Origin of the sequence: Streptomyces fulvoviolaceus, from assembly GCF_000718165.1 — a bacterium.
In the GTDB taxonomy this organism is placed as follows: Bacteria; Actinomycetota; Actinomycetes; order Streptomycetales; family Streptomycetaceae; genus Streptomyces; species Streptomyces fulvoviolaceus.
This window is the reverse complement of sequence record NZ_JOEY01000009.1, coordinates 56,430-113,090: the sequence shown is the minus strand read 5'-3', so window position 1 is coordinate 113,090 and position 56,661 is coordinate 56,430. Positions and strand designations below refer to the sequence as shown.

Sequence of the window (56,661 nt, the reverse complement as noted above, 5' to 3'; positions counted from 1 at the left end):
CGGCGACGGGGACCACCTCGGTGGCCTCAAGGAGCTGGTGACCGACCTGGGCGCGATCGACGCGCGCGAGGTGTCGTCGTTCCCGGTGGGTAACGACATCGTGCTGCGGGTCGGGCGCTACGGCCCGTACGTCGAGCGCGGTGAGAAGGACTCCGAGAACCACCAGCGGGCCGACGTACCCGAGGACCTGCCCCCTGACGAGCTGTCCGTCGAGCTCGCGGAGGAGCTGCTCGCCAAGCCGAGCGGTGACTTCGAGCTCGGCGCCGACCCGGAGTCGGGCCACCAGATCATCGCGAGGGACGGCCGCTACGGCCCGTACGTCACCGAGGTGCTTCCCGAGGGCACCCCGAAGACCGGCAAGAACGCCGTGAAGCCGCGTACGGCCTCGCTGTTCAAGTCGATGACGCTGGACACGGTGACCCTCGCGGACGCGCTCAAGCTGATGTCGCTGCCGCGTGTCGTCGGCAAGGACGTCGAGGGCGTGGAGATCACCGCGCAGAACGGCCGCTACGGCCCGTACCTGAAGAAGGGCACGGACTCGCGCTCGCTGCAGACCGAGGACCAGCTCTTCACGATCACCCTCGAAGAGGCGCTGGAGATCTACTCCCAGCCCAAGCAGCGTGGCCGGGCCGCCGCCAAGCCGCCGCTGAAGGAGCTGGGCGCGGACCCGGTCAGCGGGCAGCCGGTCGTCGTCAAGGACGGTCGCTTCGGGCCGTACGTCACCGACGGGGAGACCAACGCGACCCTGCGCTCCGGCGACAGCGTCGAGGAGATCACCCCGGGGCGCGGCTTCGAGCTGCTCGCCGAGAAGCGGGCGAAGGGGCCTGCCAAGAAGACGGCGAAGAAGGCTCCCGCGAAGAAGGCCCCGGCCAAGAAGGCGACGGCCGCCAAGAAGACCGCCGCGAAGAAGACCACGACGGCTGCCAAGAAGACGACGACGGCGAAGAAGACGACCGCCAAGAAGGCGACGGCTTCGAAGACGGCGTCCGACGACTGAGCCGAGCCGTCGTCCTCCACAGAAGGCCACGGAGGCTTCGCAAAAAGAACGCCCCGGCATCACTTTGGTGTCGGGGCGTGCGCACGTTCGGACGGGCGCCCCGGGCTGTCGGTGGCTGCCGATAGGCTGAAAGCATGACCAGTGCCGACCAGCCAACGGCCCTTCACCCGGCCCCCGACGACGCGCTAGTCGCGGACTCCCGCGAGCGCGCCGTCCGTGCCCTGCTGCGCCAACCGCAGCTGAAACGGCTGTGGAGCGCACAGCTGGTGGGCGGAGTCGGCGACATCCTCGCGCTCCTGGTGCTGGTCGTGCTCGCCCTCCAGGCGGCGATCGCCGAGGGCTCGTTCGGCGGTGGCTACCGGGGCGTGGCGTTCGCAGTGGCGACCGTCTTCGGGGTGCGCATCCTGGCGACGCTGCTCTTCGGGGCCGTACTCCTGGGACCGCTGACCTCGCTCACCTCCCAGGAGGGCCCGCTCGACCGCCGCTGGACCATGGTCGGCGCGGACGGGTTGCGGGCCGTGGCGCTCATCGTGGCGCCCCTGTGGATCGACTGGATGCCGGACGACGCTTCGGCCGCGCTCCTGGTGACCGTCTTCGTGACCGGTGTCGCCGAGCGCTTCTGGACCGTGTGCCGCGAGAGCGCGGCGCCCAGCCTGCTGCCCGCGCCTCCCCCCGAGGGGGCGACCGTACGACCGCTGCCGGACCACCTGGACGCGCTGCGCCGCCTGTCGCTGCGGACGGGCTTCGTGGCGATCCCGCTGGCCGCCGCCGCGCTCGTCGTGGCCGGTCTGCTCAACAACCTGCTGGGCTCCGGCATCGACTGGTTCGGGCAGCACCAGGCGGCCCTCGCGTCGTATGTCGCGGCCGGTCTGTTCGCCGCGTCCCTGTCCGTGCTGACCTTCCTGGAGCTGCCCGACGCACGCACGCCACGCGCGCGTTCGCCGCTCGAGGGACTGCGCCGCCCCAAGACGGGCACGGGCATCGACAAGGGCCGTACCGGTGCGATCCCGCTGCTGGTGCTCGCCTGCGCGGCCGTCGCCGGGGCGGTCGCGGCCGCCGTGGCCGTCGCCGTGCTGCACGCCAAGGACCTGGGCGGCGGGCCGGTGACGTACGGCCTGCTGGTGCTCGGGCTGACCGGCGGGGTCGTCATCGGCATCCGTACGGCACCTGCCGTGCTGCCGACGCTGTCGCGGCGCCGGCTGCTCGCGCTGGCGATCGCCTTCACCGGCGTCGCCCTGCTGGCGGCCGGGCTCGTCCCGGACGTCACCACCGTGTTGCTGATCGTCGCGCTGGCCGGTATCGGCGCGGGCGTGGCCGCCAACACCGGGCACACGCTGCTCGACCAGGAGGCCGAGGACTACCGGCGGGCGCGGACCACCGAGCACCTGCACGCGGTCGTACGCGTGTGTGTGGCGCTCGGTGCCGTCGTCGCGCCCCTGGTGGCGGCGGCGATCGGGCCGCACCGCCTGGAGAACGGCAAGTTCGTGTTCGCGCACGGCGGCGCCGCGTTCACGCTGATGCTGGTCGGCGCGCTGCTGCTGCCGGTGGCCGCGCTGGTGCTGGCCAAGGTCGACGACCGTTCCGGTGTACCGCTGCGGCACGATCTGCGGGACGCGCTGCTGGGCGGCGACGACCCGGTGACGGTGCCCGCCGCTTCTGGATTCTTCATCGCGCTGGAGGGCGGCGACGGGGCCGGGAAGTCCACCCAGGCCGAGGCGCTCGCCGAGTGGATAAGGGCCAAGGGCCACGAGGTCGTGGTGACGCGCGAGCCGGGGGCGACCCCGGTCGGCAAGCGGCTGCGGTCGATCCTGCTCGACGTGTCCAGCGCCGGACTCTCGCACCGCGCGGAGGCGCTGCTGTACGCGGCGGACCGCGCGGAGCACGTCGACACGGTGGTGCGGCCCGCGCTGGAGCGCGGTGCGGTCGTGATCTCCGATCGGTACGTCGACTCCTCGGTGGCCTACCAGGGGGCGGGCCGTGACCTGTCCCCGACCGAGATCGCCCGGATCAACCGGTGGGCGACGGACGGACTGGTGCCTCATCTGACGGTGCTGCTGGACGTCTCGCCGGAGATCGCCCGCGAGCGGTTCACCGAGGCGCCCGACCGGCTGGAGTCGGAGCCCGCCGAGTTCCACGCGCGCGTGCGGTCCGGTTTCCTCACGCTGGCCGCGGCCGACCCGGGGCGCTACCTCGTCGTGGACGCGGGCCAGGAGCCCGAGGCCGTCACGACCGTCGTACGGCACCGGCTCGACCAGATGCTGCCGCTGTCCGAGGCCGAGATCCAGGCTCAGGAGGAGGCCCGGCGGAAGGCCGAGGAGGAAGCGCGCCGGAAGGCCGAGGAAGAGGCTGCGCGCAAGGCCGAGGAGGAGCGCCTGGAGCGCGAGCGCCAGGAGCAGCTCGCGCGGCTGCAGGCCGAGGAGGAGGAGCGCAAGCGGCGCGAGCTGGAGGAAGCCCAGCGCCGCGAGGCCGAACGGCAGGCGGAGGAGGCCCGGCTGCGGGCCGAGGAAGCGCGTCGGCGTGCCGAGGAGGAGCGGGCGCGGCTCCTCGCCGAGGAGAAGGTCCGGGCCGAGGAAGAGGCCCGGCGCAAGGCCGAGGAGGACCGGCGCCGCAAGCAGGCCGAGGAGGAGGCCCGGCTGCGCGCCGAGGCCGAGGCGCGGCGCCTGGAGAAGCAGCGCAAGGCCGAGGAGGCGCTGCTGCGGGCCGAGGAGGCACGGCGGCTCGCCGAGCAGGCCACGGCAGCGGCGGAGGCGGGGCCGAAGAAGCCGCCGGCTCCTGCCGCCGGGCAGGACGCGGCGACCGTGCCCACGCCGGTCGTGACGCCGACGCACACGTCGAGTGGGCCGGCGGACGAGACGGCGGTGCTGCCGCGGGTGCCGGAGGAGCGGGGCGACGACGGGGCTTCCGACCGTGGGGCTTCCGGTGCGTCCGACTCCGACGTGACCGCCGAGCTGCCCCAGCCGCCCGCCCCTCAGGGTGCGGCGGACGAGACGGCTGTGCTGCCTCGGGTTCCTCCGGGGGCCGCGGACGAGACGGCCGTGCTGCCTCCCGTGGTGCCTGGTGCGGCGGACGAGACCGCGGTGCTGCCTCCCGTACGGGACAAGGGGCCCGAGGACCGGGTTCCGCCGGGGTTCTTCCGGGACGAGCAGGCCGGGGCGCGCCCGGACGGGACCGAGGACCGGACGCGTGAGTTGCCTCAGGTGGACGCCGAGGGTGCGCCCAAGCGCCGGGCCCGGTCCGACTGGGCCGAGGAGACACCGCTGGACGATCTGCCCTCGTTGGCGGACGAGTTGCTCGGTCCGCGCGACGGTGAGTACGGCGAATACGGCGACGACGGGGGCCGGGGCCGCCGTCGGGGCCGGGGGCGCTGAGCCCGGCCGCCGGGTCGGCCCGGTTGTCAGTGCCACCCCGCACAATGGATCCCGCACCGCGAAACATGACGAAAGGGCGGGGTGAGGCATGACCGTCTGGGACGACCTGGTGGGCCAGGAGAAGGTGAGCGAGCAGCTCGCTGCCGCTGCTCGGGACGCCGACGCCCTGGTCACCGCGGCCGCCACGGACACGCCGCCGCCCGAGGCGTCGAAGATGACGCACGCCTGGCTGTTCACGGGACCGCCCGGTGCCGGGCGCAACCAGGCGGCGCGGGCCTTCGCCGCCGCACTGCAGTGCGTCAGCCCGGACCGTGCCCTGGGCGGATCCCCTGGCTGCGGCTTCTGCGACGGCTGTCATACGGCGCTGATCGGCACCCACGCCGACGTCAGCACGGTCGCCGCGGTCGGCTCGCAGATCCTCGCCGACGACATGCGTGACACCGTCCGCAAGTCGTTCACCTCGCCGGCCACCGGCCGCTGGCAGATCATCCTCGTCGAGGACGCCGAGCGGCTCAACGAGAAGTCGGCCAACGCCGTCCTCAAAGCGGTGGAGGAGCCCGCTCCCCGCACGGTCTGGCTGCTGTGCGCCCCCTCCATCGAGGACGTCCTGCCGACCATCCGCTCCCGCTGTCGCCACCTGAACCTGAGCACGCCCTCGGTCGACGCCGTCGCCGACATGCTCGTACGCCGTGAGGGCATCGAGCCCGCCGCCGCCATGGCCGCCGCCCGCGCCACCCAGGGCCATGTCGACCGGGCCCGCCGCCTGGCCACCGACCCGGCCGCGCGGGAGCGCCGGGCCGCCGTGCTGAAGCTGCCGCTGCGGGTCGAGGACGTCGGCGGCTGCCTCAGGGCGGCCCAGGAGCTCGTCGACGCGGCGGCGGACGACGCCAAGCAGCTCGCCGAGGAGAGGGACGGCAAGGAGACCGAGGAACTCAAGACGGCGATGGGCGCCTCCCAGGGTGGCCGGATGCCACGCGGCACGGCGGGCGTGATGAAGGACCTGGAGGACAAGCAGAAGCGCCGCAGAACGCGCACGCAGCGCGACAGCCTGGACCTCGCCCTGACCGACCTCACCGCCTTCTACCGCGATGTCCTCGCCCTCCAGCTCGGCTCCCGGGTGGCGATCGCCAACGCGGACGCCGAGGACGCCCTGGAGCGCCTCGCCCGCGCCGGCTCCCCGGAGTCCACCCTCCGCCGTATCGAGGCGATCGCCGCCTGCCGCGAGGCCCTCGACCGCAACGTGGCCCCGCTGCTGGCGGTGGAGGCGATGACGATGGCACTCAGAGCGGGCTGACGGACGAGGCGGGGGACCCAGGTTGACGCCGTCACTCATACGAGCCAGTGAGTCCACGGAGGGTGTTTGATCCAATGCGCATGGTTACGATCACGTGATGCACATCAGGCGAAATCTCCGCCACGCCAGTCTCTTCGCGGCCGCCGCGCTCCTTGTCTCCGCCTGCTCCTCCGGCGCCTCGACGAGTTCCGCGAGCGCGGCGGCGGAGGCGGCGCTGGCCGCACTGCCCCGGGCCACGCCGGCCGCCCTCGCGTCGTACTACGGACAGAAGCCGAACTGGCGCAGCTGCGGTGTCCCCGGGTTCGAGTGCGCCACGCTGAAGGCGCCCCGCGACTACGCGAAGCCGGACGCCGGTGACGTCCGGCTAGCCGTCGCCCGCAAGAAGGCCACGGGCCCGGGCAAGCCGCTGGGCTCGCTGCTGGTGAACCCGGGCGGGCCGGGCGGCTCGGCGATCGGTTACCTGCAGGCGTACGCCGGGATCGGCTACCCGGCCGAGGTCCGCGCCCGCTACGACATGGTCGCGGTCGACCCGCGCGGAGTCGCCCGCAGCGAGCCCGTCGAATGCCTCGGCGGACGGGACATGGACACGTACACACAGACGGACATCACGCCCGACGACGCGGAGGAGAGGACAGACCTGGTCGACTCCTTCAAGAAGTTCGCGGAGGGCTGCGGCGAGGACTCGCCCGACCTGCTGCGTCATGTGTCGACGGTCGAGGCGGCCCGGGACATGGACATCGTGCGGGCGGCGCTGGGCGACGCGAAGCTGAACTACGTGGGGGCGTCGTACGGGACGTTCCTCGGGGCGACGTACGCGGGACTCTTCCCGGAGCGGGCCGGCCGTCTCGTCCTGGACGGCGCGATGGACCCCTCGCTGCCCGCCCGCCGGATGAACCTCGACCAGACGGCGGGCTTCGAGACGGCGTTCCAGTCGTTCGCGAAGGACTGTGTGCAGCAGCCGGACTGCCCGCTGGGCACGAAGGCCGCCGAGGTCGGCGACCGCCTCAAGGCCTACTTCGAGAAGCTCGACGCGCACCCCATCCCCACCGGCGACGCGGACGGCCGCAAGCTCGGCGAGGCCCTCGCCACCACCGGCGTGATCGCGGCGATGTACGACGAGGGCGCGTGGGCGCAGCTGCGGGAGGCGCTGAACTCGGCGATGAAGGAGAACGACGGCGCCGGCCTGCTCGTCCTCGCCGACAGCTACTACGAGCGGGACGCCGACGGCCGCTACAGCAACCTGATGTTCGCCAACACCGCCGTCAACTGCCTCGACCTCCCGGCCGCCTTCGACACCCCCGACGAGGTCGAGAAGGCGCTCCCGTCCTTCGAGAAGGCGTCCCCCGTCTTCGGCAAGGGCCTCGCCTGGCTCTCGCTCAACTGCGCGTACTGGCCGGTGAAGGCCACGGGCGAACCGCACCGCATCGTGGCCGAGGGCGCCGCCCCGATCGTGGTGGTCGGCACCACCCGTGACCCGGCGACCCCCTACCGCTGGGCCCGCGCCCTCGCCTCCCAGCTCTCCTCGGCCCGCCTCCTCACCTACGAGGGTGACGGCCACACCGCGTACGGCCGCGGCAGCACCTGCATCGACTCCACGATCAACGCGTATCTGCTCCGCGGGACCCCGCCAGTGCAGCGAAAGCGCTGCTCATAGCCCTGCAACCAGCCCCGGAGGCACCGGCTCCGCCCGGCCCTCCGGGCTGGTTCGGAGCACCCTCGGAAACTGTGTAGACTTACCGGCGTTGCTGATCGCACCATAGTGCGGACGGCGCGCCGCCTTAGCTCAGATGGCCAGAGCAACGCACTCGTAATGCGTAGGTCTCGGGTTCGAATCCCGAAGGCGGCTCTGTGGAAGCCTCAGGACTCACTCGCCGTGACCTGGGGCTTTTGCTTTTTACCGGACGCGGCGACGGCGGCGGGCACGGGCCGCGCGGCGGTCCTCGGTCTCAGTTTTGGTCTCAGTGGTGGGTTCCGGGCCAGGCATGAAGTGGTCTCCCGTGCGACGCGTCGCGTCCTTGGAGAGCCCCGGCTTCTTCGAGCAGTTTCTTGAACTCCTCCCAGTCCTGGCGGGGGTCGAGGGGACGGCCGTCCGGGCGTGTGAAGGCAGCTTGTGTTCCTGCCACCCGTCTCCCGTCGCGACGCGCAATTCCTCCTGCTGCACCTTGTGCTCGCGCTGGTAGGGGATGAACGGCGGCGGAATGGGCACGGCGTTCCTGCTCTTCTCGGGGGTGGAACAGCTCGTTCTCGGACCGTCCCTCGCCGACATCGACTCCGTGGTCGGCAACGAACCCTTGGCCGCGCAAGTTCTCGCATACTGCGCCGAGTTGGGCCTGGACTCCGCGCGCATGAACCCGCACGCCGGCTCTGTCGCCCGGGGCACCGTCGTCGCCGCGGGCGGCCGGCGCATGGCCATGGTTCTGGAGCGCCTGGCGCGGCCGTGCGTCGGTGATCTTCCTGTTCACGGTAGGCGGGAGTCGTAGGATCACCCCGCGTGGATTTCCGGGAGGCGGCCATGGGTGAAGACGTGAGCTTCGCGATTCTGGGGCCGCTGGAGGTCAGGGCCGGGGGGCTGCGGCTGCGGCTGGGCGGGCGCGTTCCGACGCGGGTGCTCACCACGCTGCTGCTCGAACCGTGCCGGATGGTGCCGGTGCCACGGCTGGTGGAGGCGGCCTGGGGCGGCGAACCGCCGGCCACGGCGGCCCACCAGGTGCGCAAGGCGGTCGCCGATCTGCGGCAGCGCATCCCGGACGGGCCTTCGCTCATCGTGACCGACGGGCCCGGGTACCGGGTGGACGTCACCCGGGAACAGTTGGACCTGAGCGTCTTCTCCGACCGGCTGCGGGAGGCGCGGGACCTGCTGGAGGCGGGCCGGTCCGTGGCGGCCGCCGACCGGCTGCGGGCCGCGCTGGGGCTGTGGCGCGGTCCGGTCATGCCGGGGGCCGGCGGATCGGTGATCGCCGCGGCATCCGTCGTACTGGAAGAGCGTCGGCTGGCCGCTGTGGAGCAGCTGATGGAGTTGCGGCTGGCGCTGGGGGAGAGCCGGGAACTCATCGGGGATCTCCGGGAGTTGGTTGCCGAGCATCCCCTAGGAGAATCGTTTCGCGGGCAGTTGATGCTCGCGCTGTACCGCTCGGGGCGGCAGGCCGAGGCGCTCGCCGAGTACGGCAGCGTCCGGGAGCTGCTCGTCGAGGAGCTCGGCGTCGACCCCGGGCCCCAACTCGCCAAGCTGTACGAGGGGATCCTGCGCGACAGCCCCGAACTCGCCGCTCCCGAAACGGCCGTGGCGGAGGCCGGGCTCATACCGGCCGCGCAGGACGGCGCACCGCAACCGGGCCCCGAGACGGCCCAGTTCACGCTGCCGCACGACCTCACCGACTTCGCCGGGCGCGGCCAGGAGCTGACCCGGCTGCTCGAGTACGCGACGCCGTCGCAGGACGGCACCGCCGGCACCGTACGGATCGTGGCCGTCGACGGGATGGGGGGCAGCGGCAAGACCACGCTCGTCGTGCGGGCCGCGCACCGGCTCGCCGAGGCGTATCCGGACGGCCGGCTCTACGTCGACCTGCGCGGTTTCACCCCGGGCGAGCAGCCCCTGCACCCCGCCACCGTGATCGGGGTGCTGCTGCGCACCCTCGGCGTGGCCGGTGAGCGGATCCCGGACGACCTGGACGACCGGGGCGCCCTGTGGCGGGCCACCCTCGCGAACCGGAAAGTGCTGCTGGTGCTGGACAACGCGGCCGACGTCGCCCAGGTACGGCCGCTGCTGCCGGCCTCCCCGGGCTCCCTGTGCCTGGTCACCAGCCGGGTCCGCATGGTCGGTCTGGACGGGGCCGAATGGCTGTCCCTCGGGGTGATGTCCCCCTCGGACAGCCTCGAATTAATCACCGGCGTGCTCGGTGAGGAGCGGGTCGATGCCGAGCCCGAGGCGGCGGCGGAGCTGGCGGCACTGTGCGGGAACCTGCCGCTCGCGCTGCGGATCGCCACCGCCAGGCTGCGCAACCGGCCGCTGTGGACGGTGCGCCATCTCGTCGACCGGCTCGGCGACGAGGCCCGCCGGCTCGACGAACTCAAGGCGGGCGACCGTAGCGTCGAGGCCACGCTCCAGCTGTCGTACCAGGCACTCGACGACGAGCACCGCGGCGCCTTCCGGCTGCTCGGACTGCACCCGGGGGTCGAGATGGACGCCCACTCGGCCGCCGCCCTGCTCGGCAGCGGGCCGTGCGAGGCCGAGGACGTGCTGGAACACCTGCTGGACATGCACCTGGTCGAGCAGCACACGATCGACCGGTACACCTTCCACGATCTGGTGCGCAGCTTCGCGCAGCGGCTGGGCAAGCGGGACGCCGACGAGGGGCGGGCGGCGTTCGGCCGGCTCCTCGACTACTACGTGACCCTGACCGAGGAAGCCTGCCGCCTGCTGTATCCGGGGCGGGTCTCCGTGGGCGAGGGCGGCGCCGACGCGTGCGGTACGGCGGCCGAGCTGCCGCCGGTCGACGACCGGGCGCAGGCGGAGGCGCTCTTCGAACGGGAGCACCGCACGCTGCTCGCCGCCGTCGAGCGCGGCGAACAGCTGGGGTTTCTGCGGCAGACCGTGCTGCTCGCCCGGAACCTGGTCTTCCACCTCAACTCACGCAGCTATCTGGAGGAGTACCGGCGGGCCGCGACGACCGCGGTGACCGCGGCCCGCAGTCTCGGGGACCCCTCGCTGCTCCGAGTGAGCCTGTCGAGTCTGGGATCCGCCTGCTGGCGGCTCGGCCGGTTCCGGGACGCGGTCCCGGTGGCGGAGGAGGCGCTCGCCGTCGCCGAGGGCATGGGCGACCGGGACGGGGAGGCGGTCTGCCTCAGCCTGCTGGGCCTGCTGCACAGCTGCCTGGGACATCTCGCCGAGGCCCAGGGCCATCTGGAGCGGGCGGTCGGCCTTGACATGGCCGACGGCCGGCAGGGGGCGTACGCCTGGTGCAGTCTGAGTACGGTCTACACCTGGCTGGGACGGCACCGGGAGGCGGTGGCGGCGGCCGAGCGCGCGGTGCTGCTCAGCCGCGAACTGGGCGCCCGCGCCGAGGAGATCATGGCGCTGAACGATCTGACGGCGGCCCTGCTCGGCATGGAGACGCAGGAGTCGCACACGGCCGCGCGGACCGCGGTGGAGCGCGCCCTCGGGCTCGGCGACGAGTCGAGGATGGCGGAGGAGTTCGCGCACACGCTGGCCCTCGCGGCGGACGTGAGCCGGCGGAGCGATGCCGACGAGGAGGCCGCGGCGTACGCGGAGCGGGCGCTCGAACTGATCCGGTCCAAGGGGACCGCGACCCGGCAGGCGACCGTGCAGAACATCCTCGGGCGCGTGTACCGGCGGATGGGCGACTGCGAGCGCGCCCTGGAACTGCACCGCAGCGCCCGCTTCCACGCGGGGGCCATCGAGTACCGGGTCGAGGTCGCCCATGCCGTCGAGGGGATGGCCGAGGCCCTCGACGGCATGGGGGAGCTGCGAGAGGCGGCCGTTCACCGGCTGCACGCACGCGAGCTGTTCGCCGGCATGAAGCCGGACGGGGGCTAGGCCGGGCCGGTTCTGGTCCGGATCGGTTCTGGTCCGGGGGGCTGGCCCGGGCGGGTTCTGGTCCGGATCGGTCCCAGTACCCGGAAGGGGTTCTGGCCGAGACGGGCCCTAGCCGAGACCGGCCCTGGTTCGGACGGGTTCTGGCCGGGGCTGGTTCTGGTTCGGGCGGGTTCTGGCCTGGATCGGTCCCAGTAGCCGGAAGGGGTTCCGGCCGAGACGGGCCCTAGCCGAGACCGGCCCTGGTCCGGACGGGTCCTGGCCCCGGCCGGTCCTAGGCCGGACGGGGCCTAGCCCGGATCGGTCCAAGTCCCCGGACGGGCCCTAGCCGAGCCCCCCTGGCCGGTCCGAGTCCCCGGACGGGCCGTGGCCGGGACGGGGCCTGGCCGAGACCGTTCCTGGCCCGGACGGGCCCTGGCCCGAACCGTTCCTAGCCCGGACCGGTCCCGTTGGCCACCACCTGGTGGCTGTGGTCCACCGTGTTCGTGTGGAGGGCGACTGCCCCGATGCCGGTGGCGAGGGCCACGGTGAGAATTCCGGCGACTGCGGCCAGTGTGCTGCTGCGCATTCCGTTCACCTGCGTTTCTCCGAGTTCGGTCTGTGCGGCTGCTTCGGAATGCTGGGTGGGGCCATTCCCGGCCGGTTCCCGACTCGGTACCGCTCGAAGGAACGGCCCGGTAATCCTCCGGGATCAAGGGCGCGTACACCTTTCCGTACCGTCCGCCACCGCGAGGTACCTCCATGAGCCAGGTAGCCGTCATCAACTACGGTCCCCAGCACGACTACGCCGCGTTGCTCCCCGAACTGGCCGACCGGCTCCATGTGTTCAGCCACCACGAGCTGAAGAACACCGAGAAGCTCGCCCACTACGAATACGTGCCGGACTGCGAGTCCGTGCCGTACCCGGAACTGGCCATCCGCCGGCTCGCCACGCGGCACACGTTCAGCCACCTCCTCACCGACAACGAGTACGACCTGGAGCGCGCCGCCCGCATCCGCGAGGACCTCGGCATCCCCGGCCAGTCCGTGGCCGGCGCCCTGTCCTTCCGGGACAAGGCGGTGATGAAGGAGGTCGCGTCCGCCGCCGTGCGCACCGCGCGCTTCGCGCGCCTGGGGACGTTCGGCGACCTCATCGACTTCATCTGGGGCCAGGGCTATCCGGTGGTCGTGAAGCCGGTGAAGCAGGGCGGCTCGCGCGGCGTCGCGGTCCTGCGCGACGAGGACGACCTGACCGGGTTCAGCCGCCGGCACTGGCGGGACGACCTGATCGTCGAGGAGTTCGTCGAGGGCCGGATGTACCACGTGGACGCCGTGCTGGCGCCCGGCTACCGGTTCGTGGCCGCCTCCCGCTATCTGCGCAGCTGCCTCGGGGTCTTCACCGGGCAGAACAACGGCTCGGTGCAGCTGCACCCCGAAGAGCCGTTCGCCGTACGGCTTCGGACCTTCCTCGGCCTGGTGCTGGACGTGTTCGACACCCCGGAGACCGGCGCCTACCACCTGGAGGTGTTCCACACCCCGGACGACGAGCTGGTGCTGTGCGAGATCGCCTCGCGGGTCGGCGGCAACCGCATCCCGGCGCTCACGCGTGCCACGTACGGCGTCGACCTGCACTCCACCTGGCTGCGCCTGTCCCTCGGACTCCCCGTCGACCGGCCGCCCGTCGTCCCGCCCGCCGAGGTGCACGGCTCGGTCTCCGTGCTGCCCCAGGGCCGCCCGGTGCGCGCCCCCGGCCGGCCGCCCTTCGACTGGGTGCGGCACTACGAGGTCAACGAGCGGCTCGCGCCCGGCGCGGTGGCCCAGGACAGCACCTCGTACCTGTGCTCCGTCATCGTCGCCGGCGCGGACTCCGACCAGGTCGAGGAGCGGCTGTACGAGGCCGAGGCCTGGCTGATGGCGCACCTGGAGGGTCCGGACGACGAGGACCACGAGCACCACGAGGACGACGAGCACCACGAGCACCACGAGGCACGCGCCGCATGAACACCCCCTCCTACCGAAAGCGCGGGTCCGGCATGGCTGACGCACCGTACGCATCCACCGGCAGCACCCCCACCGTGGTGCTGCTCAACCCCCGCGACCGGGTCATCGACGCGGCCGTGAAACTGGGCTGCCGCATGGTCGTCGTCGGCGACCCCGTCGCACCGCTGCCGGACGACCTGCCCGTCGAGCCGATCAGGAGCCCGTGGATCGAGGACCTCGGCGAACTCGTCCACACACTGAGGGTGTTGGACCTGCCCGCCCCCGTCAGCTGCTTCGGCTTCGGTGAGCTCGGCTGCGCGGCCGCGGCGGAGGTCAATCGGCGGATGGGCTGGCCGGGCAATCCGCCCGAGGCGCTGGCGGCCTTCAAGGACAAGGCGCGTCTGCGGGCCGCCGTCGGCGACCGGGCCGGCACGCCGGTCGCGCACCTCACCTGCGCCCGCAAGAGCGAGGTCCTGCCCGCGGCCGAGCACATCGGCTTCCCCTGCGTGGTCAAACCGGTGGACGGCACCGGGAGTTCGGGCGTGTGCCACCTGCGGGACCGGGAGGACGCGGAGCAGTTCCTGGCCGCCACCCCGGAGTTCATCACCCCGCACCTCGTCGAGGAGTTCCTGGCCGGTACGGAGTACTCCGTCGAGGCGGCCAGCTCGCCCGCCGGCCACCGCATCCTGGCCGTCACGGAGAAGCGGACCACGGGCGCCCCGCACTTCGTGGAGACCGGGCACACCCTGCCCGTGCCGCTCGACCCGGGCACCGCGGAGGCGGTCGCCGCCCTGGTCACCGCCGTACTGGATGCCGTCGACTACCGTTACGGGCCCTCGCACACCGAGGTCATGCTGACCGCCGACGGACCCCGGCTCATCGAGTCGCACGGCCGCCCGGGCGGGGACCGGATCAGCGACATGCTCGAGCTGGCGCTCGGCGAGGACGTCTTCGCCCAGGCGATCGCCGCCGTCCACGGGCTGGAACTGCCGGTCACCGCACCCCGCAAGCAGCTCGCGGGCATCAGGTTCGTGACCTTCGACCGCATGGTCCCGCTGCACGGCATCAGCACCGAGCTGGTCGCCTCGCTGCCCGGGGTCGCCGAGGTGCACATCAGTGTGCCCGCGGGCGAACGGCCGCCGCAGATCCGCAAGTCGGGGGACCGGCACGCGTTCGTCGTCGCCACCGGAGCGACCCGCGACGTACTGGAGGGCAACCTCGCCCGGGCGGTACGGACCCTCAGCGCGGGATCACGGATCCTCAGGGTGGGGCCACGGACCTTCAGCGCGGGATCACGGACCGCCTGACCGCGCGTGCGGGCCGCCGTCGGCGACCGTAGCCATGAGCGGCAGCGGTTGGATCGCCTGGCCCCGCAGGGCCGCAGGCCACGTCAGCGACACCCTGAAGTTCGAACGGGGCAGCGAGAACCGTTCGCAGGGCGCGGGGCGAACCCGGCGTACTTGAGAAGTCCTTACCGTGAACGGCTAGCATCGCCGCGGTACTTGCCGGCCGGGACGGGGTGAGGGGGTTGAGCGACGTGGACGTGCCGAGGATCGCCGTCGCCGTGGTGACGATGGGGAACCGGCCCGCCGAGGTCGACGCGCTGCTGGAGTCCGTGGCCAAGCAGGACGTCGCCCCCGCACGGATCGTGGTCGTCGGCAACGGCTGCCGGCTGCCCGAGCTCGCCGAACGGCTGTCCCTGCCCGGCGAGTTCACCGCCCTCGACGTCGAGGAGAACCTCGGCTGCCCCGGCGGCCGGAACGTGGCCCTGGCCCGGCTGCGGGAGTTCGGGGACGTGGACGTCGTGGTGGAACTCGACGACGACGGGCTGCTCGTCGACCCCGAGGCGCTGGGCCGCGTACGGGACCTGTTCGCCGCCGACGCCCGGCTCGGGATCGTCGGCTTCCGCATCGCCGACGAGCACGGGGAGACCCAGCAGCGGCATGTGCCGCGGATCGGGTCCGGTGATCCGCTGCGGGGCGGCTACGTCACCGGGTTCCTCGGCGGCGGGCACGCCTTCCGCATGACGATGCTCGAGGAGACCGGGGACTGGCCCGCCGAGTTCTTCTTCGCCCACGAGGAGACCGACCTGGCATGGCGGGCCGCCGACGCCGGGTGGCGCATCCGGTACGCGCCCGAGCTGCTGCTCCAGCACCCGAAGACCTCGCCCGCCCGGCACGCCATCTACTACCGCGTGAACGCCCGCAACAGGGTGTGGCTGGTGCGCCGCCGACTGCCGTGGGCGCTCGTCCCCGTCCACCTGGGCGTGTGGACACTGCTCACACTGGTGCGGGTCCGCTCGGCGGCCGGATTGCGCGCGTGGCTCGCCGGGTTCGTGGAGGGCGTACGGGAGTCGGCCGGTGAACGGCGGCCCATGCGCTGGCGGACGGTGTGGCGGCTCACCCGGCTGGGCCGGCCGCCCGTCGTCTGACGGCTGCGGACAGACACACAGGGACGAGGGTCCCGGTCGATCACCTCCGCCGACCGGGCCCCTCGGGCGTCCCCCCGGATCCGGCCTGACGGCGTCACTCCCCCGAGTTTGCGCGTCGTACGCGCGCACCGTCGGCCGGATCCGATGAAGTGATCACATCAGGTCGCGCCAACAGATCGCTAACATAGGTCCAGTGCTCCAACGGTTTGTTGTCCGCCGATTGGCGTGAAATCGGCGGTCGGCAGGTGCGGGCAGCGGCAGAGCGGTGGATTCCGACGGAGCGCGATCGGGCGCGGGGGCAGGCAGTGGGCGGCGTGAAGCGGCAGGGACCGCGGTCCGTGCTGCGGTTCGGACTGCTGGGACCGCCTGTCCTGTACGACGCCGACGCCGACGCCCGGGTCGCCTACGACGCCGCCGGCACCGGCGTCCACGCCGTGAGAAGCCCCAAGGTGCGGATCCTGCTGGCCGCACTGCTGCTGGAGGCAGGCCGCGTCGTCTCCGTCGAGTCGCTCGAGGACGCACTGTGGGGCGCCGCCCCGCCCCCGTCCGCGCGGGCCTCGCTGCACAACCACGTGTCCCGGCTGCGGCGGCTGCTCGACGACCCCGAACGACTGCGGGCGGCCGCCCCCGGCTATCTGCTGCGCGTCGAACCGGGCGAGCTGGACGTCCATGTCTTCGAGGCCCATGTCGCCGCGGCGCGCTCCGCGCACACCGCCGGGAAACCGGCCGGGACCGTCCGCGCCTGCACGGCGGCGCTCGCCCTGTGGCGGGGCACGCCGCTCAGCGGACTGCCCTCCGAACTGGGCGGATACGCCCTGGTGCAGCGCCTGGAGGAGGCGCGGCTGCTCCTTCTGGAGTGGCGCTACGACGCCGAGCTCGCGGTGGGCGGCACCCGACTCGGGGGTCTCGTGCCGGAGTTGGCGGCGCTGGCCGCCGAGCACCCGCTGCGGGAGGCGTACCACCGCCAGCTCATGCTCGCCCTGCACCGCACCGGCCGCCGGGCCGAGGCCCTCGCCGTCCACCGCGACCTGCGCACGCGCCTGATCGAGGAACTCGGCGTGGAACCGGGACCGACGGTGCGGGAGGCGCATGTGGAGGTGTTGCGTGGGGGAGCGGCGGACCCGTCGGGCGCTGTCGCTCCCTCGGACGACGGCGACGCACCGGCCGCCCTCGATGCCGGCCGAGCCGCGCCACCCCGGGCCCTCCATGGCGACGCTACGCGCGAAGACCTCACCTCCTCCGCCGCCGCCCCACAACCACCCCGCCCCGCCCAACTGCCCCCACCACCCGCCCACTTCACCGGCCGCACCACGGCACGCGACGACCTCCGCCGCGCCCTCGTCCCCGGCGACGGCCCCTCCAGCGCCGTCATCAGCGGCATGGCGGGCGTCGGCAAGAGCGCACTCGCGCTGCATGCCGCCCACGGCCTGCGGGACCGTTTCCCCGACGGCCAGCTCTACGTCAACCTGCACGGCGTCACCCCCGGCATGACCCCCCTCACCTCGGGCCAGGCGCTCACCGCGCTCCTTCGCGACCTGGGCGCCGACCCGCGCTCCATCCCCGAACACCCGGACGCGGCGGCCGCGTTGCTGCGCTCGCTGCTCGCGCCGGCCCGCACGCTCCTGGTGCTGGACGATGCCGCGAGCGCCGCGCAGGTACGGCCGCTGCTGCCGGCCGGCGGAGGCTGCGCGGTGATCGTCACCAGCCGTTCGCCGCTGACCGCCCTCGACGGAGCCCACCGCTTCCCGCTCACCCCGCTGTCGGACGAGGAGAGCGCGGCACTCCTGCGAGCGGCGTCCGGGCGCGGTGACGGCAGCGGTGGCGACAGGAGCGACGGGGGCATAGACGCCACCCACCCCCTCGTCGAACTCACCGGCCGCCTCCCGCTCGCCCTGCGTATCGTCGCCGCCCGGCTGGCCGCGCGCCGCGCCCTCACCCCGGACGTGCTCGCCGACCAACTGACCGCCACGGAAGGGAGGTTGCGACACCTGGAGTACGACGACCTGTCCGTACGCCGCTCCCTGGCCGTCGCCCACGACGCCCTCGCCGCCTCGGACCGCCGACCCGACCGCGACGCCGCACGCACGCTGCGCTGTATCGGCGCCCTGGACCTCCCGGCCTACGGAGTCCCCCTCGTAGCTCGCCTCCTCGGCACCGACGAGACCCGCGCCGAGGCCGCGCTCGACCGCCTCGTAGACGTGGCCCTCCTGGAGGAGAAGGCATACGGCCGCTATGCCCCCCACGACCTGGTCCGCGACTACGCCCGAGAACTGACGGACGCACCCGCACTCGCCGACGACGAGGAAGCCCCACAGGGGCCACCCGCACCCGACAACGAAACCCGCACGGGCGGTGCCGGTGGGAACACAGAATCCGAAGGCGAAGCCGAGGACACCGACACCCCCCGGCAGCCGCAGGCAACCCGCACCGCCCTGCGCTGGTACGCGGCCGTCGCCGAACGCACCCTCACCGCGATCGTCGAACCCGGCCTCGACCAGGACGACCGCCGCCACCCGACCGCGGCCCAGCCGCCCGAGCATGCGGCGCACGTCCTGTCCGTGCCGCCCTTCGCCGCCCCCGAAGAGGCCTTCGCCTGGGGCGAGTCGGAGCTGGCGAACATCGTCGCCCTGGTCGAACGGCACGCGGACACGGCCGACCAGCGCACTGCCGCCCTTGTCTCCACCCTCCTGCGCCTCCTCTTCCCCTACCTCCAGCGCAGCGGCCGCGTCGCCGAGATGGAGGTGCTCGGCCGGGCCGCCCTCGGTGTGGCGCGCCGGCTCGGGGACGCGCCGGCCGAGGCGTACGCCCTGGGCGACCTCGCGGGCCTGCACTTCCTGACCGGCCGGCAGAGCGAGGCCCTCGCCCTCAACGACCGGGCCCTGACGATCTGGCGGCGGCTCGGCGCGGTCTCCTGGATGCGCCGCTGCCTCAACAACCGGGGACTGCTGCTCGGCGGCCTCGGCCGGCACGTCGAGTCGGGCCGGGCGCTGCGGCAGAGCCTGGAGTACTCACGGCAGTTGAACGACCCCTACGGCGAGGCCGTGACCCACAGCCACCTCGGCAACCTGTACGAGCACACCGACCCCCGGGCCGCCATCGAGCAGCACCGGCGCTCGCTCGCCATCGGCGACGAGATCGGGAACGTCATCGTGCAGCACTCCGCGCACTGCAACATCGGCTACGCCCACCTCACCCTCGGCGAACCGGCCGCCGCCGCGGCGCACTTCGAGGAGAGCCTGCGCATCCTCGGCAGCCTCGGCGACTGGCACGGCGAGTCCCAGACCCGGCTCGGCCTCGTCCGCGCCCTGCGCCTCCTCGGCCGTACCGAACAGGCCGGCCACGCGTGCACGGAGCTGCTCCGCCGCGCGGACGCCCGCGCCGACCGCTACACCGCCGGTCTCGCCCGCCACCAGCAGGGACTGCTGCTGCGCGGGCAGGGGCGTATGCAGGAGGCGTACGAGGAGTGGCGCTCGGCCCTCGCCGCGCTGGACGGGACGGACGAGAAGGCGGTGCTCCAGGAACTCCGCGAGCTGCTCGCGGAGTTGGATCCACGGTGATCACTTGGCGTCGGCATAACACTCCACCACCGCTGTACTGAACGGAAACCGCACCGGCGTCTCCCCGAACGTCAGCCGTCCCGCCAGCTCCGCCGCCTCCCGGATCGCCGCCACCACGACCTCGGCCTCCTCCTCGGGACAGTGCACGATCACCTCGTCGTGCTGGAAGAAGACCAGCTCGGCCGCCATGCCCGCACAGGCCTGCCGCAGTGCGGCGAGCAGCAGCAGGGTCCAGTCGGCGGCGCTGCCCTGGACGACGAAGTTACGGGCGAAACGGCCGCGGGCACGGGCGTTGGTGGAGGCGTAGCCGGGGACCCACTCGGTGCCGGCGGGAGCCTCGGCCGGTTCGTCCTGCGGGATCCCCGCCTCCTCCGCCGAGTCCTCTCCCGCCCCGGCCGCCGGGGGACAGGTCCGCCCGAGCCAGGTCCGCACGAGCCGCCCCTCCTCACCGGCCCGGGCCGCGTCGTCGACGTACGCCACCGCCCTCGGAAAGCGGCGTCTGAGCGCGGCGAGGTTCTTGAGCCCGTCGCCGGACGTCTGCCCGTACACGGCACCCAGCACGGCGATCTTGGCCTGGTCGCGGTCGCCGGAGAAGGCACGGTCGGACACCGACTGGTACAGGTCGCTCTCCCGCCCCGCGACCTCCATCAGCCCGGGGTCGCGGGAGATCGCCGCCAGCACGCGTGGTTCCATCTGGTCGGCGTCGGCGACGACGAGCCGCCAGCCCGGGTCGGCGACCACGGCACGCCGGATCACCTTGGGGATCTGCAGCGCACCCCCGCCGTTGGTGACCCATCGCCCGGTGACCGTCCCGCCCGCCAGGAACTCGGGCCGGAACCGCCCGTCCCGCACCCAGTCCTGCAGCCAGGACCAGCCGTGGGCGACCCAGATCCGGTACAGCTTCTTGTACTCGACCAGCGGCTTCACGGCCGGATGGTCGAGGGACTCGAGCTCCCAGCGGCGGGTGGACTTCACCTTGATCCCGGCCTGCGCGAAGGCCTTGACGACGTCCGCGGGCAGATCGGGCCGCACCCGGCGCCCGAAGGCGGCGGACACCTCGTCGGCCAGCTCGGCGAGCCGGCGGGGCTCGCCGCCGCCCGCATACCGCTCGCCGAGCAGTTCGTGCAGCACCCGGCGGTGCACGTCGGCGCTCCACGGCAGCCCGGCCCGGTTCATCTCGGCGGCCACCAGCATCCCCGCCGACTCGGCGGCCGTCAGCAGCCGCATGCGGTCGGGGTGCGCGGTGGCGTCGTGCCGCCGCTGCTGGTCGGCGTACACCGCGAGGAGGTCGGTCAGCGGCAGCTGGACGGCCTGCGGTTCGAAGAGGGACGACTGCGAGCCGGGTTCGGCGGCCCGCTGGGGCGGATCGGGCGGTACCGGGCCGCCGCGCAGCCGGGCCAGGGCGGCGGCGGCCGAGCGGGGTTCGCCGTACCGCCCCTCGTGGCCGAGGAGGAGTATCTCGGCGTCCTCGATGTCGTAGCACCGCTCCACTCGCACCCCCGAGGCGAGCAGGCGCGGATAGACCTCGGTGGTGGACCGCCACACCCACCGCGTGACCTCGGGCCGCCCGCGCACGGCCTCGGCCGGGTCCCCCTCCCGCAGCACCGGCCCGCAGGGCAGCCCGTCCGGACCGAGGGGGGCGAGCTCCACGCCACCGTCCTCGGCCGGAGCGAGAGCCCAGCGATCGGTCATGGTTGCGAGTGTCGCAGGAGGGTCTGACAACGGCCCTCGACGCGGCTGACGTGCGATGTCTTCGCCCCCGCCGCCCCTACCCGTCCCGTCGTTCTGGGGCTCCGCCCCAGACCCCGCTCCTCAAACGCCGGAGGGGCTATTTCCAGCCCGTCCGGCGTTTGAGGACGAGGCCGTCCAGGCCGACAGCGGGGGTCTGGGGGCGGCAGCCCCCAGGGACGGGACGGGTAGGGGCGGCGGGGGCGAAAAAGGCCCGGCCCAGCCCCTCGGGCGGCCTCACCCCTGCGCGCCCCCGCCGGGGTTCACTGCGATCTTGGCGAGCACCGCCGTGATGTTCTCCTCCACCGCCGGCTTGGCGATCCCGAGCCCCGACAGCACCCCCTCGCCGTTCTCGAACTCCAGCAGGGCGAGCAGGAGGTGCTCGGTGCCGACGTAGTTGTGGCCCAGGCGCAGGGCCTCGCGGAAGGTGAGCTCCAGGACCTTCTTGGCGTCGGAGCCGTAGGGGACGAGCTCCGGCACCTCCTCCGCGGCGGGCGGCAGCGCGGCGGTGGCGGCCTGCCGCACGGCGTCGAGGAGGACGCCCTGAGCGGTGATCGCCTTGGCGGCCAGGGCCTCCGGTTCGGCGAGCAGGCCGAGGACCAGGTGCTCGGGGCGGCCCTCGGCGTTGCGGGCGGCGATGGCTTCGTTGTGGGCGGCCATCACCACGTTCCGGGCGCGTGGGGTGTAGCGGCCGAAGCCCTGACTGGGGTCCAGGTCCGCCGACTCCTTCGGCACGAACCGCTTCTGCGCGGCCTGCCGGGTGACCCCCATGCTCTTGCCGATGTCCGTCCAGGAGGCGCCCGAGCGCCGGGCCTGGTCCACGAAGTGGCCGATCAGGTGGTCGGCCACCTCGCCGAGGTGATCGGCGGCGATCACCGCGTCCTGGAGCTGTTCGAGGGGCTCGACATGGACCGTCTTGATCGCCGCGATGAGGTCGTCGAGGCGTACGGATGACGTGATGTTGGGGTTCGTCGTCATGTGTCAACCGTAGGTTGACGCTCACGAGGTGTCAACCGCGGGTTGACATCTACTTCGGCGTGGCAGCCAGCCGCACCGCGAGCCCGGTGAACACCGTGCCGGAGACGATGTTCATCCACCGGTTCACGCGCGGGCTGCGCCTGAGGAGGTTGCCCAGCCGCCCGGAAGCGAGCCCCACCGTGCCGTCCCACAGGAACCCCATGACCACGATCGTGCAGCCGAGCACCAGGAGCTGACCCGGGACATGGCCGAGGGAGGGGTTCACGAACTGCGGCAGGAACGCCACGTTGAAGAGGATCACCTTGGGGTTCAGCAGATTCGTGACGGCGCCCTGCCAGAAGGCCCGCCGCATCCCCGAGCCACCGCCCGCGGCCCCCTCCTCGCCCGGCACCGAACGGTCCCGGAACGCCTTCACCGCCAGGTAGAGCAGATAGGCCGCACCCACCCAGCGCAGTACGTGGTACAGCGTCGGCAACGTCGTGAACAGCGCCGACAGGCCGAGCGCCGCGGCGACCGCGTGCACCAACATGGCGCAGGCCACCCCGAAGGCGGCCATCACCCCGGCGGCGGGTCCGCCCCGGCTGCCCATCGCCACGATGAACATCATGTCGGGGCCCGGAGCGACGCAGAGCGCGAAGGCGGCTACGAGGAACGCTGCGTACAGATTCATGTCCACCATGGGGGTCATGCTCGGAGCCCGGGTGGAGCCGGGCGACCGATTTTCGGGGAGTGAGACGATCGCCCCGTGACCAGCACCGTCGACCGCGCCTTCGAAACCAGTCTCTACGCCGACCACGACACCGCCCTCGACACGGGCGCCTCCCTCCTCGCCGCCGACCCCGCGGCGGACGCCGAACTGGCGCGCCGGGGCGAGGAGTTCGTGGCGGCGGCCTGGCGGCGCGGCTGGCAGCCCGCGGACGTCGTACGGCACGTACGGCGCGAGCTGGACGACGTACACGTACGCCTGGTCGCGACCCTCATCCGCGCGCAGGCGCCGAACGACCGCCCGCGCGGCCGGCGCTGGACGGCACAGCTCGCCCAGCTGGACGAGCTCACCGCCGACACCCCGCGCCCCGACCGCTTCGCGCACGCCACCGCCGTACTCGAGCTGTACCGCCTGCTGCTGCGGCTGCCCGCGCTGGACCCTCTGGAGGAGCCGGTGGAGCCCCGGCAGGGGAGCGCCGCCGGCTCCCGCATGCTCACCCGCATCCGCGCGCTGCTGGCCAAGGCGGAGGCGACCGGCTTCCCGGAGGAGGCGGAGGCGCTCACCGCCAAGGCGCAGGAGCTGATGGCCCGGCACAGTGTCGACGAGGCGCTGCTCGACGCCCGGGCCCCGAGCCATGACACGCCCGGCGCCTGCCGGATCGGTGTGGAGCCGCCGTACGAGCAGGCAAAAGCGGTGCTGCTGGACGCGGTCGCGACGGCCAACCACTGCCGGGCCGTGTGGAACGAGCCGTTCGCCTTCTCCACGGTGGTCGGCTTCGAGGCCGACCTGGAGGTGGTCGAACTCCTCCACACCTCACTCCTGGTGCAGGCCACAACAGCCATGACCAAGGCCGAGGCGACCCAGCGCGCGGGCGGCCGTAAGCGGACGAAAACCTTCCGCCAGTCCTTCCTCGCGGCCTACGCCCACCGCATCGGCATCCGGCTGCACGCCGCCGCCGAGACCCCGGTGACCGACGACCTGCTCCCGGTCCTCGCCTCCCGCGAGGTTGCGGTGACCGACCGGCTGGACCGGATGTTCCCGGAGACCACCACGACCCGCCTGCGGGGAGTGAGCGACGAGGCGGGCTGGACGGAGGGATCCCAGGCCGCCGAACGCGCGCAGGTCGCCGGCCGCAGGGGCCTCAGTCCCCGGCCTGGGAGAAGGCGCTGACCGAGGCGTTCACATCACCCTGGCTGCCGTTCTGCGTCTGGACCGGCCCGTACGACCACTTGGAGTTGTTGTCGGTGGAGCCGCCCGGCAGGCCGACGTTGAGCGTCTTCACGTCGAGGCTCGCCTTGCCGCCCGCCTCGCCCCGCACGTAGGTGATGGTGAAGGTGACGGTGGCGTCCTTGGCCAGGGTCAGCTTCTGCGACTTGGCGCCCTTGTCCTGCGGGACGGTGGTCGACATGTCCGCGGCGTTCAGATCGATGGCGGGGAAGCCCTCGAGCGTGCACTTGGAGCCGTTGTTGGTCAGCGTGACGGGGATGTTGCCGGTGTCCCCGGCGGCCGGGGCGGTGTTGGCGGGCCCGACCTGCACGCCCATGTCACCGATCTCGCAGGCCGAAGTGCTGCTCTGCGTGGGACCCCCACTGTCCTTGTCGTCGCTACTGCTGTCGCAGGCGGTGAGGAGGAGGGCCGCGGCGAGGGCGGTGACGGTGAGAGGGGCGGCGCGCATCTGAAGTCCTCTGGGGTGAGTGGAGCGAGTGCATGGATCATCACGCACGAAACCGTGTGACGGTTGCCCGCCCCACGGTTTCGCCCCACCATCCGCCCGACCTGTTACGTCGTCACGACCCCAGGCTCGCCGTGGGCAGGCCGCTCGGCCAGGTGCCGCCGTTCTCGGACCGGGTGTACGTCTCCGTCCCGAGCCCGTCCTCCCAGTTCACCTCGAGCGAGGTCTTGTCGACCGACTCGACGTTCCCGGACGCCCGGTCCTTGTCGCTGTCGGCGGTGCTGCCGGTCGCGGTGCTGTTCCTGCACTTGAGGCTGATCGTCTCGGCGCTCGCGCTGCCGCTGCAGACGGTCCCGTCGGTGGAGAACAGCCCGGCCTTGCTGCCGTTGATCATCAGTACGACGGCCTTGCCGCCGGTGGTGGCGAACCAGCTGCCGGCGAGGTCGCCGGACGAGGAGGAGGACGAACCACCGCTGCCCCCACCGGTGTCGGCGGAGGCGGTGGCGGACGCGCTGGGATCGGCGCTGGAGGAGGACTCGTCGTCCGAGCCGCCGTCACCGCTGCACGCGGTGAGCGCGAGCACGCCGGCCAGCCCCGCGGCAGCGGCCGCGGCCCGTACCCGCCGACGTGACACAGAGCGCGAGAAGATCGCCGAAGTCACTGGATGCTCCCAAGCTGTAGCGGACAGCCAAACCGACCGCAGCAAGCTATCAGCCCCCACCATGAGACCTACCAGGACGATTTGCGCACGCCCGGCAGATACCCGGCGTGCGCCTGCCCCCGCAGGTTCACCCGGGACAGCCCGAAGGCCCGGAAGTAGCCGCGCGGCCGCCCGTCCACCTGGTCCCGGTTGCGCACGCGCGTGGCGCTGGCGTCCCGCGGCTGCCTGGTCAACTCGCGCTGGGCGGCGAGCCGTTCGGCGTCCGTGGACGACGGCCGACGAATGATCTCCTTCAGCTCGGCCCGTCGCGAGGCGTACCGCGCGACGATCTCCTGTCGCTGCTCGTTCTTGGCGATCTTGCTCTTCTTCGCCATCAGACCCGCACCCCCCGAGCGCGGATCCGCGCCACGGCCGCCTCGACCCCGATCGTGTCGACGGTCTTGATCCCCTTCGTGCTCAGCCGCAGCCGCACGTGCCGGCCCTCGCTCGGCAGCCAGTAGCGCTTGGACTGGATGTTGGGGTCGAAGCGGCGCGAAGTGCGCCGGTGGGAGTGGGAGATGCGGTTGCCGAAGCCGGGCTGGGCGCCGGTCAGCATGCAGTGGGCGGACACGGGTGATGCACCTCTCTCGGGGCGGTGATGTAAATGGAATTCATTTTCAGTAAGATACCAGCATGGCTCGCAACGAACTCCGCCCGGTCATCAAGCTCCGGTCCACCGCCGGGACCGGCTTTACCTATGTGACCCGCAAGAACCGCCGCAACGACCCGGACCGCATGGTCCTGCGCAAGTTCGACCCGGTCGTCCGCCGCCACGTCGACTTCCGAGAGGAGCGCTGAACACCGCCATGCGCAAGGGAATCCACCCGGACTACGGCCCCGTCGTCTTCCGCGACCGCGCCGCGAACTACGCCTTCCTGACCCGGTCCACCATGTCCAGCGACAGGACGATCGAGTGGGAGGACGGCCACACCTACCCGGTCGTCGACGTCGAGATCTCCGACGTCAGCCACCCCTTCTACACGGGCACGGCCCGCGTCCTGGACACCGCCGGCCGCGTGGAGCGCTTCGAACGCCGGTACGGAAAGGCCTAGTACGGTGCCCGATCTCTCCGTCGTGATCGTCGGCGGGCTGCACGCCGACGCCCGCAAGACGGTCGTCGAGCGGCTGCTCGCCGACGTGCCCGGCAGTGTCGTACTCCACCACGACCTGGTGACGGCCGCGGCCGGCACGGTCGTACGGACCATCCGCGACGCCACCGGCATCCTGTCCGCGGGCGAGGCGCCCCTGGTCAACGACTGCGCGTGCTGTGCGCTCAGGGAGGACCTGGTGCCGGAACTGCGCCGGCTCGCCGGGACCGGCCTCACGCGCCTCGCGGTCGTCGAACTGTGGGACTCGGTCGAGCCGAAGGCCATGGCCGAGGTGGTCACGGCCGGCGGGCTCACCGTCACCGGCGTGATCACCGCCGTCGACGCGGCGCTCGTCCTGCCGTACCTCGGCAACGGCGACGACCTCGCCGACGCCGGCCTCGCCGCCGCGGCCACCGACCAGCGGACGATCGCCGACACGTTCGCACGCCAGCTGGAGTACGCCCCCGTCCTCGCCGTCGTCGACTCCGCGGAGGCCGACGACGAGGACCGCGAGCTGCTCGCGCAGCTGCATCCGACAGCCCGCCAGGTCCTGATCGGCCACGGTGACCTGGCGGGCGCACAGCCCCTGTTGGCCGAAGCCGCCCTCGCCGGCTTCGACGTGGAGGCGGCCGCCGCGGCCCAGCACCCGGCCTGCGCCCTGCTCCCCGCGGACGCCGACGCGCACGGCGTCTCCACCCTCGTCTGGCACCGCTGCCGCCCCTTCCATCCGGAGCGGTTGTACGAGGCGCTGGAGGACATCACCTGCGCGGCCGCCCGCAGCCGGGGCCGGTTCTGGCTCGCCGACAAGCCGGACACGCTGCTGCACTGGGACGCGGCGGGCGGTGCGCTGTGCGTGGAGAGCGCGGGCCCGTGGCTCGCCGCCCTGCCGGACGCCGCCTGGGAGATGGTCCCTCCGGTACGCCGCGCCGCGGCCGCGATGGACTGGCACCCGGAACACGGCGACTGCTGCCAGCACCTCGTCTTCACGTCACCGGGCCTGGACCGGGACGGACTCGAACGCGTGCTGGAGTCCTGCCTGTTGACCGACACCGAATACGCCGCCGGCCGCGACGCCTGGAAGCAGTTGCCGCCCGCCTTCGACACCCTCCTGGAGGTCTGACCCCGCCATGCCCCGCAAGCCCGAACGCAAGCCCGCCAAGAACCGCCCCAACCCGCTGGACCAGGCGGGCATCACCTACGTCGACTACAAGGACACCGACCTGCTGCGGAAGTTCATCTCCGACCGCGGCAAGATCCGCAGCCGCCGTGTCACCCGGGTGACGGCCCAGCAGCAACGCCAGCTGTCCCGCGCGATCAAGAACGCCCGGGAGATGGCACTTCTGCCGTACAGCAGTCGCTGACGCGAAAGGTGGAACACGAAGGCCGCAATAAGCGTCTCTCCCTAGTACATGAGGCATTCGCATGTGATGCGGGCTCCGGGGCAGACGCTGGAACGAATGCAGCGCCACATACGTCACACCTGTAACCACAGGAACACCCCGCGTGCACGTGCATCTGCTCATGCATCCGCACGTGAACACAGCTATGATCCGGACCAGTTGACCACTGCATCAGTGGCCCCAAAGCCACCGCACCACCGGGGAGCAGACCTGTGGACCACGACGTGTACAACGGCATGGCTGCCACGGAGCTGAACGGGGTGGCCTGGCAGAAGAGCCGGCACAGCAACTCGCAGGGATCCTGTGTCGAGTTCGCGCGGCTGCCCGACGGCGGCGTGGCCGTCCGCAACTCGCGTTTCCCGGACGGCCCCGCGCTCGTCTACACGCGCGCGGAGATCGAGGCGATGCTCCTCGGCATCAAGGACGGCGAGTTCGATCACCTGATAGCGGGCTGACCCTCGGTCCGCTGTCGGGCGACCGAGGGCGTTCATGGCCTCGCACTGCGTAACGCGCGTAGAACAGCGGCGCAAGAAAACGCCGCGGCGCGTCACTCAGCGGACTCCAGGTGCTGCGGCAGCCGGAACAGCGCCCAGACGACCTTCCCGCCCAGCGTCCCCGCGAGCGGGTGCCACCCCCAGCTGTCGCTGAAGGAGTCGACAAGGAACAGTCCGCGACCGGACTCCGCCGAGAAGTCGTCGGAATCGCGCGCGATCGGACTGTCCTTGCTGGGGTCGCGCACCGCGCACACCAGTCGCTCGGTCCAGCGCATCAGATGCAGCCGCACGGGCGGGTTCTGCTCCGGGGTGCGCGGGGTGCTCGCCGGCAGCGCGTGCCGCAGGGCGTTGGTGACGAGTTCGGAGACCACCAGACAGACATCGTCGAAACGGTCGCCGTCGCCCCACTGGTCGAGCGTTCTGCGGGTGAACTGCCGTGCGTCGCGCACCGCTTCGTAGCGGGCGGGGAGAGCGCAGGAGGCGGCGTCGGACACGGCTGCGGGATCCAGCGGCGGAAGGCCCTGCCGTAACGGCTCGAGCATGGTCGATCCATTCGTCCCCATGCGAGGCACTCCCGGGAATTCGCGGTCGTTGCGTTGCGATGCAGCGGTTGCGCGAGACCATGGTTTCGGATGAGTGGTGCAGATGCAAGGTGCAGATGCACGTGCACGTGACCGAATTGGACCCTCCCGTACCGCTTGTTGGGCATTTTTTCCACCATCTTCTCTCCTTCTCCTTGCTACTTCCTTCCCGCTTCCTGTCTCTGGTCTGTCCAGAAACTTTGACTTCTTTCCATCTCTGTAATCGGACGAGTACTGCTCGGAGTGTTTTAGTGGCAGACTTCGGCCCCTGAAGACGGTTGGGGAGGCGGCGAACGTGAGCGCGGGAGAGCCCGGATCGGTGGTGCGGCGGATGCTGCTCGGCTCGCAACTCAGGCGGCTGCGTGAGGCACGCGGGATCACGCGCGAGGCGGCGGGTTACTCGATCCGCGCGTCCGAGTCGAAGATCAGCCGGATGGAACTGGGCCGGGTGAGCTTCAAGACGAGGGACGTCGAGGATCTGCTGACGCTGTACGGCATCACGGACGAGGCCGAGCGCGCCTCGCTGCTCTCCCTCGCGCGGGAGGCCAACGTGGCGGGCTGGTGGCACAGTTACTCGGACGTCCTGCCGAGCTGGTTCCCGACCTATGTCGGTCTGGAAGGTGCCGCCTCGCTCATCCGCGCGTACGAAGTGCAGTTCGTGCACGGCCTGTTGCAGACCGAGGCGTATGCACGTGCAGTCGTCCGGCGCGGCATGAAGGGCGCGAGCGCGGCCGACGTGGAGAAGCGGGTGGCCCTGCGCCTGGAGCGGCAGAAGTACCTCACCGAGGTGGGTGGCCCCGAGGTTCACATCGTCCTCGACGAGGCCGCGCTGCGCCGCCCGTACGGCGACCGCGAGGTGATGCGCGGCCAGCTCCAGCACCTGATCGAGATCTCCGCACGTCCCAACGTACGGCTGCAGATCATGCCGTTCGGCTTCGGCGGCCACTCCGGCGAGAGCGGCGCGTTCACGCTCCTGTCCTTCTCCGAGTCCGACCTGACCGACGTCGTCTACCTGGAACAGCTCACCAGCGCGCTGTACCTCGACAAGCACGAGGACGTCGCCCAGTACGAGAAGGCGCTGAAGGAACTCCAGCAGGACAGCCCGGGCCCGGACGAGAGCCGCGATCTTCTACGGGGTCTCCTCCAGCTCTCCTAGGATCTCCTCCAACTCTCCTGAAGTTCTCCCCAGAAGATTGCGCTCAGTCCCCAACTCACTTGAGACGCAAGTACGATGACGTGTGATCAGGCCGTGACGTTGATCGTGTGTCTGCTAGTGACTTGGGGATCACATGTCGTCCTACTTCACCGACCTTGCCCAGCAGTTCATCGACGGTGAGTGGCGCCCGGGGACAGGCTCCTGGGACATCATCGACTTCAATCCGTACGACGACGAGAAGCTGGCGTCGATCACGATAGCCACGGTCGACGAGGTCGATGAGGCGTACCGGGCAGCGGCCCGCGCCCAGAAGGAATGGGCCGCGACCAACCCGTACGCCCGCCGCGGTGTCTTCGAGAAGGCCCTGCGGCTGATCGAGGAGCGCGAGGGCGAGATCGCCGAGGCGATCATCGCGGAGCTCGGCGGCACGCGTCTGAAGGCCGGCTTCGAACTTCACCTCGCCAAGGAGTTCCTGCGCGAGGCGATCCACCTGTCGCTGCGCCCCGAGGGCCGGATCATCCCCTCGCCGATCGACGGCAAGGAGAACCGCGTCTACCGCGTCCCGGTCGGCGTCGTGGGCGTGATCAGCCCCTTCAACTTCCCCTTCCTCCTGTCGATCAAGTCGGTCGCCCCGGCGCTGGCCCTCGGCAACGCCGTCGTCCTCAAGCCGCACCAGAACACGCCGATCGTGGGCGGCTCCCTGGTCGCGAAGATCTTCGAGGACGCGGGTCTGCCGGCCGGTCTGCTGAACGTCGTGATCACCGACATCGCGGAGATCGGCGACGCGTTCATCGAGCACCCGGTCCCGAAGGTCATCTCCTTCACCGGCTCGGACAAGGTCGGCCGCCACGTCGCCACCGTCTGCGCCTCGAACTTCAAGCGCTCGATCCTCGAACTCGGCGGCAACAGCGCGATCGTGGTCCTCGACGACGCCGACATCGACTACGCGGTCGACGCGGCGGTCTTCAGCCGCTACGTCCACCAGGGCCAGGTCTGCATGGCCGCCAACCGCGTCCTGGTCGACCGTACGATCGCGGACGAGTTCACCGAGAAGTTCGTCGCCAAGGTGAAGGGCCTCAAGGCCGGCGACCCGCGCGACCCCGCGACCGTCATCGGCCCGGTCATCAACTCCTCCCAGGCGGACGCCATTTCGAGCGCCGTCGAGCAGGCGATCGCCGAGGGCGCGACGGCGCTGGTGCACGGCACGACCACGGACAACCTGGTCGAGCCGTCGGTCCTGACGGACGTCCCCGCCGACTCGGCTCTCCTCCGGCAGGAGATCTTCGGCCCGGTCGCCTTCCTCATCCCGTTCGACGGCGAGGAGGAGGCCGTACGCCTCGTCAACGACACTCCGTACGGCCTGAGCGGCGCCGTCCACACGGAGAACATCGAGCGGGGCGTGAACTTCGCCAAGCAGATCGACACCGGCATGTTCCACGTGAACGACGGCACCGTCCACGACGAGCCGATCGTCCCCTTCGGCGGCGAGAAGCACTCCGGCATCGGCCGTCTCAACGGTGACACCATGCTGGACTCGTTCACGACGACGAAGTGGATCTCGGTGCAGCACGGGCGGAGCGGGTTCCCGTTCTGAGGGCCGGTCGGGGCCGTCACATGACGGCCCTGACGACGACGTAGACGACCAGGCCCGCCAGCGTCAGGGAACCCGGAACGAGAAGCACCCGGAACCCGGTGCGGCGGGCCGGCGGCTTCAGCCGCTTGCGGAACGCGGCGAGCGCGCCGGCGGTCAGCACGGTGATGCCGCCCATGCCGAGGGTCGACCAGCCGGAGACCGCGGCCGGGCCGACGGTCTCCAGTGAGCCGGTGGGGAGCGCCTGGACGGGCGTCGCCCTGTTCAGCGGCACCTGCGCGTCGATGGAGGCGTACCGCGGCGGCCGGTGCGCGGCGGCCAGGTTCCCGCCGCAGGCGATGTGACGGTCCTTGCCGGTCCCGGTCATCGCGCAGCTCGTGGCGGTGAAGACGGCGGGGTGTCCCACCAGGCCGAGGGCTCCGGCCAGCATGTAGTCGCTGTAGAGGAACGGCACCAGACCGAGGACCAGGACGAAGAACCCCACGGAGAGCGCGGTCTTCAGGGGCGACGGCGAGTCGGCGGCCCGGGGAACAGGATTCAGCGGCCGCCTCGGCTGCGCCGGACCCTTGCCCGGCTTCTTCTTGCGTGGATGCCGCCGCTTCTTCGATCCCTTGCCCACCGCGTCCTCCCCTGACGGTCCGCCGCCATGATCCTCCTCGGTTCCTCCCCAACGCGGACAGAAGCTGACCTAAAGGGCCCGTAATTTCGTCGGTGTCAGGAGGCCTCCCCAGGCCCCGATCCCGACGAAAGGCAGCCGGTCATGGTCACTCATGTGCGAGCCGAGGCGTACGGCGACGAGCGCGGCGCACTGCTCTCCTTCCTCGCGGAACAGCGCGGCGGCATCCGGCGGGCGCTGTTCGGGCTGACGGAGGAGCAGGCCGCCGGCAGGCCGAGCGCCAGCGAACTGTCCCTGGCGGGACTGCTCAAGCATGTCGCCGAGGTCGAGCAGGGCTGGATCGCGCGGGCCAAGGGCGAGCCGCCGGCGATCAAGCGGGACGAGACGAACTGGCACGAGTGTTTCCGGTTGGCGGGCGGCGAGACGGTCGAGTCGCAGCTCGCGTACTGGGAGAAGGTCGCCGCGGAGACGGAGGCGTACATCCGCTCGGTGCCCAGCCTGGACGACACCTTCCCGCTGCCGAACGAACCCTGGTTCCCGCCGGACGAGGCGGTCTCCGTGCGCTGGCTGGCCCTCCACCTGATCCGCGAGACGGCCCGGCACGCCGGCCACGCCGACATCATCCGGGAGTCCCTGGACGGAAGGACGGCCTTCGAGCTGGTGGAGCTCGCCGAAAGGTGAGGCCATAACCTGGACCGCATGTCAGCGATCCGTCTCCTCGTGCTCGGCGCGGTCCGCCAGCACGGGCGGGCCCACGGCTACCAGGTGCGCAACGACCTGGAGTACTGGGGCGCGCACGAGTGGTCCAACGCCAAGCCCGGCTCGATCTACCACGCCCTGAAGCAGATGGCCAAGCAGGGCCTGCTGATCGCGCACGAGATCGCGCCGTCCACCGCGGGCGGCCCGCCGCGCACGGAGTACGAGATCACGGAGGCCGGCACCGAGGAGTGCTTCAGGCTGGTGCGCGAGGCGCTGACCTCGTACGACCAGAAGATGGACGTCAAGTCGGCGGCCATCGGCTTCATCGTCGAGCTGCCGCGCGCCGAGGCCGTGGCGCTCCTGAAGCAGCGGATCCGCGGGATCGAGGCGTGGCGCTCCTCCGTCACCGAGCACTACGTGCCCGAGGACGGCCCCGAACAGCTCGGCCACATCGGCGAGATCATGAACCTCTGGATCCACACGGCCGACGCCGAGGCCGAGTGGACCCAGGGGCTGATCGCCCGCATCGAGGGCGGCGCCTACACCTTCGCCGGGGAGGGTGAGCGGTTCGTCGGCGTACTGGCGGACGACCAGGAGAACCCGTACGCGACGGGGGAGCGGCATCCGGAGGACGCCCGCTAATCAAGTTTGACGAGCGTGGCCCGTCGCGTTACTTTGAATCTATAGTCAAGTTTGACTAGCAGGGTAAGGGGAGTGGGTGGCAGTGGCCGACACGGCGATCACCGTCGAAGGCGCACACAAGAAGTACGGCGACAAGAAGGCACTGGACGGACTCGACCTGACGGTCGTGCGGGGAACAGTGCACGGAGTGCTCGGGCCCAACGGTGCGGGCAAGACGACCCTGATCCGGATCCTGTCCACGTTGCTGCGGCCCGACGCGGGCCGGATCGAGGTGGTGGGCCACGACGTGGTGCGTGCGGCGTACGACGTCCGCCTCCGCATCGGCCTCCTCGGCCAGCACGCGGCCCTCGACGAGGAGCTCGGCGGCCGTCAGAACCTGGAGATGTTCGGCCGTCTGTACCACCTGGGCGCCCGCCACGCGCGCGTGCGCGCCGACGAACTCCTGGAGCGCTTCGGCCTCACCGACACCGGCCGCAAGCCCGTCCGCGCCTACAGCGGAGGCATGCGCCGCCGCCTGGACCTGGCCGCCTCGCTCATCACCGAGCCGGAGGTGCTCTTCCTGGACGAACCGACGACCGGCCTCGACCCGCGCGGCCGCGCCGAGGTGTGGGCCGCGGTCCGCTCCCTGGTCGGCGGCGGTACGACGGTCCTGCTGACCACCCAGTACCTGGAGGAGGCCGACCAGCTCGCCGACCGCATCTCGGTCGTCGACGCCGGCCGGGTCATCGCCGACGGCACGGCGGACGAGCTGAAGGCGATGACGGGCGGCGACCGCATCGACGTGGTCCTGCGGGACGCGGGTCAACTGGGCGCGGCGGTGGCCCTGTTGCCGCTCGCCGCGTCGGAGGTCTCCGTGGACACCGACCGTCGGCTGCTCAGTGCCCCGGTCGCCGACCGGATGGCGGCGCTCTCCGGGGTCGTACGGGCCCTGGAGGAGGCCGGGATCGAGGCGGAGGACGTGGCGTTGCGGCGGCCGACGCTGGACGAGGTGTTCCTGCACCTCACGGAGAGGGACCGCCATGTGAGGGAGGCCGTGTGAGTACGTCGTACGCGATGACCGACTGCTGGACCATGACCCGGCGCGAACTCGCCCACTGGGCGCGGCAGCCCGTGCAGGTCGTCGTCGGCCTGGTCTTCCCCGTGATGCTCCTGCTGATGTTCGGCTACCTGGTGGGCGGCGGACAGGGAGTCCAGGGCGACTACGTCGACTACCTGGTCCCGGGCATGTTCGCGCTCACCATGGCCTTCGGGCTTGAGGGGACCATGGTGGCGGTCACCCAGGACATCAACAAGGGTGTGATCGACCGCTTCCGCTCCATGCCGATGGCCAACGGGGCGGTGCTGGTGGGCCGTTCGGCCGCGGACATGCTCCAGTCGGTGCTGGGGCTGGTCGTACTGATCGGGGTGGCGTTCGCGATCGGGTGGCGGGCGCACGGCGGGGTCGCCGGGTTCCTGGGCGCCGTCGGCCTGCTGTTGCTGTTCCGCTTCGCCATGCTGTGGATCGGCATCTATCTGGCGATGGTCGCCGGGAAGCCCGAGATGGTGCAGGCCGTACAGATCCTGGTCTGGCCGGTCGGGTTCCTGTCCAACGCCTTCGCCACGCCCGACTCCATGCCCGGCTGGCTGGGCACGGTCGTCGAGTGGAACCCGATGTCCCACACCGCCACGGCGGTCCGGGATCTCTTCGGCGGACCGGGCGGCGAGGCGGGGCACGCCTGGGCCGCGGTGGTGTGGCCGATGGTGCTGCTGGCGGTGTTCTTTCCGTTGGCGGTGCGGAAGTTCGGGGCGCTCGACAAGTAGGGCGGCGGATTCGCTGGGAATCGATTCACTGAGAGGAAGTGGGAACCCCGGCCCGGCGAGCGGTGTACCAGGAATGACAGTGCATCGCGGCCGGGCGGATCGGGGGTTCCCATGGGGTGGGTCAGGAGCAGAGCGGTAGTGGCCGCCGTGCTGGTTGTCCTGGCGTTGCTGGTGGCGGGCTGCGCCGAGGCGAAGAGGGATACGGCCGCGCGCGGGACCACACCATCAGGGGCGCCGCCTCCCCGGATCCCGTCGGCCCCGGACCTCCCCGGTTTCGCAGCCGACGTCGGATTCGCCTCGGACGGCAGCGGGTTCGCGCTGCTCGGGTCGTGCGGAAGGTCGGTCTGCCGGCACCACGTCGCCGTGCTCGACAAGGGCGCGGGTGCCTGGCGCCTCGGGCGTTCCCCGGTGCCGGACACGACGGACGGCTCCGGGGTCACCGCGGGGCTCATCGTGCTCGGGCCCGGGCGTGCGCTGATCACCGACGGCAAGTGGCCGCCCCCGGAGCGGACTTGGTTCACGGACAACGGCGGCCGCAGCTGGCGCCAGGGCTCCACCGGGCCCTCGGGCTCGACTCCGGTCGTGCCCGAGGGCGGGGCCCTGGTCGAGGACTGCGTGCGGGTGGACCAGGAGCGGAACGGGTGCGCACGGTCGCGCCTCCTCGCGGCCCTGCCCGACACGGGGGAGTTCCGGGTCCTGGCGACCCCGCCTCCGTTGGAGGGGGAGGTGCGCCCGGCGGGGGAGACCGCGGACAAGGTGCTCTTCGCCGCCGGCCGTGCCCCGGACTCCGGCCGCCCCGCTCTCGCCGTCAGTGAGGACCGGGGGCGCAGCTGGCGGATCTCCCGGCCGAAGGGGCTCGAGCGGCACGGATGGTCCCTGCAGGTGACCGGCACCGGCAAGGTGCTGTACGCGGTCCAACGGGGCCAACTGCCGGACGAGGACGACGTGAAGAACGGCCTGCTCACTCTCCACCGCAGCACCGACGGCGGCCACACCTGGGAGCGGGTCTGGAAACACCGCAAGGGAGTGGAACCGCGCTCGACGCTCGGCACCCCGGTGGCCGCCGCCGACGGCAGCCTGACGGTCCACGGCGAGGCCGGCGCCTGGCGCAGCACCGACGGCGGCCGCTCCTTCCGGCCCGCCTCGGACGCCCGTGGCCCGGCGGGCTCGGTGACCTTGACCCCGCTAGGCCATCTGTGGGGGAGCAGCTTCAACAGCTGGAGTTGGCGCATATCCGCCGACGGAGTCCACTGGAGGCCGTTCGAGCTGGGCGACGGAACCTGACGGGGCGAGCCTGCTCAGTGGTGGAACCCGGTCGCCGCTCCCTTGTCCCGGGTCGACGGCCTTGGCTGACGCCGCAGTTCGGGCAGCAGCCGCTCCAGGTCCTCCACGAACAGGTCGGCGAGGTCGGCCGAGAAGCCGTTGCGGCACACCACCCGCAGGACGGACAGGTCCTCCCGGTTCGGCGGGAAGGTGTACGCGGGCACCAGCCAGCCCCGCTCGCGCAGCCGCCGGGAGACGTCGAAGACGTCGTACGACTCGACACCCGGCGCCGTCGTGAACGCGAACACCGGCAGCTCGTCGCCCCGGGTCAGCAGCCGGAAGTCGCCGAGCGCCTCCACCCGGTCGGCGACGCTCCGGGCCACGTCCCGCGTGGTCTGCTGCACGGCCCGGTAGCCCTCGCGGCCCAGCCGCAGAAAGGTGTAGTACTGCGCGACGACCTGGGCTCCCGGCCGGGAGAAGTTGAGGGCGAAGGTCGGCATGTCGCCGCCCAGGTAGTTGACGCGGAAGACGAGTTCCTCGGGGAGGGACTCCTTGTCGCGCCACAGCGCCCAGCCGACACCGGGGTAGACGAGCCCGTACTTGTGCCCCGAAGTGTTGATGGAGGCGACCCTGGGCAGCCGGAAGTCCCACACCAGGTCCTCGTCGAGGAAGGGCGCGACCATGGCGCCGGACGCCCCGTCGACGTGCACGGGGATGTCGAGGCCGGTCCGTTCCTGGAGCGCGTCGAGGGCGGAACACAGATCCGCGATCGGCTCGTAGGACCCGTCGAAGGTGGAGCCGAGGATGCCCACGACCCCGATCGTGTTCTCGTCGCACAGTTCGGCGGCGGCCTGCGGATCGAGGTGGAAGCGGTCGCCCTCCATGGGGACCAGACGGGCCTCCACCTCCCAGAAGTTGCAGAACTTCTCCCAGCAGACCTGGACGTTGACCCCCATGACGAGGTTGGGGCGGACGTCCCGTGCCGGGTACCGGTCGGCATTGCGCTGCGCCCACCGCCGCTTGAGTGCCATGCCGGCGAGCATGCACGCCTCGCTGGACCCGGTCGTCGAACAGCCCACGGCCGCCGAAGGATCGGGCGCGTTCCACAGATCGGCGAGCATCGCCACACAGCGCCGCTCCAGTTCGGCGGTGCGCGGGTACTCGTCCTTGTCGATCATGTTCTTGTCCCGGCACTCGCCCATCAGGACCCCGGCCTGCGGCTCCATCCAGGTGGTGACGAAGGTGGCGAGGTTCAGCCGCGAGTTGCCGTCCAGCATCAGCTCGTCGTGCACGAGCTGGTACGCCGTCGTCGGCGGCAGCGGAGTGTCCGGCAGCCGGTGTTTGGGCGGGGCCTCGGTCATGCCCCCGACCGGATTCGCCTCGCCGTAGAAGGGGTTGACGGACAGGGGACGCTCGTCGGGCTTCTCGGGGCCTTTGTGAAGCGGCATGGTCATTCTCCTGAAAGGGGGGTCGGCGAACCGGGCTTCCGTCCTCGCGCAACTGCATCTGCGGCCGCCCCGTCACCAGCAGCCAGGCCGGCAGGAAGGCGATGCGCAGCAGCGCGAGGATCGCGGGCGAGGACACCAGGACGGCCGCGGTGAACAGACTCACCCAGCCCTGCCGGGTGATGGCGAGGAGCATGCCCAGCACACCCGCGGCGACACCGAGCGCCGGGTGGACGGCGGGCACGAGGACATGAGCGCACAGCCCGAGGGCGGCGCCGACGGACATGGCGGGGAAGATCGGTGTCCTGGGCCACGGGCTCACGATAAGCGGACAAAACCGGCGCGACACCCGGAGTGCCCTCCTGGGGATCCGGGCTTGCACCTCACGTGGCGTGAGGCCTCAGCGTGGTGGACGTACCGAGAAGGGAGCGGAAGAAGTGAGCTACTCCGTGGGACAGGTCGCCGGCTTCGCCGGAGTCACGGTGCGCACCCTGCACCACTACGACGACATCGGCCTGCTCGCCCCGAGCGAGCGCAGCCACGCGGGCCACCGGCGCTACAGCGACGCCGACCTCGACCGGCTGCAGCAGATCCTGTTCTACCGAGAGCTCGGCTTCCCGCTCGACGAGGTCGCCGCCCTGCTCGACGACCCGGTAGCGGACCCGCGCGCGCACCTGCGCCGCCAGCACGAACTGCTGACCGCCCGGATCGAGAAGCTGCAGAAGATGGCGGCGGCCGTGGAGCACGCCATGGAGGCACGCAAGATGGGCATCAATCTCACGCCGGAGGACAAGTTCGAGGTCTTCGGCGACAAGGATCCCGAGCAGTACGCCGAGGAGGCCGAGCAGCGCTGGGGCGGCACCGAGACCTACGCCGAGTCGCAGCGCCGCGCCGCCCGCTACACCAAGGACGACTGGAAACGCATGCAGGCCGAGGTCAACGCCTGGAGCGAGCGCTACGACGCCCTGATGGCTGCCGGTGCACCACCGACCGGCGAGGCGGCCATGGACATGGCCGAGGAACACCGGCAGCACATCACCAAGTGGTTCTACGAATGCACGTACGAGATCCACTGCGGGCTCGCCGACATGTACGTCGCCGACGAGCGCTTCAAGGCGTTCTACGACTCCCTGCGGACGGGCCTCGCCGAGCACCTCAGGGACGCGATCAGGGCGAACGCGGCCCGCCACTCCTCCTGATGTCCTGACCCGGGCCTACTCCCGGGTCAGGACCACCGCCGTGCCGTACGCACACACCTCGGTGCCGACGTCCGCCGCCTCGGTCACGTCGAAGCGGAACATCAGCACACCGTTCGCCCCACGCGCGCGTGCCTGCTCCACCAGCCGTTCCATGGCCTGGTTCCTGGTCTGCACGAGCGTCTTGGTGAGCCCCTTGAGTTCGCCGCCGATCATCGACTTCAGCCCGGCGCCGATCTGGCTGCCGAGGTGCCGGGACCGCACGGTCAGCCCGAACACCTCGCCCAGCACCTCCTGCACCCGGTAGCCGGGCGCATCGTTCGTGGTCACCACCAGCACCTCGGGCTGGGGTTCCTGTCCACCGCCGTATTCGTCAATACCCATGGCTCACAGCTTTGTCCCAGGCGGGCCACAGTGCATCCTGGGAGGCCGCATGGAACCTGGGCCATGACGGCTGCGTTGATACTTTTGGACAGCCAGCCCCAGCCCGTACCCCACCAGCAGGAGCCACAATCCCGTGATCACGCTCGCGCTCGCCCCCGAGTGGCTCAGCCCTGACTATCTGATCGAAACCTTCAGTCTGCCGGGCATCCTGCTGATCGTCTTCGCCGAGTCGGGTCTCTTCGCGTTCCTGCCCGGCGACTCGCTGCTGTTCACGGCGGGCCTCTTCGTGGCCCAGGGGCAGTACATCAGCCAGCCCCTGTGGCTGGTCTGCACCCTGATCGTGCTGGCCGCCGTCATCGGTGACCAGGTCGGCTACATGATCGGCAAGTTCTTCGGCCCGAAGCTCTTCAACCGGCCCAACTCCAAACTCTTCAAGCAGGAGAACCTGGAGAAGGCCCACGAGTTCATGGAGAAGTACGGCCCCAAGGCCATCGTGCTGGCCCGCTTCGTGCCGATCGTGCGCACCTTCGCCCCCATCGTGGCCGGCGCCGGCCGCATGAAGTACCGCACCTTCCTCACGTACAACGTCATCGGCGGCGTGGCCTGGGGCACCGGCGTCACCCTCGCCGGCTACTGGCTCGGCCAGATCGACATCATCCACAAGAACGTCGAGGCGATCCTCGTCCTGATCGTCTTCGTCTCGGTCGTCCCGATCATCATCGAGTACCTCCGCGAGCGCTCCAAGAAGAAGCGAGCGGCAGCCGCTGCCCCGGCCCCCGCCCAGCACCAGGCCATGGACGACGCGACGACCCAACTCCGCCGCATCCCGTCCAACGACGACCAGCAGCCCTACGGCAACCAGAACGACCAGGGCCAGCAGCAGTACGGCTACGACCAGCCCTACGCCCAGCAGTACCCCCAGGGCTACAACCAGCAGCCGTACGGCCAGCAGCAGAGCAACCAGCAGTACCCCTACAACGAGGGTTACTAGAAGCACCCCCAGGGGCGCGGGGAACGGCGCGACAAGCCACAACGAATCCGCAGTCGCCGTCGGACAGCAAGCATCGAGCTCATGGGCGCCCGGCGCTCAGAATCCCCGCGTCCGCTTGGCAGCACGCCGCTTGCCGGCGGAGCCGATCCGCAGGAACAGCCGCGAGATCTCCGACCCCAGGTTGACCCCGATGGCGATGGCCATCGCCAGCGCCGCCGCCTTCGACAGCGACACCAACCCCTCGTCCACCTCGTTCTGCGCGATGGACAACAGCCCGAAATACGTGGCCGACCCTGGCAACAGGGGCCCGATCGCCGCGGTCGTGTAAGGCAGCGCGGAAGCGAACCGGTACCGGGACAGCAGCTGACCGAACAACCCCACCACCCCCGCCGCAACGGCCGTAGAGGCAACGGGGGACAGCTCGCCCGTGTCGTGCAGCGCGCCGTACACCGACCAGGCGACACCGCCGTTGAGCGTCACGGCGAGCACCGTGGACCGCTCCTGCTGGAGCAGCACAGCGAAGGTCAGTGACAGCAGCATCGACGCGCCGATCTGCCACAGGGGCCGCGGGTCGCTGCTGAGGGCCGTGTCGGGGTTGAGCCGGGCGCCCAGCTGCACACCGACGTAGAGCATCACCAGCACCCCGACGACGATGCCGACGAAGAAGTACATGACCTCCAGCAGGCGCGCGGACGCGGTGATGTAGAAGCCGGTCAGTCCGTCCTGCACGCCCGCCACGAGCGCCCGCCCGGGCAGCAGCGCGAACAGCCCACCGGTGATGACCGCGGACGCCTTCACGTCCACGTGGGCCAGCGTCAGCGCGATCCCTATCGCGGCCGGCGGCATCGCGGCGACGGTGAACTGGTAGAACTCCGGCAGCCCGCGCCCCGCGGCCAGCCACGCCAGCCGGTCGCCGAGCATCGCGCCCAGCGCGGCGGCGATGAACACGATCACGTCACCGCCGACGAGCACGGAGGCCGCGCCCGCGAGCAGCCCGCTCGCCGCGGTGAGCACCCAGCCGGGGTACGGGTGCCGGTTGCGGCGGATCTCGGCGAGCCGCCGGTAGGCCTCCTCCAGCGAGATCGCCGTGTCCGGGTCGCTGAGGTCGGCCACCAGCCGGAAGACGGCCGCGAGGCGCGTGTAGTCGGTGGCCCGGCGGCGTACGGTCCGGGACGCTGTCACCGGGTCGTCCACGAGCGAGGGCTGATACGAGATCGACAGCAGCGTGAAGGTGACGTTCGGCTCGCAGCGGTCCAGGCCGTACGAACGGCAGACGGCGAACATCGCCGCCTCCACGTCCTCGGCGCCCTCGCCGCCCGCGAGCAGCAGCTCGCCGATGCGCAGTGTCATGTCGAGCACGCGCGGGACGGCCGGACTGCCCTCCTCCGCCTTCTGCACGGACTCCGGCGCGGGCCGCTCGGCCACCGGCATGCGCAGCATCGTGCGCATCCGGTCCTGCCAGGGCACGTCCTTGGTCAGACGGACCACGGGAATCCCGGTCGCCGGAGTGAACGCGTGCCGTGCGTCCTGGGCGCGGTACGTACGAGGCGGGCTGAAGGCCGATCCCTCGGGTTCGGTGGCCGGCCCCGACGGGACGTCCAGCCCCTTCGGCAGGGCGAACTCGGATGTGCTCTCCGACTCGGCGACGCCGCCTCTGGGGACGGCCAGTCCCTCCGGGACGGCGAACTCGGATGTGGCGTCCCCGTCGACCGCCGTGGCCGAGAACGCACTCCTCGCCTCGTCCGACCGCGGCTTGCGGTCTTCCGCGTCCGTCACTGCGCAGCGCTCCCTGTACGACACGTTCAGCAAGCCTCAGTATGCGCACAGATACGCGAAGGGGCCGCACGCGCCCGCGTGCGGCCCCTTCGCGACTGCAGGCTCAGTGACCGCCCTGGTCCTTGAAGCGCTTGTACGACCGCTCGATCTCGGCCTCGGCCTCGGTGCGGCCCACCCAGTCGGCGCCCTCGACGGACTTGCCGGGCTCCAGGTCCTTGTAGACCTCGAAGAAGTGCTGGATCTCCAGACGGTCGAACTCCGACACGTGGTGGATGTCCCGCAGGTGCTCCACGCGCGGGTCGTGCGCGGGGACGCACAGCAGCTTGTCGTCGCCGCCGGCCTCGTCCGTCATCCGGAACATGCCGATCGCGCGGCACTGGATGAGGCAGCCGGGGAAGGTCGGCTCGTCCAGGATGACCAGCGCGTCCAGCGGGTCGCCGTCCTCGCCGAGGGTGTTCTCGACGAAGCCGTAGTCGGCCGGGTAACTGGTCGAGGTGAAGAGGCGACGGTCCAAGCGGATCCGACCGGTCTCGTGGTCCACCTCGTACTTGTTCCGCGAACCCTTCGGAATCTCGATCGTGACGTCGAACTCCACCGGTGGCTCCTCCATGATCAGCACATAGTTCTGGTGGTTAAGTGTCCCTCACGCAGGTGTGTGATCGCGAAAGGGGCTGGTGGTCGTGCCTGAACTGAGGCCGTGGCGGGCCGCGAAACCGCATGTGAAGCGGGTCGCGAACGCCGTACGACCGCGTCTGGCACGAGCCGCGGACGCCGTACGGCCGGGTCTCACCCGAACCGTGGACGCCGTACGACCACGCCTCGCACGGGCCGTCGCCACCGCGAAACCGCGGGTCGCACGGATCGCGAAGGCCGCGAAACCGCAGGTCGCGCGGGGCACGAGGCCGAAGACCTGGCAGTTCACCGCGGGCGCCGCCACCGCCGGGCTGGCGCTGGCCGCCGCAGTGGCGACCGCCGCCGGCCCCTGGGACTCCTCCGGTCAGCGTACGGCCGAGCGGGACCGGGCCGCCGCCCAGGAGCAGACGGGTGGCGCAGATCACGGTGATGATTCCGATACGACGGCCTCGGCGCCCCGCCCCGCCCCGAGCGCCGCATCCGTGCTCACCGGCCTCGGCGGCGCCGGCAGCTCCGTGAAGTCGGCACCGAACGGACCGGCCCTCGCCGACGTCCTGGACCCGCTCCTGGCCGACGCGGCCCTCGGCACCCGCCACACCGCCGCGGTCGTCGACGTGGCCACCGGCAAGCAGCTCTACGGTGCCGGAGCCGACGCGGCGCTGACCCCCGCCTCCACCACGAAGATCGCCACCGCCGTCGCCGCTCTTTCGGCCCTCGGCGCCGACCACCGGCTCACCACCCGCGCCGCCCTCGAACCCGACACCAAGGAACTCGTCCTGGTCGGCGGCGGCGACCCCACGCTGACGGCCCGCAAGGACGCCGAGGGTTGGGCGAGCCTGCGCACACTCGCCGACGAGACGGCCGCCGCCCTGAAGAAGCGCGACATCAGCCAGGTCACGCTCTCGTACGACACGACGCTCTACGCGGGCTCCGAGATCCACCCGATCGGGGTCAACGACAACCTCGCCCCGGTCAGCGCCCTGATGGCCGACGAGGCCCGCACCGACGACTCCGCCAGTGGCCCCGCGCCCCGCGTGAGCGACCCGGCGGCGGACGCGACCCGCAGGTTCGCCGAGTTCCTGTCGGACCACGGCATCAGGACGACGTCCCCCGGCCCCTCCAAGGCGACCGGCCGCTCGGACACGCTGGCCGAGGTGACGTCACCCCCACTCTCCACCCTGGTCGAGCGCATGCTGACCAACAGCGACAACGACATCGCCGAGGCCCTCGCCCGCCAGACGGCCGTCGCCTCGAAGCAGCGCGCCGACTTCGCCGGTGGTGGGCAGGCGATCCGCGCCCAGCTGAAGAAGCTCGGACTCCCGCTGTCCGGCGCCGACTTCAACGACGGCAGCGGCCTCGACCGAGCCGACAAACTCACCGCCGACCTGCTCACCTCGCTGCTGGCCGAGGCGGGCGACCCCTCCCACCCCGAACTCCGCCCGGTCCTCACCGGCCTCCCGGTGGCCGGCTTCACGGGCACCCTGACCAGCCGTTACACCGACGGTGCGGCCGGCATCGTACGAGCGAAGACGGGCACGTTGACGGGCGTCAACACGCTGGCCGGAACAGTGGTCGACCAGAACGGCCGTCTGCTGGCCTTCGCCTTCCTGGCGTCGGACACGAGCAGTGCCACGGCGGCCCAGGCGGCGCTGGACAGAACGGCGACGGCACTGTCGGCCTGCGGTTGCAGGTGACCGCCGACCCGAGCGACCTGCCCCAAGTGGGACCGCTCACGTACGGTTGACGCATGACGAGCATCGGTGGTGCCGAGATGGTCGACTGGAATCTCGCGGTGGCGACCGCGACCCGGCTCGTGCGGCCGGGCCCCGAGGTGAGCCGCGACGAGGCCCGGGCCGTCGTCGCGGAACTGCGCCGACACGCCAAGTCCTCGGAGGAACACGTCCGGGGCTTCACTCGTATGGGGACGGAAGGTCTGCACGACACCCCGATCCTCGTCGTCGACCGCCCCGGCTGGGTCCGGGCGAACGTCGCCGGGTTCCGGGAGATCCTCAAGCCGCTGCTCGACAAGATGCAGGAGCGGCGCGGCAACACCCCCGGCGGCGCGGTCCTCGGCGCCGTCGGCGGCAAGGTCACCGGCGTCGAACTCGGGATGCTGCTCTCCTTCCTGTCCTCCCGCGTCCTCGGCCAGTACGAGACCTTCGCCCCGGCCACCCGCGAACTCCCCGCCGGGGCGAACGGCGGCGGTCGGCTCCTCCTGGTCGCCCCGAACATCGTGCACGTGGAGCGCGAACTCGACGTACAGCCCCATGACTTCCGGCTGTGGGTGTGCCTGCACGAGGAGACGCACCGCACGCAGTTCACGGCCGTGCCCTGGCTGCGGGACCACCTGGAGGGCGAAATCCAGTCGTTCCTGGGCGAGACCGAGGTCGACCCCATGACCGTCCTGGAGCGCATCCGGGAGGCCGCCCAGTCCCTCGCCGGCGGGCGCCCCGAGGGCGAGGAGGACGACAGCGGCCGCTCCCTCGTGGAGATCGTGCAGACGCCGGCCCAGCGGGAGATCCTCGGCCGCCTCACCGCCGTGATGTCGCTCCTGGAGGGCCACGCCGATTTCGTGATGGACGGAGTGGGTCCGGAAGTCGTACCGACCGTCGCGGAGATCCGCGAGAAGTTCCAGCAGCGTCGCGCCAAGGGCGCCTCCCGACTGGACATGGCTCTGCGCAAGCTGCTGGGTCTGGACGCCAAACTCAGGCAGTACCGCGACGGCGAACGCTTCGTGCGGGCCGTCGTCGAACAGGTCGGCATGGACGGCTTCAACCGTGTGTGGACCTCCCCGAACACCCTCCCGACCAAGACGGAGATCGCCAAACCGGCGGACTGGGTCGCGCGGGTGCACCGCAAAGCCGAATCGTGAACCCCGCGGGCGCGTCGTGAAAGGAATCCAGCCGACGGCAGGCGAACGCCCCTCCAATCACCCGTCCGAGGGACCGTGAGCCGTGGATAGGCGTGCGATGCTCGGGGAACGGCCCGGTTCTGTCACCATCTACACACTCTGAGTGACCGAGCTCGGGTTCACCCCCCCGAAAACTTCATGAAGGGAACCGGACATGGGTCCCCATCCTGCGGTCGCGGCGATACGCCTGGCGGTCCGCCGCGTCCTCCACGACATCCTCAACGAACACCCGACCGCCGACATCCCGGCGCAGACCTCGCACGAGCGCCCGCCGTCGCCGCTCGTGCTCGTGGCCTGCTCCGGTGGCGCCGACTCGATGGCCCTCGCCTCCGCCCTCGCCTTCGAGGCCCCCAAGCTCGGCATGCGGGCCGGCGGCGTCACCGTCGACCACGGCCTGCAGCCCGGCTCCGACCTGCGCGCCGCGGAGGTCGTTCTGCGCCTGCGTGAGATCGGCCTCGACCCCGTCGAGTCCACCGCGGTCACCGTCGGCCGCGAAGGCGGACCGGAAGCCGCCGCCCGCGACGCCCGCTACGCCGCCCTCGACGCAGCGGCCGACCGCCACGGCGCCACCGCAGTCCTGCTCGGCCACACCCGCGACGACCAGGCCGAAACCGTCCTGCTCGGCCTCGCCCGCGGCTCCGGCATCCGCTCCCTGTCCGGCATGGCCGCCGTTTCCGGCGGTCCGGGGGCCGCCCGCCGTTACCGCCGCCCCTTCCTCCACCTCGACCGGCAGACCGCCCGCAAGGCCTGCATGGTCCAGGCCCTGCCCGTCTGGGACGACCCGCACAACGCCGACCCCGCGTACACCCGCTCCCGGCTGCGCCACGAAGGCCTGCCCGCCCTGGAGAAGGCGCTCGGCAAAGGCGTCGTGGAGGCTCTCGCCCGTACGGCCCAGCTCTCCCGTGACGACGCCGACGCCCTCGACGCCTGGGCCAGCCAGGCCGAGGCCTCCGTCCGGGACGCCACCGGCCTCCTGGAGTGCGCCAAGCTCTACGCCCTGCCGCCCGCCGTACGCCGCCGCATCCTGCGCCGTGCCGCCATCGAGGCCGGGGCCCCCGCGGGTTCGCTGTTCGCCCGTCACATCGAGGAACTCGACCGGTTGATCACCGGCTGGCGCGGCCAGGGAGCCATCAATCTCCCCGGCAAGGTCGTCGCTCAGCGGCAGGGTGGCAGACTGGTGATTCGGCAAGGCTGAATCTCATCCCCTTTCGGGGGGATCCGGGCCCCTTCGGAGGGCTCGGGCAGCCGGTGTGGGACGACCGAAAGTGATGCGGGTGGACGCGAAAGACATGGGCACCGACCTCAAAGAGGTGCTCATCACCAAGGAAGAGATCGACGCGAAGCTCGTAGAGCTCGCCGCGAAGATCGACGCGGAGTACGCGGGCAAGGACCTGCTGATCGTCGGCGTCCTCAAGGGCGCGGTGATGGTCATGGCGGACCTCGCCCGGGCGCTGTCCACCCCCGTCACGATGGACTGGATGGCGGTGTCGTCCTACGGCGCGGGCACCCAGTCCTCCGGTGTCGTGCGGATCCTCAAGGACCTCGACACCGACATCAAGGGGAAGCACGTCCTGATCGTCGAGGACATCATCGACTCCGGCCTGACGCTGTCCTGGCTGCTGTCCAACCTCGGCTCGCGCGAGCCGGAGTCGCTCAAGGTGTGCACGCTGCTGCGCAAGCCGGACGCCGCCAAGGTCGCCATCGACGTGGAGTGGGTCGGTTTCGACATCCCCAACGAGTTCGTCGTCGGCTACGGCCTCGACTACGCCGAGAAGTACCGCAACCTCCCGTTCGTCGGTACGCTCGCGCCTCACGTCTACGGCGGCTGACCCGAAGGGCCCAGCCCCGTAAGAAGATCGGGAACCCCAGCGGGCCCCGCGCCGTTGGAGCATGCAGACGGGTCAGCCAGCCGTCCCGTGCGGCTTCGGGCCACAATGCTGGGGTACCGTCAGAAGAACTGTCTTATCAAACTCACTATGGCAGGAGGGACGGGGCGACACCGCTCCGTATGGATGGACGTGAAGCGATACTTCCGTGGGCCGGTCATGTGGATCGTGCTGGCCGTCCTTGCCGTGGTCGTGTTGATGCAGGTCGTCGGCTCGTCCGGCGGCTACAAGACGGTGGACACCGGCCAGGTCGTCCAGGCGATCAATGACAACAAGGTCGAATCAGCCAAGCTCACCACCGGCGACGAGAACACCATCAAGGTGCAGCTCAAGGACGGCGAAAAGGTCGAGGGCAGCTCGAAGATCCAGGCGAGCTACATCGGCGACCAGGGCGTGACCATCGCCAACACGCTGCAGACCAAGTACCAGGACAAGCAGATCCCCGACGGGTACACCGTCTCTCCGACGAAGCAGAACGCCTTCGTCGGGATCCTGCTCTCCCTGCTCCCCTTCGTCCTCATCGTGGTCGTCTTCCTGTTCCTGATGAACCAGATGCAGGGCGGCGGCTCCCGGGTCATGAACTTCGGGAAGTCCAAGGCCAAGCTCATCACCAAGGACACCCCGAAGACGACGTTCGCGGACGTCGCGGGCTCGGACGAGGCCGTCGAAGAACTCCACGAGATCAAGGAGTTCCTCCAGGAACCGGCGAAGTTCCAGGCAGTCGGGGCGAAGATCCCCAAGGGCGTACTCCTGTACGGCCCTCCCGGCACCGGCAAGACCCTGCTCGCGCGAGCCGTCGCGGGCGAGGCCGGCGTCCCCTTCTACTCGATCTCGGGTTCCGACTTCGTCGAGATGTTCGTCGGTGTCGGTGCCTCCCGGGTCCGTGACCTCTTCGAGCAGGCCAAGGCGAACGCCCCGGCGATCGTCTTCGTCGACGAGATCGACGCGGTCGGCCGCCATCGCGGCGCCGGCCTCGGCGGTGGTCACGACGAGCGTGAGCAGACGCTGAACCAGCTGCTCGTCGAGATGGACGGCTTCGACGTCAAGGGCGGTGTGATTCTCATCGCCGCCACGAACCGTCCGGACATCCTCGACCCGGCGCTGCTGCGCCCCGGCCGCTTCGACCGCCAGATCGCGGTCGACCGCCCGGACATGCAGGGCCGTCTGGAGATCCTCAAGGTCCACCAGAAGGGCAAGCCGGTCGCCCCGGACGTCGACCTGGGGGCTGTCGCCCGGCGTACCCCGGGCTTCACCGGCGCGGACCTGTCGAACGTGCTGAACGAAGCGGCGCTCCTCACGGCGCGCGGCGACAAGAAGCTCATCGACAACCACAGCCTCGACGAGGCCATCGACCGTGTGGTGGCGGGCCCGCAGAAGCGGACCCGGATCATGTCGGACAAGGAAAAGAAGATCACCGCGTACCACGAGGGCGGCCACGCCCTGGTCGCGGCGGCCTCCCCGAACTCCGACCCGGTCCACAAGATCACGATCCTCTCGCGAGGCCGTGCTCTGGGCTACACGATGGTCCTGCCGGACGAGGACAAGTACTCGACCACGCGCAATGAAATGCTGGACCAGCTGGCCTACATGCTGGGCGGCCGCGCGGCCGAGGAACTGGTCTTCCACGACCCGACCACCGGCGCTGCGAACGACATCGAGAAGGCCACCGCAACGGCTCGCTCGATGGTCACGCAGTACGGCATGACCGAGCGTCTCGGCGCCATCAAGTTCGGTGGCGACAACACCGAGCCGTTCCTGGGCCGGGAGATGTCGCACCCGCGTGACTACTCGGAAGAGGTCGCCGCGCTGGTCGACGAAGAGGTCAAGAAGCTCATCGAGACGGCGCACAACGAGGCCTGGGAGATCCTGGTCGAGAACCGCGACGTCCTCGACGCGCTCGTGCTCCAGCTGCTGGAGAAGGAGACGCTCAACAAGGAGCAGATCGCAGAGGTCTTCGCTCCCATCGTCAAGCGTCCCCCGCGGCCGGCCTGGACCGGATCCTCCCGCCGTACGCCGTCCACCCGTCCGCCGGTGCTCTCCCCCAGGGAGCTCGCACTGACGAACGGCGCCAACGGCGCGACCCCGGCGATCAGCACCGCCAAGGTCACCGCGGCGGAGCCGGCCACGGAGGCCGTCCCGGAGGACCGCCCGGAGAGCTGACCCGCTCAGCCTCGGTGACCTCACCAGGCCCGGAATGGATGCCGCGCCCCCCTGGTTTTAGCCTGGGGGGCGCGGCGCTTTCGTATGCGCATGCAGGGACACCTAGGAACGAGGCACCAGATGACCGACCCCGTGACGCTGGACGGCGAGGGCTCCATCGGCGATTTCGACGAGAAGCGCGCCGAGAACGCCGTCCGCGAACTCCTGATCGCGGTCGGAGAGGACCCTGACCGTGAGGGGCTCAGGGAGACGCCGGCGCGGGTGGCGCGGGCGTACCGGGAGATATTCGCGGGACTGTGGCAGAAGCCCGAGGACGTGCTGACGACGACGTTCGACCTGGGGCACGACGAGATGGTCCTCGTGAAGGACATCGAGGTCCTGAGCTCCTGTGAACACCATCTGGTGCCGTTCGTCGGCGTCGCCCACGTCGGGTACATCCCGTCCGTCGACGGCAAGATCACGGGCCTTTCGAAGCTGGCCCGGCTCGTGGACGTCTATGCCCGTCGGCCGCAGGTGCAGGAACGACTCACCACGCAGATCGCAGACTCGCTGATGAAGATCCTGGAGCCGCGGGGTGTGATCGTCGTCGTCGAGTGCGAGCACATGTGCATGTCGATGCGGGGGGTCCGCAAGCCCGGGGCGAAGACCATCACGTCGGCGGTCCGTGGCCAGTTGCGTGACCCCGCGACCCGCAATGAGGCGATGAGCCTCATCATGGCGCGCTGACGCTCCGACGGGACTTTCCGGCGGTCACGCCTCATGCTGCCGACGTGGCTCCCGTGTTCCGGTCGTCGTCCTCCGGGAGTTTGCAGACCCGCTCCAGGAAGATGGCGGCCGCTATGACGGCGACGCCCGCCAGGACCGAGAAGCCGGCATAGATGGCCTGGTCGCGGCGGGCGGGGATGTCGAGGGACTCCAGGAGGAAGGCGCCGGTGCCGCCGTACATGCCGGAGACGAGGGCGGCGACCAGGGCGCTGGCCTGGCCGAAGACGACCGCGCGGGCGGCCATCAGGGGATCGACGCCCTTGGCGCCGGGGCGGCGCTCGCGCTGGGCCTTGAGGCGGGCGCGGATCGAGAGCGCCGTGGCCAGCAGGACCACGGCGATCAGGGCGAGGACGATGGGGGCGGCCAGGGGGACGCTGGGAAGGGTCCCGACCGAGTTCCAGAGGCGGGCGCCTGCCCAGGACAGAACCCCGGCGACGACGAAAACGCCTGCCAGCAGCCTGATGCGCAGCTCTCTCACGGTGTCCCTTCAGCTCCCCGGACCGCGGTCGCGGACGGTGGTCGTGGTGACCTGTCCGGTCCGGCCGTCCTGTCGGGCCGCCCCGTGGTCGTCTCGACCTTAACGACTACTCGGGCAGCCGGAGTTCCAGGTCCTTGCGCGGCGCGACGCCGTCCCGGGCGACGGTGTCGAGGAGCGCGGCGACCGCGCCCCTGCCGGGCAACTGCGCCTCGGGCTCCACGTCGTGCCAGGGGGCGAGGACGAAGGCGCGTTCGTGGGCGCGCGGATGGGGGAGGGTGAGGACCGGGTCGTCGGAGACGACCTCGGCGTACGCGACGATGTCGACGTCGAGGGTGCGCGGGCCCCAGCGCTCGTCCCGCACCCGGTTGAAGGCCTCCTCGACCGCGTGCGCCCGCTCCAGCAGGGAGGACGGGGGCAGGGTCGTCTTCAGCACGACGACAGCGTTGAAGTACGAGGGCTGGCTGCCGGGCTCCACGCCCCACGGCTCCGTCTCGTACACGGGGGAGACGGCCTTGATGCGGACGCCGGGCGTGTCCTCGAGGGCGTCGATGGCGCCCTGGAGGGTCTCCAGGCGGTTGCCGAGGTTGGAGCCGAGGGAGATCACGGCCCGTTTCGGGTTGTGGAGGGTCGTGTCGGCGGCGTCGACCTGCTGCACGACGGAGGCGGGTACCGGCTGTACGGTCGGGTCGCTGGGACCCGCGGTGAAGGACGCGGTCATACTCGGCTCCGGGTGATGGTGACGGTCACGTCGTCGAAGGGGACCGTGATCGGCGCGTCCGGTTTGTGGACGCAGACCTCGACCTCCTGGACCCCCTCGTGCTTGAGACAGGCCTGGGCGATGCGCTCGGCGAGTGTCTCGATGAGGTCGACGGGCTCGCCCTCGACGACGGCCACGACCTCCTCCGCCACGATGCCGTAGTGCACGGTCTTCGCCAGGTCGTCGTCGGCCGCGGCCGGTCGGGTGTCCAGGCCGAGGACGAGATCCACGATGAAGGTCTGGCCTTCCTCGCGCTCCTTGGGGAACACCCCGTGGTGCCCGCGGGCCTTCAGGCCGCGCAGCGCGACACGATCCACGCGAATCACTCCTGCAATCGTCGGTAACGGCCGGTCGATGCCGTGTGCGGGCGGCACACCGGCCTCAAACGAATCTACCTGCGGGCACTGACAGGGCCGGGCCACGGAGGCATGGGCCCGCGCCGGAACCAGGAGGTTTCACCGGGTGTTTCCCCTGGGGAACCCGGCGGCTCACGGGTTGGTAGCCGCCCCTACCCAGGGTCCGTGATTCCAACCACTTCTTGGTCCCTGTGGGCGGTTCCATGGCCTCCTTGCGGCGTGCCTACCCACTCAGGAGGGAGTGTTGTCCCCTTCGTCCTCGTCGTTTTCGGCCAGAACGGGGGAGGCGTGATGCGACCAGAGTTTCCAGCCGACGGGTGTGCGGCGGAACACGTTCGTGGCGACCACCAACTGGCCGACGAGCGGGCCGAGCTCCTCGCTGCCCTCGGGGGCGGGGCCGCCGCTGAGGATGTTCTCGGTGCAGGTCACCAGGGCGGTGTCGCCGGTGACGGAGACGTGCACGTCGGTGAGGAAGAACTGGATGTAGTCGGTGTTCGCCATGATCAGCGCGTACGACCTGAGGACCTCGCCGCGGCCGGTGAGCACGGGCCAGCCGGGGTGGACGCAGGAGACGACTCCGGCGTCGGCCGGGTCGTGGTACTCCTCGTCGACGCCCAGGTCGGACGGGGTGAGCCAGAGCGAGGAGACCTCTTCGAAGTCGCCGCGCTCCATGGCCTCGTAGAAGCCGGTGTTGGCGGCCTCTACCTGCTCGACGTCGGTGTGGGGGGCGCTCACCGGGCTCCTTCGGGCGTGTTCTCTCCGGCGCGCGCTCCCTCTACGGCGCGTGCGACCCGTACCGCGTCCGCCGTGGCGCGCACCTCGTGCACGCGCACCGCCCACGCGCCGGCGTGCGCTGCGAGCGCGGAGACGGCGGCCGTCGCGGCGTCGCGCTCGCGCGCGGGCGGCGGGGCGCCCTGCGGACCGGCGAGGACGCGGCCGAGGAACCGCTTGCGGGAGGCGGCGACGAGCAGCGGGTGGCCGAGGCCGAGCAGGCGGTCGAGGTGGGAGAGGAGGACGAGGTCGTGTTCGGCGTCCTTGGAGAAGCCGAGGCCGGGGTCGACGACGATGCGGTCGGGGGAGATGCCGCCGGCGAGGACGGCCTCCACGCGTGCGTGCAGTTCGTCGAGGACTTCGGTGACGACGTCGTCGTAGACGCCCTTGACCTTGCCGCCCTCCAGGAAGCCGCGCCAGTGCATGACGACGAAGGGGGCACCCGCTTCCGCCACGACCGGGATCATGGCCGGGTCGGCGAGGCCGCCGCTGACGTCGTTGACGAGGGCGGCGCCCGCGGCGAGGGCCTGTTCGGCGACGGACGCGCGCATGGTGTCGACGGAGACCGTGACGCCCTCGGAGGCGAGGCCGCGGACGACGGGGACGACACGCCTGAGCTCCTCGGCCTCGTCGACGCGGGTGGCGCCGGGGCGGGTGGACTCGCCACCGACGTCGACCAGGTCGGCGCCCTCCTCGACCAGTGCGAGACCGTGCTTGACGGCGGCCGTCGTGTCGAACCAGCGGCCGCCGTCGGAGAAGGAATCGGGGGTGACGTTCACGACTCCCATGACCGCGCAGCGGTCCCATCCAGGAAGGCCTGCGACGCGCCCGCGTCCGTTCTGCTTGCTCATACGTTCAGCCTAGGCCCAGGTTGGGACCACAAGACCCTGCGGCCCGAGCGGAAGCCCCCGGCCAGGTCCTGTCGTCGGATGCCCGTCTGCCCGGCGGCGCCCGGCACGCACTGTCCACTGCCTCAAGGGCGTGGGGGACCCCCATCGAGGGCGTTCCGGCGCCTTGGGATCGCACGCACCGGACGCCGCCGGGCCCGCCCTGCGGGCGGACGACGGGCATCTGACGACAGGGCCTCGGGGGTGAGACTTCCGCTCGGGCCTGTCCTGGTTGCGCCGGGGTTCCTATGCCGCGCGGACGTCCCGTTCCGCTACGGCGTGGGCACACGCGCGTGGGGTGTGGGAGCGGCGGCGGAGGAAGCGGGGGAGCGGGAGGGCGAGGTTGACGAAGCCCTCCGCCTGCATGGCGGCGAAGCCGATGCGGGGCAGGTCGCCGGAGGCGCGGTAGACGACGAAGCGGGGCTCCCAGCGGGGCCGGAACTTCGCGTTGAACTTGTACAGGGACTCGATCTGGAACCAGCGGGAGAGGAACACCAGCAGTCCGCGCCAGGCGCGCAGCACCGGGCCCGCGCCGATCTTCTCGCCGCGCGCCAGCGCCGCGCGGAACATCGCGAAGTTCAGGGACACGCGTGTGATGCCCAGGCGGGGAGCCGCCTGGAGCGCCGCCACGATCAGCAGTTCGTTCATGCCGGGGTCGGCCGAGCGGTCGCGGCGCATCAGGTCCAGGGAGGCCCCGTCCGTGCCCCACGGTACGAAGTGCAGGATCGCCTTGAGGTCGCCGTACGGACCCGGCTGTTCGTCGGCCTTGTGGGCGGTGGCGATGAGGCAGTCGCCGTCGGAGGGGTCGCCGATGCGGCCCAGCGCCATGGAGAAGCCGCGCTCGGTGTCGGTGCCGCGCCAGTCGTCGGCGGCGCGGCGGATCCGGTCCAGTTCGGCGTCGCCGACGTCACGGACGCGCCGTACCCGGGTCTCGTAACCGGCGCGCTCGATGCGCTTGACCATCTGGCGCACATTGCGCATCGCGCGGCCGGCCAGGGAGAAATCCGCGACGTCCACCACCGCCTCGTCGCCCAGTTCGAGGGCGTCGAGGCCGGTCTCGCGGGTCCAGACCTCGCCGCCGGTCTCGGAGCAGCCCATGACGGCGGGCGTCCAGGAGTGGGCCGTGGCCTCGTCCATGAAGCGCTCGATGGCGCCGGGCCAGGCCTCGACGTCGCCGATCGGGTCGCCGCTGGCGAGCATCACGCCGGAGACGACGCGGTACGTCACCGCCGCCTTGCCGCTGGGCGAGAAGACGACGGCCTTGTCGCGGCGCAGCGCGAAGTGGCCGAGGGAGTCGCGGCCGCCGTGCTTGTCCAGGAGGGCGCGCAGCCGCGTCTCGTCCTCCGCGGTGAGGTGGGCGGCGGGGTGCTCGGGGCGGAAGGCCAGGTAGATCGTCGTGACCGCGGTGAGCAGGCCGAGGGCGCCGAGGGAGAAGGCGACCGTCCAGGAGGTGTTGCCCTGGTAGTCGACCGGGCCCTCGAAGCCGAACAGGCCGTACAGGACGTGCGTGATGCGATCGGCCAGGCTCGGGTCGCCGACCAGCGTCTTCGGGTGGACGCTGACGATGACCAGCCCGAGGACGAGGGAACCGGCGCCCATGAGGACGAAGTTGGCGAGCGCGCGCCAGCGGCTGCGCGGGTCGGGCAGGGCCGCGAACTGGTCCCGGTGGCGCAGCAGGGGCGCGAGCAGCGCGAGCGAGATGACCACTCCGAGGAGCGAGTGGCGGTACGTGAACTGCGCCAGCGCGCCCGCCGGCAGCAGCGCCACGGCCGCCCGCCAGGCCCGGCGCTTGCGGCGCCTGAGGCCGTGGGCGAGCAGCAGCAACAGGACGCCGGTGCTGAGCGAGAGCGCGGCCGCGAACGGGCCGAGCGCGCCGGGCAGTACCTCGGCGATCGTGTGCATACGGCTGTGCCGGAAGCGTGGGAAGACGCCCGCGGCGATGTCCAGAAGGCCTACGAGAGCGCAGGCTCTGGCGACGAGGACGGGGACGGCCTCGGGGCGCGGTCCGTGCAGTACGTGCCGCAGCCGCGTTGATCGGTGCGGAACCCCGCCCGACATTTCCTCATCTGTCCTGACAGACATCGCATCCCGTAGTTCTGCGAGTGACTCTGGATCCGGTCCCGATTCGGGCATCCGGCGACATTGCGCCCTCTAGGACGGTGTCTCGGGGAGAGAGGTTCACTCACCTCGTCAAAGCCGGTTCAAAGGCCGAGGAAAGTCCCGGACAAGCCCTCGCGAAAGAGCGGGGGAGGCACCGACCGCGTCCCGGACAGAAAGCGCAGGCGAGAAGCAACCCATGGGTCTCACGAGCAACAATGTGCTGCTGCTGGCGGTCCTGTCCGCCGTCCTGCTGTTCGTCGGCACGGTATGGCTGTGGCCACGGCTGGCACGGCGGAACTGGCGGGCCGTCAGCGGGCGGGTGGGCCTGCTGCTCGCCACCCAGTTGGCGCTCTTCGTGTCGGTGGGGCTCGCCGCCAACCAGGCCTTCGGGTTCTACGCCGACTGGGCCGACCTGCTCGGGCAGGAGACCGACCAGGGCGTGGTCGTCGACCACACGGCGAACGGCGGCTCGGGCGGCCCGCTCCAAGTGGTCGACACGCGCCGGGTGAAGGAGACGGGCGGCGCCCGGCCGCGGGTCGGCGGGCAGATCCAGCAGGTCGCCATTGTGGGCCGTACGACACACATCGCCACGCGCGCGTACGTCTACCTGCCGCCGGAGTACTTCCAGCCCGAGTACCGCACGCGCACCTTTCCCGCGGCCGTCGTCCTCACCGGCTATCCGGGCACGGCACTGGCGCTGGTGGACAAACTCCACTACCCGCACACGGCCTTGAAGCTCGCCAAGAACGGCCGTATGCAGCCGATGATCCTGGTGATGCTGCGGCCGACGGTGGCGCCGCCGCGGGATACCGAGTGCGTCGACATTCCGGGCGGACCGCAGACCGAGTCGTTCTTCGCGAAGGACCTGCCCGATGCCGTACTCGCCCACTACAG

General features: G+C 71.2%; 52 protein-coding genes, 1 tRNA gene and 2 pseudogenes (2 of these 55 running past the window's edge). 33 read left to right on the top strand and 22 right to left on the bottom strand.

Features of this window, described 5'->3' with window-relative positions; translation table 11 throughout:
* The 5 genes from topA to IG08_RS0111610 form a co-directional block, all read left to right on the top strand.
* Window positions 1-997 carry the 3' end of a type I DNA topoisomerase gene (topA, locus tag IG08_RS0111630; RefSeq protein ID WP_030599765.1) on the top strand. Its footprint begins 1,835 nt before the window's first position, so the window shows 997 of its 2,832 coding nt (coding positions 1,836-2,832); its start codon lies off the left edge, out of view; the stop codon is at window positions 995-997.
* Between the two features lie 134 nt (window positions 998-1,131).
* Window positions 1,132-4,365 (top strand): dTMP kinase, encoded by a 3,234-nt coding sequence (gene tmk, locus IG08_RS0111625; protein WP_030599763.1) that lies wholly within the window; start codon window positions 1,132-1,134, stop codon window positions 4,363-4,365.
* 88 nt (window positions 4,366-4,453) lie between these two features.
* Complete coding sequence (locus IG08_RS0111620; protein WP_030599761.1) at window positions 4,454-5,659, top strand: DNA polymerase III subunit delta'; 1,206 nt, start codon at window positions 4,454-4,456, stop codon at window positions 5,657-5,659.
* A gap of 97 nt (window positions 5,660-5,756) precedes the next feature.
* A complete protein-coding gene (locus IG08_RS0111615) occupies window positions 5,757-7,313 on the top strand; it encodes an alpha/beta hydrolase (RefSeq protein ID WP_030599759.1) in 1,557 nt (518 codons plus the stop codon).
* Window positions 7,314-7,431: 118 nt separating this feature from the next.
* Window positions 7,432-7,505 (top strand) — tRNA-Thr (locus IG08_RS0111610).
* 48 nt (window positions 7,506-7,553) lie between these two features.
* On the opposite strand, the pseudogene IG08_RS63380 reads toward IG08_RS0111610, so the two are convergent.
* Window positions 7,554-7,883: pseudogene (locus tag IG08_RS63380) on the bottom strand (tyrosine-type recombinase/integrase); the annotation flags it as partial.
* Here IG08_RS63380 and IG08_RS0111605 point away from each other — a divergent pair.
* Entirely contained in the window at window positions 7,843-8,139 is a 297-nt protein-coding gene (locus tag IG08_RS0111605; protein ID WP_078655549.1) for a hypothetical protein, read from the top strand. The pseudogene IG08_RS63380 and the gene IG08_RS0111605 sit on opposite strands and share 41 nt — an antisense overlap.
* A 32-nt stretch (window positions 8,140-8,171) precedes the next feature.
* On the top strand, window positions 8,172-11,213 hold the full coding sequence (locus IG08_RS0111600; protein WP_030599752.1) for an AfsR/SARP family transcriptional regulator: 3,042 nt from the start codon (window positions 8,172-8,174) through the stop codon (window positions 11,211-11,213).
* Window positions 11,214-11,640: 427 nt separating this feature from the next.
* Here the strand turns inward: IG08_RS0111600 and IG08_RS60050 are convergent, their stop codons facing one another.
* Window positions 11,641-11,778 carry a hypothetical protein gene (locus IG08_RS60050; protein ID WP_158812212.1) on the bottom strand — a complete coding sequence of 46 codons (138 nt, stop codon included), beginning with the start codon at window positions 11,776-11,778 and terminating at the stop codon, window positions 11,641-11,643.
* Between the two features lie 173 nt (window positions 11,779-11,951).
* Here IG08_RS60050 and IG08_RS58950 point away from each other — a divergent pair, with 173 nt between their 5' ends.
* The 4 genes from IG08_RS58950 (at window position 11,952) to IG08_RS0111575 (ending at window position 19,157) form a co-directional block, all read left to right on the top strand.
* Complete coding sequence (locus IG08_RS58950) at window positions 11,952-13,190, top strand: ATP-grasp domain-containing protein (protein WP_052424622.1); 1,239 nt, start codon at window positions 11,952-11,954, stop codon at window positions 13,188-13,190.
* Between the two features lie 32 nt (window positions 13,191-13,222).
* Window positions 13,223-14,476, top strand: coding sequence for an ATP-grasp domain-containing protein (locus tag IG08_RS58945; protein ID WP_158812211.1), 1,254 nt, complete (start codon window positions 13,223-13,225; stop codon window positions 14,474-14,476).
* Window positions 14,477-14,706: 230 nt separating this feature from the next.
* Complete coding sequence (locus IG08_RS0111580) at window positions 14,707-15,600, top strand: glycosyltransferase family 2 protein (RefSeq protein ID WP_030599744.1); 894 nt, start codon at window positions 14,707-14,709, stop codon at window positions 15,598-15,600.
* Window positions 15,601-15,905: 305 nt separating this feature from the next.
* Entirely contained in the window at window positions 15,906-19,157 is a 3,252-nt protein-coding gene (locus IG08_RS0111575; protein ID WP_063757765.1) for an AfsR/SARP family transcriptional regulator, read from the top strand.
* Here IG08_RS0111575 and IG08_RS0111570 read toward each other — a convergent pair whose 3' ends face one another.
* From IG08_RS0111570 to IG08_RS0111560, 3 genes are all read right to left on the bottom strand, one after another.
* Complete coding sequence (locus IG08_RS0111570) at window positions 19,158-20,849, bottom strand: bifunctional 3'-5' exonuclease/DNA polymerase (protein WP_030599740.1); 1,692 nt, start codon at window positions 20,847-20,849, stop codon at window positions 19,158-19,160.
* Between the two features lie 273 nt (window positions 20,850-21,122).
* A complete protein-coding gene (locus IG08_RS0111565; protein WP_030599738.1) occupies window positions 21,123-21,863 on the bottom strand; it encodes a Clp protease N-terminal domain-containing protein in 741 nt (246 codons plus the stop codon).
* A gap of 49 nt (window positions 21,864-21,912) precedes the next feature.
* Window positions 21,913-22,542 carry a LysE family translocator gene (locus IG08_RS0111560; protein ID WP_030599736.1) on the bottom strand — a complete coding sequence of 210 codons (630 nt, stop codon included), beginning with the start codon at window positions 22,540-22,542 and terminating at the stop codon, window positions 21,913-21,915.
* A 66-nt stretch (window positions 22,543-22,608) separates the two neighbouring features.
* On the opposite strand from IG08_RS0111560, the gene IG08_RS0111555 reads away from it, so the two are divergent.
* Window positions 22,609-23,739, top strand: coding sequence for a DUF2786 domain-containing protein (locus tag IG08_RS0111555; RefSeq protein WP_043454012.1), 1,131 nt, complete (start codon window positions 22,609-22,611; stop codon window positions 23,737-23,739).
* Here IG08_RS0111555 and IG08_RS0111550 read toward each other — a convergent pair.
* The 4 genes from IG08_RS0111550 to rpmB form a co-directional block, all read right to left on the bottom strand.
* Window positions 23,711-24,244, bottom strand: coding sequence for a DUF4232 domain-containing protein (locus IG08_RS0111550; protein WP_030599730.1), 534 nt, complete (start codon window positions 24,242-24,244; stop codon window positions 23,711-23,713). The two genes, IG08_RS0111555 and IG08_RS0111550, sit on opposite strands and share 29 nt — an antisense overlap.
* A 112-nt stretch (window positions 24,245-24,356) precedes the next feature.
* Window positions 24,357-24,902 carry a hypothetical protein gene (locus tag IG08_RS0111545; protein ID WP_030599724.1) on the bottom strand — a complete coding sequence of 182 codons (546 nt, stop codon included), beginning with the start codon at window positions 24,900-24,902 and terminating at the stop codon, window positions 24,357-24,359.
* Window positions 24,903-24,970: 68 nt separating this feature from the next.
* Window positions 24,971-25,276, bottom strand: coding sequence for a 30S ribosomal protein S14 (gene rpsN / locus IG08_RS0111540; RefSeq protein WP_030599722.1), 306 nt, complete (start codon window positions 25,274-25,276; stop codon window positions 24,971-24,973).
* Window positions 25,276-25,512 (bottom strand): 50S ribosomal protein L28, encoded by a 237-nt coding sequence (gene rpmB, locus IG08_RS0111535; protein ID WP_030599719.1) that lies wholly within the window; start codon window positions 25,510-25,512, stop codon window positions 25,276-25,278. Before rpmB ends, rpsN begins: the two co-directional genes overlap by 1 nt.
* A gap of 62 nt (window positions 25,513-25,574) precedes the next feature.
* Here rpmB and rpmG point away from each other — a divergent pair, with 62 nt between their 5' ends.
* The 5 genes from rpmG (at window position 25,575) to IG08_RS0111510 (ending at window position 27,884) form a co-directional block, all read left to right on the top strand.
* Window positions 25,575-25,739, top strand: coding sequence for a 50S ribosomal protein L33 (gene rpmG / locus IG08_RS0111530; RefSeq protein WP_030599717.1), 165 nt, complete (start codon window positions 25,575-25,577; stop codon window positions 25,737-25,739).
* A gap of 8 nt (window positions 25,740-25,747) precedes the next feature.
* The gene (locus IG08_RS0111525) at window positions 25,748-25,993 is read left to right on the top strand and encodes a type B 50S ribosomal protein L31 (protein ID WP_030599715.1); all 246 of its coding nucleotides are present in this window, start codon (window positions 25,748-25,750) and stop codon (window positions 25,991-25,993) included.
* A 4-nt stretch (window positions 25,994-25,997) separates the two neighbouring features.
* Window positions 25,998-27,149, top strand: a complete 1,152-nt coding sequence (locus IG08_RS0111520; protein ID WP_030599712.1) for a CobW family GTP-binding protein — start codon at window positions 25,998-26,000, stop codon at window positions 27,147-27,149.
* A 7-nt stretch (window positions 27,150-27,156) separates the two neighbouring features.
* Window positions 27,157-27,390: a 30S ribosomal protein S18 gene (rpsR, locus tag IG08_RS0111515; RefSeq protein WP_030599711.1), complete on the top strand. Its 234-nt coding sequence runs from the start codon at window positions 27,157-27,159 to the stop codon at window positions 27,388-27,390.
* A gap of 251 nt (window positions 27,391-27,641) precedes the next feature.
* A complete protein-coding gene (locus IG08_RS0111510; RefSeq protein ID WP_030599710.1) occupies window positions 27,642-27,884 on the top strand; it encodes a DUF397 domain-containing protein in 243 nt (80 codons plus the stop codon).
* Between the two features lie 92 nt (window positions 27,885-27,976).
* Here the strand turns inward: IG08_RS0111510 and IG08_RS0111505 are convergent, their stop codons facing one another.
* A complete protein-coding gene (locus IG08_RS0111505; RefSeq protein WP_078655548.1) occupies window positions 27,977-28,486 on the bottom strand; it encodes an ATP-binding protein in 510 nt (169 codons plus the stop codon).
* Window positions 28,487-28,835: 349 nt separating this feature from the next.
* On the opposite strand from IG08_RS0111505, the gene IG08_RS0111500 reads away from it, so the two are divergent.
* Complete coding sequence (locus tag IG08_RS0111500) at window positions 28,836-29,660, top strand: helix-turn-helix domain-containing protein (protein ID WP_052424627.1); 825 nt, start codon at window positions 28,836-28,838, stop codon at window positions 29,658-29,660.
* A 133-nt stretch (window positions 29,661-29,793) separates the two neighbouring features.
* Window positions 29,794-31,254 carry an aldehyde dehydrogenase family protein gene (locus tag IG08_RS0111495; protein WP_030599704.1) on the top strand — a complete coding sequence of 487 codons (1,461 nt, stop codon included), beginning with the start codon at window positions 29,794-29,796 and terminating at the stop codon, window positions 31,252-31,254.
* Window positions 31,255-31,270: 16 nt separating this feature from the next.
* On the opposite strand, the gene IG08_RS0111490 is transcribed toward IG08_RS0111495, so the two are convergent.
* Entirely contained in the window at window positions 31,271-31,870 is a 600-nt protein-coding gene (locus IG08_RS0111490; RefSeq protein ID WP_030599702.1) for a hypothetical protein, read from the bottom strand.
* Window positions 31,871-32,011: 141 nt separating this feature from the next.
* Here IG08_RS0111490 and IG08_RS0111485 point away from each other — a divergent pair, with 141 nt between their 5' ends.
* The 5 genes from IG08_RS0111485 (at window position 32,012) to IG08_RS0111465 (ending at window position 36,292) form a co-directional block, all read left to right on the top strand.
* A complete protein-coding gene (locus tag IG08_RS0111485; protein ID WP_030599701.1) occupies window positions 32,012-32,548 on the top strand; it encodes a DinB family protein in 537 nt (178 codons plus the stop codon).
* A gap of 18 nt (window positions 32,549-32,566) precedes the next feature.
* Window positions 32,567-33,208 (top strand): PadR family transcriptional regulator, encoded by a 642-nt coding sequence (locus IG08_RS0111480; RefSeq protein WP_030599698.1) that lies wholly within the window; start codon window positions 32,567-32,569, stop codon window positions 33,206-33,208.
* Between the two features lie 82 nt (window positions 33,209-33,290).
* A complete protein-coding gene (locus IG08_RS0111475; RefSeq protein ID WP_030599696.1) occupies window positions 33,291-34,247 on the top strand; it encodes a daunorubicin resistance protein DrrA family ABC transporter ATP-binding protein in 957 nt (318 codons plus the stop codon).
* Between the two features lie 14 nt (window positions 34,248-34,261).
* Window positions 34,262-35,008, top strand: a complete 747-nt coding sequence (locus tag IG08_RS0111470) for an ABC transporter permease (RefSeq protein WP_030599694.1) — start codon at window positions 34,262-34,264, stop codon at window positions 35,006-35,008.
* Window positions 35,009-35,146: 138 nt separating this feature from the next.
* A complete protein-coding gene (locus tag IG08_RS0111465) occupies window positions 35,147-36,292 on the top strand; it encodes a WD40/YVTN/BNR-like repeat-containing protein (protein ID WP_052424620.1) in 1,146 nt (381 codons plus the stop codon).
* Window positions 36,293-36,306: 14 nt separating this feature from the next.
* Here the strand turns inward: IG08_RS0111465 and gad are convergent, their stop codons facing one another.
* Window positions 36,307-37,719 carry a glutamate decarboxylase gene (gene gad / locus IG08_RS0111460; protein ID WP_030599689.1) on the bottom strand — a complete coding sequence of 471 codons (1,413 nt, stop codon included), beginning with the start codon at window positions 37,717-37,719 and terminating at the stop codon, window positions 36,307-36,309.
* Between the two features lie 25 nt (window positions 37,720-37,744).
* Window positions 37,745-38,014: pseudogene (locus IG08_RS61250) on the bottom strand (ion channel protein); the annotation flags it as partial.
* Window positions 38,015-38,153: 139 nt separating this feature from the next.
* Here IG08_RS61250 and IG08_RS0111450 point away from each other — a divergent pair.
* Window positions 38,154-38,915, top strand: a complete 762-nt coding sequence (locus IG08_RS0111450) for a MerR family transcriptional regulator (RefSeq protein WP_030599687.1) — start codon at window positions 38,154-38,156, stop codon at window positions 38,913-38,915.
* A gap of 15 nt (window positions 38,916-38,930) precedes the next feature.
* Here IG08_RS0111450 and IG08_RS0111445 read toward each other — a convergent pair whose 3' ends face one another.
* On the bottom strand, window positions 38,931-39,296 hold the full coding sequence (locus IG08_RS0111445) for a YbjQ family protein (protein WP_030599686.1): 366 nt from the start codon (window positions 39,294-39,296) through the stop codon (window positions 38,931-38,933).
* A gap of 133 nt (window positions 39,297-39,429) precedes the next feature.
* Between IG08_RS0111445 and IG08_RS0111440 the strand changes: the two genes are divergently transcribed.
* Window positions 39,430-40,287 (top strand): DedA family protein, encoded by an 858-nt coding sequence (locus IG08_RS0111440; RefSeq protein ID WP_030599683.1) that lies wholly within the window; start codon window positions 39,430-39,432, stop codon window positions 40,285-40,287.
* A 96-nt stretch (window positions 40,288-40,383) separates the two neighbouring features.
* On the opposite strand, the gene IG08_RS0111435 is transcribed toward IG08_RS0111440, so the two are convergent.
* Both IG08_RS0111435 and IG08_RS0111430 read right to left on the bottom strand, forming a co-directional pair.
* Window positions 40,384-42,063 carry a threonine/serine exporter family protein gene (locus tag IG08_RS0111435; RefSeq protein WP_030599680.1) on the bottom strand — a complete coding sequence of 560 codons (1,680 nt, stop codon included), beginning with the start codon at window positions 42,061-42,063 and terminating at the stop codon, window positions 40,384-40,386.
* Between the two features lie 103 nt (window positions 42,064-42,166).
* Window positions 42,167-42,658 (bottom strand): inorganic diphosphatase, encoded by a 492-nt coding sequence (locus IG08_RS0111430; RefSeq protein ID WP_030599677.1) that lies wholly within the window; start codon window positions 42,656-42,658, stop codon window positions 42,167-42,169.
* 79 nt (window positions 42,659-42,737) lie between these two features.
* On the opposite strand from IG08_RS0111430, the gene dacB reads away from it, so the two are divergent.
* The 6 genes from dacB to folE all read left to right on the top strand — a co-directional run bounded on the left by dacB (window position 42,738) and on the right by folE (window position 50,379).
* Window positions 42,738-44,390 carry a D-alanyl-D-alanine carboxypeptidase/D-alanyl-D-alanine endopeptidase gene (gene dacB / locus IG08_RS0111425; RefSeq protein ID WP_030599675.1) on the top strand — a complete coding sequence of 551 codons (1,653 nt, stop codon included), beginning with the start codon at window positions 42,738-42,740 and terminating at the stop codon, window positions 44,388-44,390.
* A gap of 53 nt (window positions 44,391-44,443) precedes the next feature.
* Window positions 44,444-45,568: a zinc-dependent metalloprotease gene (locus IG08_RS0111420; RefSeq protein ID WP_030599673.1), complete on the top strand. Its 1,125-nt coding sequence runs from the start codon at window positions 44,444-44,446 to the stop codon at window positions 45,566-45,568.
* Between the two features lie 193 nt (window positions 45,569-45,761).
* On the top strand, window positions 45,762-46,802 hold the full coding sequence (tilS, locus tag IG08_RS0111415) for a tRNA lysidine(34) synthetase TilS (RefSeq protein ID WP_030599671.1): 1,041 nt from the start codon (window positions 45,762-45,764) through the stop codon (window positions 46,800-46,802).
* Between the two features lie 73 nt (window positions 46,803-46,875).
* Complete coding sequence (hpt, locus tag IG08_RS0111410; protein ID WP_030043337.1) at window positions 46,876-47,436, top strand: hypoxanthine phosphoribosyltransferase; 561 nt, start codon at window positions 46,876-46,878, stop codon at window positions 47,434-47,436.
* A gap of 183 nt (window positions 47,437-47,619) precedes the next feature.
* A complete protein-coding gene (ftsH, locus tag IG08_RS0111405; protein ID WP_030599668.1) occupies window positions 47,620-49,653 on the top strand; it encodes an ATP-dependent zinc metalloprotease FtsH in 2,034 nt (677 codons plus the stop codon).
* A gap of 120 nt (window positions 49,654-49,773) precedes the next feature.
* The gene (gene folE / locus IG08_RS0111400) at window positions 49,774-50,379 is read left to right on the top strand and encodes a GTP cyclohydrolase I FolE (protein ID WP_030599667.1); all 606 of its coding nucleotides are present in this window, start codon (window positions 49,774-49,776) and stop codon (window positions 50,377-50,379) included.
* Window positions 50,380-50,410: 31 nt separating this feature from the next.
* On the opposite strand, the gene IG08_RS0111395 is transcribed toward folE, so the two are convergent.
* The 6 genes from IG08_RS0111395 to IG08_RS0111370 form a co-directional block, all read right to left on the bottom strand.
* Entirely contained in the window at window positions 50,411-50,896 is a 486-nt protein-coding gene (locus tag IG08_RS0111395) for a DUF3180 domain-containing protein (RefSeq protein WP_030599666.1), read from the bottom strand.
* 106 nt (window positions 50,897-51,002) lie between these two features.
* On the bottom strand, window positions 51,003-51,614 hold the full coding sequence (gene folK, locus IG08_RS0111390; RefSeq protein WP_030599665.1) for a 2-amino-4-hydroxy-6-hydroxymethyldihydropteridine diphosphokinase: 612 nt from the start codon (window positions 51,612-51,614) through the stop codon (window positions 51,003-51,005).
* Entirely contained in the window at window positions 51,611-51,970 is a 360-nt protein-coding gene (folB, locus tag IG08_RS0111385) for a dihydroneopterin aldolase (RefSeq protein ID WP_030599662.1), read from the bottom strand. Before folB ends, folK begins: the two co-directional genes overlap by 4 nt.
* A 270-nt stretch (window positions 51,971-52,240) precedes the next feature.
* Window positions 52,241-52,744, bottom strand: a complete 504-nt coding sequence (locus tag IG08_RS0111380; protein ID WP_030599661.1) for a nuclear transport factor 2 family protein — start codon at window positions 52,742-52,744, stop codon at window positions 52,241-52,243.
* A complete protein-coding gene (gene folP, locus IG08_RS0111375; protein WP_030599659.1) occupies window positions 52,741-53,631 on the bottom strand; it encodes a dihydropteroate synthase in 891 nt (296 codons plus the stop codon). Before folP ends, IG08_RS0111380 begins: the two co-directional genes overlap by 4 nt.
* 282 nt (window positions 53,632-53,913) lie before the next feature.
* Complete coding sequence (locus tag IG08_RS0111370; protein ID WP_030599656.1) at window positions 53,914-55,725, bottom strand: phosphatidylglycerol lysyltransferase domain-containing protein; 1,812 nt, start codon at window positions 55,723-55,725, stop codon at window positions 53,914-53,916.
* 238 nt (window positions 55,726-55,963) lie between these two features.
* Between IG08_RS0111370 and IG08_RS0111365 the strand changes: the two genes are divergently transcribed.
* On the top strand, window positions 55,964-56,661 hold the 5' portion of the coding sequence (locus IG08_RS0111365) for an alpha/beta hydrolase (RefSeq protein WP_030599653.1). Its footprint extends 430 nt past the window's final position; the window shows 698 of its 1,128 coding nt (coding positions 1-698); it begins with the start codon at window positions 55,964-55,966; its stop codon lies off the right edge, out of view.

What these genes read in the sequence shown, in the direction of transcription:
- tmk (WP_030599763.1), top strand. Translation starts at nt 1,132, where the DNA reads ATGACCAGTGCCGACCAGCCAACGGCCCTTCACCCGGCCCCCGACGAC.
- IG08_RS0111620 (WP_030599761.1), top strand. Translation starts at nt 4,454, where the DNA reads ATGACCGTCTGGGACGACCTGGTGGGCCAGGAGAAGGTGAGCGAGCAG.
- IG08_RS0111615 (WP_030599759.1), top strand. Translation starts at nt 5,757, where the DNA reads ATGCACATCAGGCGAAATCTCCGCCACGCCAGTCTCTTCGCGGCCGCC.
- IG08_RS0111605 (WP_078655549.1), top strand. Translation starts at nt 7,843, where the DNA reads ATGAACGGCGGCGGAATGGGCACGGCGTTCCTGCTCTTCTCGGGGGTG.
- IG08_RS0111600 (WP_030599752.1), top strand. Translation starts at nt 8,172, where the DNA reads ATGGGTGAAGACGTGAGCTTCGCGATTCTGGGGCCGCTGGAGGTCAGG.
- IG08_RS60050 (WP_158812212.1), bottom strand. Translation starts at nt 11,778, where the DNA reads ATGCGCAGCAGCACACTGGCCGCAGTCGCCGGAATTCTCACCGTGGCC.
- IG08_RS58950 (WP_052424622.1), top strand. Translation starts at nt 11,952, where the DNA reads ATGAGCCAGGTAGCCGTCATCAACTACGGTCCCCAGCACGACTACGCC.
- IG08_RS58945 (WP_158812211.1), top strand. Translation starts at nt 13,223, where the DNA reads ATGGCTGACGCACCGTACGCATCCACCGGCAGCACCCCCACCGTGGTG.
- IG08_RS0111570 (WP_030599740.1), bottom strand. Translation starts at nt 20,849, where the DNA reads ATGACCGATCGCTGGGCTCTCGCTCCGGCCGAGGACGGTGGCGTGGAG.
- IG08_RS0111565 (WP_030599738.1), bottom strand. Translation starts at nt 21,863, where the DNA reads ATGACGACGAACCCCAACATCACGTCATCCGTACGCCTCGACGACCTC.
- IG08_RS0111560 (WP_030599736.1), bottom strand. Translation starts at nt 22,542, where the DNA reads ATGGTGGACATGAATCTGTACGCAGCGTTCCTCGTAGCCGCCTTCGCG.
- IG08_RS0111550 (WP_030599730.1), bottom strand. Translation starts at nt 24,244, where the DNA reads ATGCGCGCCGCCCCTCTCACCGTCACCGCCCTCGCCGCGGCCCTCCTC.
- rpsN (WP_030599722.1), bottom strand. Translation starts at nt 25,276, where the DNA reads ATGGCGAAGAAGAGCAAGATCGCCAAGAACGAGCAGCGACAGGAGATC.
- rpmG (WP_030599717.1), top strand. Translation starts at nt 25,575, where the DNA reads ATGGCTCGCAACGAACTCCGCCCGGTCATCAAGCTCCGGTCCACCGCC.
- IG08_RS0111525 (WP_030599715.1), top strand. Translation starts at nt 25,748, where the DNA reads ATGCGCAAGGGAATCCACCCGGACTACGGCCCCGTCGTCTTCCGCGAC.
- rpsR (WP_030599711.1), top strand. Translation starts at nt 27,157, where the DNA reads ATGCCCCGCAAGCCCGAACGCAAGCCCGCCAAGAACCGCCCCAACCCG.
- IG08_RS0111505 (WP_078655548.1), bottom strand. Translation starts at nt 28,486, where the DNA reads ATGGGGACGAATGGATCGACCATGCTCGAGCCGTTACGGCAGGGCCTT.
- IG08_RS0111500 (WP_052424627.1), top strand. Translation starts at nt 28,836, where the DNA reads ATGCTGCTCGGCTCGCAACTCAGGCGGCTGCGTGAGGCACGCGGGATC.
- IG08_RS0111495 (WP_030599704.1), top strand. Translation starts at nt 29,794, where the DNA reads ATGTCGTCCTACTTCACCGACCTTGCCCAGCAGTTCATCGACGGTGAG.
- IG08_RS0111485 (WP_030599701.1), top strand. Translation starts at nt 32,012, where the DNA reads ATGGTCACTCATGTGCGAGCCGAGGCGTACGGCGACGAGCGCGGCGCA.
- IG08_RS0111480 (WP_030599698.1), top strand. Translation starts at nt 32,567, where the DNA reads ATGTCAGCGATCCGTCTCCTCGTGCTCGGCGCGGTCCGCCAGCACGGG.
- IG08_RS0111470 (WP_030599694.1), top strand. Translation starts at nt 34,262, where the DNA reads ATGACCGACTGCTGGACCATGACCCGGCGCGAACTCGCCCACTGGGCG.
- gad (WP_030599689.1), bottom strand. Translation starts at nt 37,719, where the DNA reads ATGCCGCTTCACAAAGGCCCCGAGAAGCCCGACGAGCGTCCCCTGTCC.
- IG08_RS0111445 (WP_030599686.1), bottom strand. Translation starts at nt 39,296, where the DNA reads ATGGGTATTGACGAATACGGCGGTGGACAGGAACCCCAGCCCGAGGTG.
- IG08_RS0111420 (WP_030599673.1), top strand. Translation starts at nt 44,444, where the DNA reads ATGACGAGCATCGGTGGTGCCGAGATGGTCGACTGGAATCTCGCGGTG.
- tilS (WP_030599671.1), top strand. Translation starts at nt 45,762, where the DNA reads ATGGGTCCCCATCCTGCGGTCGCGGCGATACGCCTGGCGGTCCGCCGC.
- hpt (WP_030043337.1), top strand. Translation starts at nt 46,876, where the DNA reads ATGCGGGTGGACGCGAAAGACATGGGCACCGACCTCAAAGAGGTGCTC.
- ftsH (WP_030599668.1), top strand. Translation starts at nt 47,620, where the DNA reads ATGGACGTGAAGCGATACTTCCGTGGGCCGGTCATGTGGATCGTGCTG.
- folE (WP_030599667.1), top strand. Translation starts at nt 49,774, where the DNA reads ATGACCGACCCCGTGACGCTGGACGGCGAGGGCTCCATCGGCGATTTC.
- folK (WP_030599665.1), bottom strand. Translation starts at nt 51,614, where the DNA reads ATGACCGCGTCCTTCACCGCGGGTCCCAGCGACCCGACCGTACAGCCG.
- folP (WP_030599659.1), bottom strand. Translation starts at nt 53,631, where the DNA reads ATGAGCAAGCAGAACGGACGCGGGCGCGTCGCAGGCCTTCCTGGATGG.
- IG08_RS0111370 (WP_030599656.1), bottom strand. Translation starts at nt 55,725, where the DNA reads ATGTCGGGCGGGGTTCCGCACCGATCAACGCGGCTGCGGCACGTACTG.